The sequence below is a fragment of the Pseudomonas sp. Je.1.5.c genome (assembly GCF_051129895.1).
GTDB classification, from domain to species: Bacteria; Pseudomonadota; Gammaproteobacteria; order Pseudomonadales; family Pseudomonadaceae; genus Aquipseudomonas; species Aquipseudomonas urmiensis.
The window spans coordinates 56,314-113,687 of the sequence record NZ_JBCPSP010000001.1; the positions used below are offsets into that span (position 1 = coordinate 56,314).

Below are 57,374 nucleotides of genomic sequence, written 5' to 3' on the forward strand. Positions count from 1 at the left end.
GCTCCAGCGAATTGAACGAGTTGCCCTGGTCGATAAAGGTCGCCACTCGCCACTTTTCGGTCAGCGAGTACTGGTACTCGGCACTGCCAGCGACCATATAGCGACCGCCAATGCGGTCGCCATCGCTGTTTTTTGGCGACAGGCTCTGATAGTCGTAGCCGCGCACGCTCTGGTCGCCACCGGCGAAGAAGCGCAGCGACGGGGGGATGTTGTTTTGATAACCGTTGGTGGCACTGCCACCGAACTGCACCCGGGCGAGGAAGCGGTGATTCTCGCCCAGCGTGGTCAGCCCCTTGAGTAGTACGTTGCCGTGCAGCAGGTTGGTGTCAGAGAGCAACCCTTCCTTGGCAGCTTGCAGATCGAACTGCAAGCGATAGCCATTGTGCGGATCAATGCGGTTGTCACTGCGCAAGTAGGAAAAGCTCACGCCAGGCATCAGCAGATTGCTCAGTCCTGAGTCATCGCCCAACTTGTACTCTTCACGCTGGTACTTGAGCGAGATCACCCGCTGCCAGCCGCTCGGTAGTTTGCTATGCCACTCAGGACCTACCGTCAAAAGTTTGCTGAGCGTGTCGGTGCCAGCGATCTCTTCATTCTGATAGCCGCCGGCGAAGCGCAGTTTGTCGGTCAGGGGCGGATCGAGCGGCACGTCGTACCACAGGCCGACGTTCTGGCGTGGCGCCGACAGTTCGGTTTCCCAGCCATAGCTGTGGCCTTGCGGGTTGACCCAGTGGCGGGTCCAGTTAGCCTTGCCGCGTGGGCCGACATCGGTCGAAAAGCCCAGGCCCAGGCCCATGGTCCGAGGCTTGCGGATTTCCAGCTGGACCGCCACCGGAATGTCTTCAGCCACCGCAGCGGTGGGCGCAGCGTCGACCCGCACGCCTTCGAAATAGCCGCTCGATTGCAGGTCATTGTTGAGTTCGGCGATCAGCTGCGAGTCATAAGGCGTACCGGGCTTGAACGACACCATGCGCTGCAACAGGTCATCGTCCAGCGGTGAGTCGCCACTGAAGGTGACAGCGCCCAGGCGATAGCGGGGCCCGCTTTGGTAGACCAGGTCGATATCCGCCACCCCCGCCTGGGGGTCCACCGCCAGCTGCTGCTGGGTAAATTGCCCCCTGAAAAACCCGTAGCGCGAGGCCTGGTTCTGGATCAGCCGCTTGGCATCTTCATAGTGCCCATGGTTGAGCGGCTCGCCAGCCCGCAAGGCGCTGCTGCTGGGGATTCGGAAGGCTTTGAGTTCAGTGGCCGGGCCCTCGATGCGCACAGTCACGTTGCGCAAGCGCACCGGCTCGCCGGGCTCAACACGAATGATCAATTGCGGGGATTTGTCTTTATCGGTTGGCGGCTTGACCTCGGTATCGATCTGCGCCTGGTAGTAGCCCAAGGCCTGAGCGGCCTTGCGCGCCTGCTCCTCGGCACCACGACTAAAGCGCAGCAGGGCCTCTTCATCGCGCTCGCCAAGGCTACCGATATAACCTTCGATATTGGCCTTGAGCGCCTTGTTGGCCGGCTTCACCCGCACCAACAATTCGCTCTGCGCCCATACTGTGCTGCTGGCGGCCAACAAGAGCAGGCCCCAGCTTAATCGTCCTGAATACGTCATGCGGGGCATGCTACCAGAGCCCGGCCGTCAAGGGAGCCGCCTGCGGCTGCAGGTCAGGCAATTACTGACTTTGATGACAAAGGATTCGGGTGAAAGAACACTCTTTCTCGGATTGGTCCTACAGCAATTTCACCAATCTCCTGATAGCCCTGCCGTTGATAGAACGCCAGGTAGTGGGCGTTGCCGGTATCGAGCACTACGCCCTGGGTATGCGGATCGTCGGCGCACCAATCATGCACGGCCTGTAACAATTGCTCACCATGGTGCTGGCCCTGGAACTGTGGATGCACCCCCAGCAAGGGCAGCACGTGCACTTGGTCAGAAGGCAGGCACGCCGCCAACGCCGCCTGGTAATCCAGGTAACGCCGCGTGCAGCGCACCCCGGTGCCAAGGATCATGCGCAGACGCCACAGCCAACTGTCAGCCACGCCCAAGCGCCGCAATGGCGGGACGATCAGCGCGACACCCGCCAAGCGATCCTCGACCAGCAGGCCAATGGCTGGCAGCTTCAAATAAAAGTGCTGGCGTACCCACTCACGCACCATGACCCGCAAGCGCCGCTCGTAGCCCGGGCGCTGGGCCTCGAACAGGTAGGCAAAGGTCGGCTCGTGTCGATAGGCGTGATACAGCAGCGAGCGCACTTCGCGGCTGTAGCCCTCGTCGAGCTGACAGATGCGGGCCGCAACAGGGGTTTGATCGGGCATTGCAGACACTCCTCCTTGAATTAGGCATACGCGCCTTGGAGGTGCATCAGCACTGCTTGGTTCACCTCACCAAGCACGTTAGCAGTGTCCACCATTGGCCGCCATGCTGGTGGCCGGGGCCGATGTCGGCTAGCATCGCCGCTTTTACCAGGAATGGCTTGCCATGAAGATCGTCTCGTTCAACATCAACGGCCTGCGCGCCCGCCCGCACCAGCTGGCGGCACTGATCGAGAAGCATCAACCCGATGTGATCGGCCTGCAGGAAACCAAGGTCAGTGACGAGCAGTTTCCCCTGGCTGAGGTCCAGGCCCTGGGCTATCACGTGCATTTTCATGGCCAGAAAGGCCACTACGGCGTCGCCTTGCTCTCGCGCCAAGCGCCACTGTCGCTGGTCAAAGGTTTTGCCAGCGATGAAGAAGATGCCCAGCGCCGCTTCATCTGGGGCACCTTCGCTGATGCCGATGGCACGCCCATCACCATCATGAACGGCTACTTCCCACAAGGTGAAAGCCGTGACCACCCCACCAAGTTCCCCGCCAAGCAACGCTTCTATAGCGATCTGCAGACGCTGCTGGAAAGCCAGTTCGACAACCAGCAGCCACTGGTGGTGATGGGTGATGTGAACATCTCGCCGCAGGACTGCGACATCGGTATCGGTGCCGACAACGCCAAACGCTGGCTGAAGACCGGCAAGTGCAGCTTCCTCCCTGAAGAGCGTGAATGGATGGAACGCCTCAAGGGCTGGGGCCTGATCGACAGTTTCCGCCACCTGCATCCGGACGTCGACGACCGCTTCAGCTGGTTCGACTACCGCAGCCGCGGTTTTGAAGACGAACCCAAACGCGGCCTGCGCATCGACCTGATCATGGCCTCCCAGGGTTTGCTGCCGCGACTTAAAGCCGCAGGCGTGGATTACGACCTGCGTGCGATGGAAAAGCCGTCGGACCATGCGCCGATCTGGCTGGAACTGGGCTGAGCCTGCAATACGCAAACAAAATGAGTGCTGGCAACCCGTCCAGCACTCATTGCGCTGTAGGAAAACACCCATAAAACCGACGAAAAATCTCGTATCTGATAGTCATTCGCCATTATCTCGGTTCTCGGCACCCCCCCTGCAAGGGTAGAATGCGCAAAACCGGGAGCCGCAATGAACCAAGACCGCCTCAGCCCCAATGAAGAAGATGCCATTACCGATGCCGCCGCGCATTGGTGCATGCGCCTGAACGCCGAAGACTGCACGGCGGCTGAGCGCGAGGCCTTCGATCAGTGGTTGGCGGCAGACCCTCGGCATGTCGAAGAATACCGGGCGATGCAGGACATCTGGTGCACCGCCGACCTGCTGCCACGCCACCCGCCAGTGGTCGACCTTGCCGCACGCCGCCCTCGCCCCAGCCGTAGTTGGCGGCCATTGGCCTCGGCCGCTGCGCTTGCCTTGCTAGCGCTGCCCCTGGCTGGCTGGGTCGGCTGGGAACAAGGCTGGTTGCCCAATCACTATCAGCACTTCGAGGCCAGTGACCGCCAGCAACAGGTCAGGCTCAGTGACGGCAGCGTGGTCGAGTTGAACCTGAACAGCGAATTGCGTTACTTCAATTTCAAGGACCAACGCCAGGTCACCTTGATCAAGGGTGAGGCATTCTTCAAGGTCAGCCACGACAGCAACCACCCGTTCATTGTCCGAGCAGGTCACGGCCAGACCCGGGTCACTGGCACTCAGTTCAACGTGTGGAAGTATCAGGATCAGGTCAAAGTGACGTTGGTGGAAGGCTCGGTGCTGGTCAGCAGCAACGGTGCCGAGGGTGGCTATCGCCTTGGCCCCGGCATGCAGGCCAGCTATCACCTGGGCGATTTCGAGCCGCAGTTGGCGCAAAGCGACGATTACGACAACAGCTTGGCCTGGCGTAACGGCAAGTTGATCCTGGATAACCTCAGCCTGTCCCAGGCCCTGCCGGTGATCAACCGCTATCTGGACAAACCTTTGCTGCTGGCCGATGAAAGCACCGGCACGATTCGCGTCAGCGGTGTCTACAACACCCGCGAAGTCAGCCGCCTGGTAGACAACCTGCCCAAGGTGCTGCCGGTCTACCTGACCCGCAGCAAGGACGGCAGTACCGTCCTTAACCGCATCTCGCCGTTCAGCAACAAAGGCTGACGCTCGCTTTCACCTTACAGCACCATCGCTGCTATCCAGCCAAAGGCCAGCAGCGGCAGGTTGTAGTGGATGAAGGTCGGCACCACGGTGTCCCAGATGTGGTGGTGCTGGCCATCGACGTTCAACCCCGAAGTAGGCCCCAAGGTCGAGTCCGATGCCGGTGAACCCGCGTCGCCCAGGGCGCCGGCAGTGCCGACGATGCACACCGTGGCGATCGGGTCGAAGCCCAACTGCACGCACAGCGGTACGAAGATCGCGGCCAGAATCGGCACGGTGGAAAACGAAGAACCGATGCCCATGGTCACCAACAAGCCCACCAACAGCATCAGCAAGGCACCGATGCCCTTGCTGTGGTCGATCCACTGCGCTGAAGTTTCCACCAGGCTTTTGACTTCGCCAGTGGCTTTCATCACGTCAGCAAAGCCTGAAGCGGCAATCATGATGAAGCCAATCATGGCCATCATCTTCATGCCCTCGGTGAACAGGTCGTCGGTGTCTTTCCAGCGCACGATGCCTGAAAGCGAGAAGATCAAGAAGCCGACCATGGCGCCGATGATCATCGAGTCCAACCACAGCTGGATGATGAACGCCGCACCGATGGCCCCCAGCGCGACCAGCAGGGTCAAGGGGTTGTAGCTGACGCTGACCTGCTCGACCTGCTCGATTTTTGCCAAATCGTAATCACGCTTCTTGCGATAGCTGAACAGCACCGCCAGCAACAACCCAGCCAGCATGCCGGCCGCAGGAATGGCCATGGCGTGGGTGACATTGACCGCACTGACATCGACACCGGCACGGGCGACGTTGGCCAGCAGGATTTCATTGAGGAAGATGTTGCCAAAACCGACCGGCAGGAACATGTAAGGGGTGATCAGGCCGAAGGTGATCACGCAGGCGATCAAGCGCCGATCGATGCGCAGGCGCGTCAATACATACAGGAGTGGCGGTACCAGCAGCGGAATGAAAGCGATGTGGATAGGCAGGATGTTCTGCGAGGAAATCGCCACCACCAGCATCAGGCCGATCAGCAGCCATTTGACCTTGCCGCCATTGCTGTGGCCTTGCCGATCGATCATCGCCAAGGCGCGATCGGCCAAGGCATGGGCCAAGCCTGATTTGGCGATGGCCACGGCGAACGCACCGAGCAGGGCATAAGACAGGGCCACCGTCGCACCACCACCCAGGCCGCCATTGAACGCCTTGAGCGTACCTTCGATACCCAGGCCGCCGACCAGGCCACCGGTCAGGGCGCCAATGATCAGGGCGATGACCACATGCACGCGGGACAGGCTCAATATCAGCATGATGCCGACCGCGGCAATGACTGCATTCATGGTGTGGCTTACCTCGTTTACGACAGACAAAAAGCGACGGTTCCGGCGACAAGCTGCCCAAAGCAGTGGCCGGACCAGGGGATATTGTTATGAAGGGCGCACACTCTGAAGCAGCCATGCGCGCTTGTCAAAGCGCTCAAGGTGGCCGCTTGTAACTATTTCGATTGACGGTAGATCGGCGTCGCTTGGCAATACGACTTTTATATTGAACGTTTGAATAAAGAAAAACAGGCAGACGCCGACACAGTCGGCAGCCCCAGAATTATTAGAAGGGATTTGCCAATGCCTTTGCGACAACTGTCTATCCAGTGGAAGATCACCCTGCTCGCCGGCCTGTGCCTGGCAGGCATCGTCAGCTTGCTGGTCGGCCTCTCGCTGTACCGCATGGACCACAGCTCCGACCTGGTCAAGGCGAGCAGCATGAAGATGCTCTCCGAATCGGCCCAGGCCCGCATCGAGTCGCAGGGTGAAGTACAAGCCCTGAACATTCGCCGCCAGTTCATGGATGCCTACCAGTACGGCGCAGGCTTCGCCCGCCAGGTGCTGTTCCTGCGCGAGCAGGCGGAAAAACGCTTCCTCGACGCCTTTGACCTGCGCCAGGACATGACCGCCCAGGTGCGCGCGGCGCTGCAGGCCAACCCGGATTTGCTCGGCCTGTCGCTGGTGTTCGAACCCGGTGCACTGGACGGCAAAGACAGCCTGTTCGCCGGCCAAAGCGAGTTGGGCAGTAACGAAACCGGGCGATTCGCCTTGTATTGGTCGCAGCCGCGCGCCGGTCAGCTGACGTCCATGGCCCTGCCGGAAGCGGACATGGCCAACACTGAAGTCGGCCCCAGCGGTCAGCCGGCCAACACCTGGTGGGTATGCCCGCGCAGCACCGGCAAGGTCTGCGTGGTCGAGCCGTACTTCTATAGCATCGACGGCCAGCAAGTGCTGATGACCAGCATCGTCTTCCCGCTGTCGGTCAAGGGCAAGGTCATCGCTACCCTGTCCATCGACATCAACCTCAACAGCCTGCAAGCGCTCAGCCAGGACGCCAGCCGCAACCTCTATGACGGGCGCACCACCGTCGGCATCCTCAGCCCAGTGGGCCTGCTGGCTGGCTACAGTGCCGATGCCAGCAAACTGGCCCAGCGCTTCGACCAGGTCGACCGCAGCCAAGGCGCAGAGCTGGTACGCAAGCTGGCCGAGGGCAAGTTGCAGATCCTCCACGATCAACAACGCCTGAAAGTGCTGGCCGCCTTCACCCCGATCCCGGATGCCAAGCCTTGGGGCGTGCTGCTCGACGTACCGGAAAGCGCCCTCACCGGCCCTGCCGAGGCGCTCAAAGCCGAACTCGATGCCCTCAATACCAGCGGCACCCTGCTGGAACTGGGCCTGGGCTTGGCCGCGGCGATTGCCGGTTTGTTGCTGGTGTGGCTGATGGCCCGTGGCGTAACCCGGCCAATCCTTGGCGTGGCAGCCATGCTCAAGGACATTGCCAGCGGCGAAGGAGACCTGACCCGCCGCCTGCAATACGACAAACGCGATGAGCTGGGTGAGCTGGCCGGTTGGTTCAACCGCTTCCTGGACAAACTGCAACCGACCATTGCCGAGGTCAAACGCTCGGTGCAAGCCGCTCGCGGTACTGCTGACCAGTCGGCGGCGATCGCCAGCCAGACCAGCGCCGGCATGGAGCAGCAGTATCGCCAGGTCGACCAGGTGGCTACCGCCTCGCACGAGATGAGCGCCACTGCCCAGGACGTCGCCCGCAGCGCCGCCCAGGCCGCCCAAGCGGCACGGGAAGCGGACCAGGCAACCCGCGACGGCCTGGCGGTGATCGACCGTACCACCAGCAGCATCGATGCCCTGGCCGCCGACATGAGCAGTGCCATGGGCCAGGTCGAAGGCCTGGCGCAAAACAGCGAGAAGATCGGCTCGGTACTCGAAGTGATCCGCTCGATCGCCGAGCAGACCAACCTGCTGGCGCTCAACGCCGCGATCGAAGCGGCCCGTGCCGGGGAAGCCGGGCGCGGTTTTGCCGTGGTCGCCGACGAAGTGCGCAACCTCGCCCGCCGCACCCAGGAGTCGGTGGAAGAAACCCGCCAGGTCATCGAAGCCCTGCAAGCTGGCACCCAGGAAGTGGTCGGCGCCATGGACAGCAGCTATCGCCAGGCCCAGGGCGGTGTCGAACAGGTTGGCCAGGCGGTCACCGCACTGCAGCGCATCGGCCAGGCGGTAACGGTAATCACCGACATGAACCTGCAAATCGCCTCGGCCGCCGAAGAACAAAGCGCGGTGGCCGAGGAGATCAACAGCAACGTGGCGACCATCCGCGATGTCACCGAATCGCTGTCAGGCCAGGCCAACGAATCGGCGCGGGTCAGCCAGTCGCTGAACAGTCTGGCCAACCAGCAGCAAGGGCTGATGGATCAGTTCCGGGTTTGATTACAGCTCATCCCTGGGCGCATGGAAGCGCCCGCCGCCGAGGATCCGATCGAGCAACTGCAAGGCGCGCTGCACATCGGGCCGCGCGCCCATGGGCAGGACATCGCTGTGCGGCAAGATCGCTTCCTTGTGGCCTGAAGCCATGACCAGCAGGTGCATTTGGTCGGCATTGAGGTAGACATGATGCTGTTCCATCGCATACGACTGAATCAAGCTCAGCGCCCCAGCCACCAACGGCGTAGCGCTGGAGGTGCCACCGTAATTTCTGCTGTAGTCACGCTCATCCGCCGATTTGTCTTGCAGGTCGCCACCACTGAGGGTGGCCACGCTGTCGCCCCAGGAATTGAGCATTCGGTAGGGATAGGAGAAATTCGAGTATTGATGGGGTTTGCCATCCCATGACTGGCTGGCCCCAACCAGGATTGCATCCGCCTCACCATGCTCGCGAAAATAGCGCCATTGCGAGAGATTGACGCCGTAACCCCTCGTAACGCCTTTGATGGCGTCGGTCTCATTGCTACCGTTTCCTGCGGCGAAGAGCACCACGGCACCGCGCTCCGTCAGTGCTTTGGCCGCGTCCCACCACGCCTGCTCATGGATCGAAGGTAAAAAAACGCCTAGCGCATCAAGATGCGCCGATTGGCGATTGATCGCCACGATATCGCCGGGTTCGACGTGACGCAGCAGGTCTTTCGGGGTCTGGTGGCGGCCTGATTCATCTTTGGCGTAATTGTTGTACAGGTACAATTCAGCGGCGTGGCAAATGCCGGTCATGCCAAAGCCATTAGGGGTAGCGAGCAAAACCCCCACTGATTTCGTGCCATGACGGGGATCACCGTTAGGCTGCAGCGTGACAATTTTCAGCTTAGGGTTACCTTTGAGGTCTTCGTGGTTAGGGAACAGACCGCCATCAGAAAAGTGCACACGCGCACCCTTTCCATTTACCTGCTTATCCCATGCCTTGCGGATATTCATACCCCGATAGCGCGGGCCCGGCTCATCCAGATAGTGCTGCAACGGCTCGAAGTCTGGGGTTGGCTGTGCATCGTCAAAAGCCCGATTGCCCGCCACTACTGCAGCCCCAGTAATCAAGGTTGCCAACGCAGCCGCAGCGCCGGCGAGCAACACCCCTGCAGAGGCGACAGCCGCCGGGACGAAGTGCAGTGTCTCGACGTACTCAAGCGCCGCCAGGGTCTTGAGCAAAGCGGCATAGGTATCGTTGAGCATGCTTGCGGGTTGCTTGAGGTAGCAGTAGTTGCGCAGCGCCTGCAGCTTGTCGTCATTGCGCTCCTGCGGGGCCAGCAAAGGCTGCAGCTCGATCACTGACTTGAGTGTTGGCCACAGGCCGACCAATCGCGAGCCTGAGCCTGGCTCCAGCTCAGCCAGCAGTCGGTCGAAGCCGCCCTCGACGAATTTGACCAGTAGCGTCGGATAAGACGTGCCGGGCGGCAAATCAGGAAACGGCTCCAGCGTTTCAGCGTACGGGTCGACCACCCTGGGCGCCTCGCCCGCCAGATCGATAGCAGGTTCATCGGCAACCGAACGCCGCCGCCTGGACGCTGTACTTGGCAGAGGAACAGTGTCGAATATCCCCCTGCTCAGCTCTCCCTCATCGATAACAACCTGCAACGCTGCGACTACGACCGCACCACTGCCATCGACAGTCACATCTGCCACGCCCTCGCGCAGCGTGACACGCGGCTTGATCGTGTAGGTTCCGGCTGCCACGTCGCAGCGCAATAGCGCAGGGCAGCCATGGTCGCTCAGCACACCACTTTGGGCTTGGGAGTACACCGACATCGCATCGACTTGTCGTGGTCCATCAGGCCCGCTCTTTTCCAGCTCGTAGCGAATGCTCTTGACCTTTTCCAGGCCAGCTCCGATACAGCGCACGTGGAATTTGCCGTCGAAGCGGAAGTTGCGGTAATAGACAAAGTGCACATCAAGATTCATCAGTTAGTCCTTAACTGGTTGCACGTGTACCCAGCAAGGGCACCCATGGCGCTATGCTCTCAGCCAACAAGGCAAGGCATGCAGCCAGAAGCCATTCCATGCCCGTTGTCCAGCCCCCCATAGGCCCGATCAGATCAACTGCTGCGAAGCGGCCGGTGCTGACACACCCGCAAAGCTTGCGGCCCGCCACCGCAAGCTTGTAGCGTTGCCCCACCCCCGCTGCTGGAGCACTGCCCGCGTGTCCCTCAAAGCCCTGCGCACCCTGGTGACCATCGCCCGTCACGGCACCTTCGCCCGCGCCGCCGATCTGCTCAGCCTTACGCCCTCGGCTGTCAGCCTGCACATCAAGACCCTGGAGGATGAACTGCAGGTGGAGCTGTTCGACCGCAGTCGCCGCCAGGTGATGCTGACCGAAGCCGGGCAACTGGCGGTGGCCCGCGCCGAGAGCATCCTCAGCGCCTATGACGAACTGGCCGACACCCTGGCCAGCGGCCCCAGCCTGCGCGGGCGCCTGCGCATCGGCGCGATCCACACCGTGCTGGCCCGGCGCCTGCCCAAGGCCCTGCTGTGGATCAAGGCCCATCACCCGCAGCTGCATGTCAGCGTGGTCTCGGGCATGTCGGCCGAGCTTGCACGGCGGGTCGAGGACGGCGAGCTGGATGCGGCGATCACCACCGAACCGGTCAGCCCGTATCCGCAGTGTCTGAGCTATACGCCGTTGTTCGAAGACCGTTTCTGGGCCATCGCCAGCCCCGAACTGGCAGGCCAAAGCCTGCCGCAACTGCTCGCCAGCCAGCCGTTCCTGCGCTTCGACAAGCGCGCCTGGGCCGGCCGCCAGATCGAACAAGAGCTGCGCAAGCAGCACCTACAGGTCAACGAGCAAATGGAATTGGACAGCCAGGAGGCCCTGGCACGCATGGCCGCGATGGGCCTGGGTGTGGCCATCATCCCGATCGCCGACGATGATCTGGAGCGTTTGCCCGCTGCAACCCGGCTGCCCTTCGGCGAACCGCAACTGACCCGGCGCATGGTGTTGCTGGAGCATGACAAGAGCCAACGACGGCACCTGAGTGCAGTGCTCAAGACCGCTCTTGACGCTACATGAAGTTTTTCTCAACGATGGATGCAGAAAACAACGTTTTTTTCTGCTGACTGCACGCAGTAGGCTGCTCCGGTACCCGACCACGGAACCCCGCCCATGCTTGAGCTGCTGCTGACCACACTGGTGCCGATCATCCTGCTGATTGCCCTTGGCACCTGGCTGCGAGTGCGGGGTTTTCTCGCCGAGAGCTTCTGGCCTGGCGCTGAGCGCCTGAGCTATTACGTGCTGCTGCCGTCCCTGTTTCTACACGGCCTGGCCACTGCCAACCTCGATGGAGTACCGGTGCTGGGCATGGTGGGGGTACTGATGCTGTCGACCTTGCTGGGCGCGGCCTTGCTGGTGTTGTATCAGGGGGCGGTGAACCATGACGGCGCCGACTTCACCTCGGTGTTCCAAGGCGGCGTGCGCTTTAACAACTACATCGGCGCTACCTTGGCCGCCGGTATCTACGGCAGCGCCGGGATCGCCCTGGCCGCCGTGGCCAATGCTGCCATCGTGCCGCTGGTCAACCTGCTCTGCGTGCTGGTGTTTGCCCGATTCAGTGCCCGCCACAGCTCACCTGCCACGGTACTGCGGGCGATCTTCGCCAACCCGCTGATCATCGGCTGTGCCGGCGGGCTATTGCTGCGGGTCGCCGGGGTTGGCCTGCCGGCGGGGCTGGAGCCGACCATCAAGGCCCTCGGCCAGGCCGCCCTGCCCCTGGGGCTGCTGTGTGTCGGTGCAGCGCTGGGTGGTGCGCGCCTGGGGCAACAGGTCCGGCCGCTGCTGGCGGCGTCGCTGTTCAAGTTTCTGGTGTTACCGTTGACGACCTGGGGCTTGTGCCGCCTGCTCGGCCTGAGCGGCCAGGCGGCGGTGGTGGCGGTGTTGTTCCAGGCGCTACCGACCGCCTCATCGTCCTATGTAATGGCCCGGCAGATGGGCGGCAATGCGCCGTTGATGGCGACCATCATCGCCTTGCAGACGGTCGCTGCAGCCTTGACCCTGCCGGTGATGCTAAGCCTGACGCTGAGTTGAAAAGTCGCAGCTAGACTGAGACTCAGCTCACATTTCGGAAGCTTGACCATGCGCCTATCGTCGCTGCTGCTCGGCTTGGCCCTGACCCTGCTTGCAGGCCCACTCAATGCCGCTGACAGCGCCAAGGCCGCGGTCGCTGAAGACAAGGCCCAAGCCCTGGAAGAGAAGGTGGTCGAGGAGGCGCCACCGCCGAAAAAGAGCGAGACCTTAAGCCCCAGTGAAGTCAAAGCGGTCGATCCCGCTGGCCAATCGCCGATGGACGACAGCATCACTTGCCTGGCGCGCACCATCTATTGGGAAGCCAAGGAGGCGGATGCCCGCGACATGAGTGCGGTGGCCAGCGTGGTGATCAACCGCTTGGGCCACGATGGCTTCCCGGACACCATCTGCGGGGTGGTCAAGCAAGGAGTGGAAACCAAGAGCTGCCAGTTCTCCTGGTGGTGCGACGGGCGCTCTGATCAGGTCGAGGAAAAGCAGCGCTATGACGTTGCCAAAGAAATCGCCCGCAAAGCGCTCAACCAGCAGCTCAAGGACCCCACCCGGGGTGCGCTGTACTTTCACGACCGCAGTGTGCGGCCGGACTGGGCCAAGGTCTACCGCAAGACCGCCGAGACCAAGTTGTTTCTGTTCTACAAGCCAAATCCGGCGCTGGCCCGCTGAGGTTCTGTATGGACATTACCTGCCGAATCGTGGTGTGGGAGCGGGCTTGCCCCGCGATGACGCCAGCACTGCCCCATGCAACCTCTCACCTCACACCGCAATCCGCCGCACCCACAGCGGCTGCGCCGCTGGCAACCCCGGCACCGCGTCCAGCAGCGCACGGGTATAGGGGTGACGCGGCTGACCGAGCACCTGCCCCGCCTCACCTTGTTCCACCACCCGCCCCCCCTGCATCACCAGCACCTGGTCACTGACCTGCTCAACGACCCCCAGGTCATGCGAGATGAACAGGCACGCCAGGTTCAACTCAGCCTTGAGCTCTGCTAACAGCGCCAGAATCCGCGCCTGTACCGACACGTCCAACGCCGACACTGGCTCATCACACACCAACACCCGCGGCTTCATCGCCAGCGCTCGAGCAATGGCGACGCGCTGACGCTGCCCCCCCGACAGCTCCAGCGGCCGGCGTTCGAGCACGCCCGCAGGCAGTTGCACCCGCTCCAGCAATGCCACCGCCTCAGTACGCTGCAAGGCCCGCGGCACTCCGGCCTGAGCCAACGCCTCAGCCAGCACCCGCAGCACGGTATACCGCGGATCGAACGAGGCCAGGGGATCTTGAAATACCACCTGAATACCCTGGCGCGCCAGGCGCTGCTGCTCGTTGGACAAGGCCAACCAGTCCTGCCCGGCAAACTGCACCTGGCCTTGGTCCGGACGCTCCAGGCCAAGCAGAATTCGCCCCAGGGTGCTCTTGCCTGATCCCGACTCACCGACCACGCCCAGGGTCTGCCCCGCCCGCAGTTGCAGCGAAACATCGCTCAGCACCTCGCGCGCACGCCCATCGGGGCCAATGAACGCCTTGCTCAAATTGCGCGCCTCAAGCAAGACCGGTTGTTTAGCTGTGTTCACGGCAGGCTCCACCAAGGCCAGCGCGGGCGTGGCCGAGCGCTGGAAATGCACCGCTCGCGCAGCTGTCAGCAGGCGTTGGGTGTAGGGGTCATGAGGGTCTTGCAGAATCTGCTCGGCGCTGCCCTGCTCCACCACTTCACCTTGGCGCATTACTACGACCCAATCGGCCAGGCGGGCGACTACCGCCAAGTCATGACTGACCATCAGCAGGCTGTTGTCCTCGCCGCGCAGTTGCTCAAGCAAAGCGAGAATCTGCGCCTGTACCGTGGCATCCAATGCAGTGGTGGGCTCATCCGCGATCAGCAGGCGCGGCTTGCAGGCGATGGCCGCGGCGATCAAGGCACGTTGGCGCAAGCCGCCGGACAGCTGCCAGGAATACTGCCGGGCTCGCACCTCCGGTTCCGGCACGCCGACCTCGCGCAGCAGCTCCAGCACCCGCAGGCGTCGCGCTTCAGGGCCAAGGCGGGTGTGCAGCAACAACGCCTCCTCGATCTCGTTGCCAACCCGGCGCAGCGGATCGAGCGAGCCGAGGGCGTCTTGCATGACAAAGCCGATCTGTCCGCCGCGCAGGCGCTGCCAACTGGCCTCATCCAAACCGGCCAAGTCGCGACCGGCGTAGGCCAAGCGCTGCGCCTGAACCTGCGCACCGGCTCCGGTCAGGCCGACCAAGGTGCGCGCAGTGACGCTCTTGCCCGAGCCCGATTCCCCCACCAGCGCCACGCACTGTCCAGCACGCACCTGCACATCGACCCCGTGCACCACTGGCACGCCCTTGAAACTCACCCGTAAGCCGCGGATGTCTACCAACGGTGAAACGTTGTCCAAGCCGCTCATAGGCTTTTGCCCTCGCTGCGCCTTAGCCAGTCACGGCCGATGGCGCTGATGGAAATCACTGTCAGGGTAATCGCCAGCGCCGGCCAGGCCATCAGCCAGGGCGCATTGGCCATGAAGTTACGCGCCACCGCCATCGTCGCGCCCCATTCCGGCGCCGGAGGCGGCGCACCGAAACCAAGGAAGCTCAAGGCGGCGGCAGCCGTGATCGCGCTGCCCAGGCCGATACAGGCCAGGATCAGCACCGGTTGTACCGCATTGGGCAACACGTGACTGAGCACCACGGCCAGCGGCCGCCGCCCCAAGGTCAGCGCCGCCTCGACGAAGCCTGCGCGGCGGATGGTCAAGGTTTGCGCACGCACCAGGCGCGCATAACGTGGCACCGCGGCGATCCCCACGGCGAGGATCAGGTTGGTGGTGCCCTGGCCGAACAGGGTGATGATCACCAGTGCCAGCAGCAGGTCGGGAAATGCCAGCAGCACGTCCACTGCGCGCATCAGCAGGTTGTCCAGCCACGCCGGGGCGAGGCCTGCCAGCAACCCGAGCAGGGTGCCCAGACCGAGGCCCACCGCAGTTGCCGCCAAGCCGATAAACAGCGACGGGCGTGCACCGTGAATCAACCGGCTGAGCACATCGCGGCCGTTCTCATCGGTGCCCAGCCAGAACGCTGTGCTCGGTGGCTGATAGGCCAGACGGGCATCGGCCAACAGCGGGTCGGCAGGCGCCAACCAGCCGGGCAGCGCCACTGCCAGCAGCAACAGGCCAAGCACCGCCCAGGCCAGGCATAACCCTGGGCGGCTTGGCCGCCAACGGCTCAAGGGTGGCGCCAGGGCCACGCGCGCAAGCGCAGGATCGGGAGCAATTGCGTTCATCCAGCCTCCTGGTTCATGGCGCCGGGTTGGGAATACGGCGGTGTACAGCCTGGATCTCGGCCAACAGCTCGTCGTCCAGTTGCAGGTCGAGCGCACCGAGGTTTTCCTGCAGCTGCAGCAGTGTGGTCTGCCCGGTGATGGCGCTGGCCACGAAGGGCTGGCGAATGACGAAGGCCAAGGCCAGCTGCGCAGGGCTCAGGCCCCGGCGACGGGCGATATCGACGTAGCTGGCGATGGCACTGTTGGCCTCGGCGCTGTCGTAGCGGTTGAAGGTGCGATACACCGAAGACAAGCGCGCACCCTCCGGGCGAGCGCCATCGAGGTACTTGCCCGTCAGCGCGCCAAACGCCAGCGGCGAATAGGCCAGCAGGCTGACGCCGTCGCGGTGGCTGAACTCTGACAGGCCGTTCTCATACAGGCGATTGAGCAGGCTGTAGGGGTTCTGGATGCTGGCAATGCGCGGCAACCCCTGGTCCTCGCCATGACGCAGGAACTGCGCGACACCCCACGGGGTTTCGTTGGACACGCCGATGTGGCGGATCTTGCCGGCCTTGACCTGCTCATCGAGCACCGCCAGGGTTTCCTGGATGGCTGCGCTGTCTGGGTGGTCGTCGACGTAGGGGTATTCGCGGGCGCCGAAGATGTTGGTGGTGCGGTCGGGCCAGTGCAGTTGGTAGAGGTCCAGATAGTCGGTCTGCAAGCGTTTCAGGCTGCCTTCGAGAGCCGCGACGATGTTGCGTCGGTCGTGGTGCGAAAGGCCGTCGCGGATGTGCGTTTGCCCAGCCGGGTCGCGCGAGGGGCCGGCGATCTTGCTGGCCAGGATGAGCTTGTCGCGATTGCCGCGGGCGGCCAGCCAGGTGCCGATGAAACGCTCGGTGGTGGTCCAGGTTTCGGCGCGAGTTGGAGTGGGGTACATCTCGGCGGTGTCGATGAAGTTGATGCCGGCGGCAAGCGCGGCGTCCAGTTGCTGATGGGCGTCTGGTTCGCTGTTCTGGTGGCCCCAGGTCATGGTGCCTAGGCTGAGCAGGCTGACGTGGAGATCGGTGTGGCCTAGCGGGCGGTAGAGCATGCGGTGGTCCTTGGGTAATGGGTTGGATTTGAGCGTTTCGGGCTGCTTTGCAGCCCATCGCAGGCTACGCCGGCTCCTACAAGGGGCGCGGTGCCTGTTACGCGCTTGCAGCGGTTATCAGGCCGACGCTTGAGCCACCTTTATCTGCGCATATTGGTTCTCGGCCTTGGGCAAGCCCAGGTGATCGCGCAAGGTGTGCCCGTGATACTCGCGGCGAAACAACCCACGCTTCTGCAACAGCGGCACCACCTCTTCGACGAACACCTGCGCCCCGGACGGGAACATGTCCGGCATGATGTTGAAGCCATCCCCTGCCCCGGCCAGGAACCACTCGGCCAAGGTGTCGGCGACTTGCTCGGGCGTACCGACCGCCAGACGATGACCCACCAGGATGCGCCGCGACAGTTCGCGAATGGTCAGGTTCTCGCGCCGGGCCAGGTTCAGCTGCGCTTCCAGAAAACCGTGCGAGCCGCGCTCAAAATCCGCCACCGCGCCAATCCGTGCCCAGGGCAGCGGCGCATCGGGGTCCAGTTCACTGGCATCGATACCGATCCGCCCCGCCACCTGCTGCAGCAAGCCATGCTCGCCATGCCAGGCATTGAGCTGGTCGAAGCGGGCATGCGCCTCGGCCTCGGTGCTGCCGATCACCGTCGACAGCCCCGGCATGATTTTCAAATGCTGCGGATCACGCCCCCAGGCCCTGGCCCGGGATTTCATCTCACGGTAGAAGGCCAGCCCGTCGGGCAAGGTGGTCTGGGTGGTGAAGATCGCATCGGCATAACGCGAGCCCAAGGCCTTGCCGCCTTCGGAGGAGCCCGCCTGCACCAGCACCGGCCGGCCTTGCGGCGAGCGAGGCAGGTTGAGCGGGCCTTTGACCTGGAAGTGCTTGCCGTGAAAATCCAGGGTATGCACCTTGCTCGGGTCGGCGAAGCGGCCATTGGCACGGTCACCGATGATCGCGTCGTCCTCCCAGCTGTCCCACAGCTTGAGGGTGACATCGACGAACTCTTCGGCCCGCCCATAGCGGTCGACATGCAGTGGCGCGCCGGCGTAGCCGAAGTTCTGCGCGGCGGCGTCACCGGCATTGGTCACCACGTTCCAGGCCGCCCGGCCGCCGCTGATGTGGTCCAGCGAGGCTATCCGTCGGGCCAGGTTGAATGGCTCGTTGTAAGTGCTCGAGCACGTGGCGATCACCCCGATGCGTTCGGTGGCGGCAGCCACGGCGGTGAGCAGGATGGTCGGCTCCAGACGGCCACCGGCCTGGCTGGCGACATCCGGCGGTAACGCCGGGCCGTCGGCGAGGAAGATCGCATCCAGGCAACCACGCTCGGAGATGCGTGCGATGTTGCGGTAGTAATCAACGTCGATATAGGCATCGATCGCGGCCTCGCCCTGGCGCCAGGCGCCGGAGTGCGAGCCGAAACCCAAGATATTCATGCCCAGGCTCATCTGCTTTTGCTGTGTCATGTGCGTTCTCCTGTTCAGACTGCGCTGGCTTCATCGCCTGCGCCCTGCCCTGCACTGGCCGCAGCCTGTTTGGCACGCCAGGCGGCGGCGGGGCTGACGCCATTGAGGTAGTAGTCGCCCAACGCCTGCTCGCGGTAGATCGCCGGGTTGTGCGAGGCCAAGGTGCGTGCATTGCGCCAGTGCCGATCCAGGCGTCGGGCATTGCTGGTCGCCGAAGCGCCGCCGACCTCGAACAGCAAGGTGGTGGCCTCAAGCACTTGCGCCAGGACGATCTGCTGGGCCTGGAAGGCCTGTACTTCGGCATCGGTGTACAACTGCTCAGGGACCTCCCCAGCCTGGCCCGCCTCGAATACCCCTTGCAGGCCATGGCCCACGGCACTGACCTGCGCCTCGGTTGCAAAGGCCAGACTCGACAGCCGACCGACCACTCGCTGCACCAGTGGGTCATCGCTTGGCTTCGATTGGCCGGGTACGCCGAAGGCGCGGGTTCGGCCCTGGACGAAGGCAACTGCGTCGGCCAGCACGGCACGGGCGATGCCGGCCAGGGTGGCCAGGTGCACCACCTGATAGAACGCGGTCAAGTAGGATTCGGCGCGCAACTCGCCCTTGGCGAAGCGCCGCAGCACATGCCGCTGCGGCAGCGCCACCTGGCGAAAACGGGTGGTGCCGCTGCCGGTCAGGCGCTGGCCAAAACCATCCCAGTCGTCCACCACCTCGACCCCAGGAGCGCGGGTTGGCACGGCCAGGCTGACGAATTCGTCGCCGTGGTTGGCCACCGCCGCGACCCAATCGGCATACAGGGTGCCAGTGCAGTAATACTTCTCGCCGTCGAGGCGGTAATCGCCCTCTTCACCCTTGGCCAGTTGCACGGTATTGCCGGTGCTGTCAGTGCGCTCAGCCATGGCCGCGCCCCACAGCTCGCCTGCCACGACCCGGGCGAACCAGTAGTCCTGCGACGCAGCATCGTTGGACGACAGCCGCCCTTCGACGAAACCGAAATGCGCCCGCAGGATCTGCGGCAGGTTGGAGTCTGCCTGGCCCAGGCGCACCAGCTGGCGCAGTAGTTGCGCCAGGCTGGCACCCAGCCCGCCATGGCTTTGCGGCACACGCAGCGCGCCGAAACCGGCCTCGCGCAGCCACGCCACCGGCTCATGGGCCAGCGTGCGATGCTTTTCGCGCTCAACCGCGCCAGCGGCGATACGGGTAAAGATTGGCGCGAAACGGGCATCGAGTTCGGCGTCGGTAATGCTTGCTTGTTGACTCATGTGGGTTCCTTTCACGGGGATTTCAGTTGTGCGCGGTGCGCGGGTCGATGGCCTGGGTCAGTACATCCACCACCAGGTTGACCAGCACGTAGATGGCGGCGGCCAGCAGGGTCACGCCGAGCACCAGTGGCACGTCCTTGTTGGCCGTTGCGTCGAGCATCAGGCGGCCAATGCCTTGGCGGCCGAACAGCAGTTCAAGCACCACGGCGCCGCCCAGCAGGCTGGCGAACACATAGCCGGCCAGGGTCACCAACGGCACCAGGGCATGGCGCAAGGCATGGCGCAGGCGGACACCGGTGTCGGACATGCCGCGCGCGCGGGCTTGGGTGATGAAGGGTTGTTCCAGCACCTGCTCAAGCGACTGGCGCAGCACCTGGGCCAGCACTGCCGCCACCGGCAAGCCCAGGGCCAGGCTTGGCAGCACCAGCGACTGCCAGCCACGCGAGCCCGATGGCGGCAACAGGTGGAAGTAGAAGGCGAAGGCCAGCAACAGCACGGTGCCGATGACAAAGTTCGGCGCTGCCGACAGCACCAACTCGATGCCCGACACCAACGCCCGCAGGCGCCGCCCACGGTTGGTAGTCAGCAGCGCCGAAGTCAGCGCGAGCAGCACCGCCAGGACTGCCGCGCTACTGGCCAGGGCCAAGGTCGCGCCCAGTTGCTCGCCAATCGCCTGGCCGACCGGTATGCGCAGGCGATACGACTCGCCCAGATCACCCTGGGCCAAGCGCGCCAGGTAGTTGCCGTACTGCTGCCACAGCGGCTGATCGAGACCGTACTCGGCGCGTACCTGGGCGAGCATCTGCGGCGTGGGCATGGCGTCCGGGCCGCCGAGAATCGCCAGCGCGGTATCGCCACCGCTGTGCTGCATGCCGAGGAACGTCAGGCTGGCAGCCGCCCACAGCACGATCAGGCCGTCACGCAGGCGCCTTAGCACCAGTGCCAGAAGTTTCATGGTTGCTCCTTGGCCAGCCACACGCTGGTGAACAGAGGGACATTGTGCGAACCATCGAACAGCACCCCGCCGACTGCCTTGCGATAAGCCAACAGCATCTGGCTCTCCACCGAAGGCACCGCTGGTACGGTTTCGCCCAGGCGCTGCTGCGCTTGGCGATACAGCGTGCGCCGCTGCTGCGGATCAGTGCTCTGCCGCGCCTGGCCCAGGTACTGGTCGAGCAGCGCATCGCGAAAGTGACCGACGTTCTGGCCGATCATCCGCGCGGTGGGGATGGCCTGGCTGTGATAGAGAATGAACAGCCCATCGGCGGTATTGGTGTGCCAGTAGCCGCCGCCAATGGCATCGAACCGCCCGGCATAGCGCAGCTCCATCACCCGCGTGAGCGGCAACACTTCGATCACCATGTCGAAGCCGATCTTGCGCAAGTCGGCCTGCACCGCCACCGAGACGTTGGCCGGGAACGCCGGGTTGTCGTAGGTTAGCAAGGTCGCTTGCAGGCGCTGGCCGGCGCGGGTGCGATACCCCTCGGCGTCGCGCCCGGTCCAGCCAGCAGCATCCAGCAAGTGGTTGGCGTGTACCGGGTCGAAGGCCAGCGCATCACGTGCTATCGGGTCATAGCCTGGGGTGTTCACGGCGAGGAAGTCGCCCTTGGCCAGGAACTCACCAAACCCCGAGATCCACGCCAGGCCATCGCGGTCGATGGCCTTGGCCACGGCCTGGCGCACCCGCACATCGTCGAATGGCACGCGCTCGACATTGAAGGTGATGCTGCGCGCCGGGTTGCCCTTGCGAATGCGGCTGCGCAGGGTCAGGTCTGGATTGGCGCGAATCGCCGCGGCGTTCTGTGGCGGCGCGTCCAGGGCCATGTCGCTGTCGTTGGCCTCAAGCGAGGTGTAGCGGATCATCGCCTCGGGCACATAACTGAGTTCGATGCGTTGCAGGTAAGCCGCGCCCTGATGATTGATCGCTGCCGGCGCCCAGTGGTAATCCCCCCGCCGCGACAACGTCGCGCCCTGATCGCGTACATAGCTGTCGAGCACAAACGGCCCGCTGCCAATCGGCCGCGTAGCGATCGTGCGCGGCGCCTCGCGGATCTGCTTGGGCGAAATCATCCCCAGCCAGGCCTGCGACAGCACATCGAGAAACGGCGCATAGGGCGTGCGCAGGGTCGCCTCGAAGGTGAACTCATCCACCACCCGGCCCGTGAGAAACGGCGCGATATAGGCCGCAGCCAACGGCGACTTGGTCGCCGGATCACGCATGTGCTCAAGGTTGACCCGCACCGCCTCGGCGTTGAACCGCTCGCCATCGCTGAAGCGGACATCGTCGCGCAGGTGGAAGGTGTAGGTCAGGCCATCGGCGCTGATCTCCCAGCTTTTCGCCAGCCACGGGGTCAGGGTGCCGTCCTCGGCCTGGTAGACCAGGCAGTCGAACAGAATCCTGCCCAGCCACTGCATGTTGCCGTGCGACAGCGCATGGATATCGAAGCTGCCCGAATCGCTGGCGGCCGACACCCGCAAGGTGCCGCCGCGTATCCCCTCGCGCTGCTCGACAAAATCGCTGGCCGGGTAACGCATGACCCCGTTCACCTCGCTCACCGCCTCGCCCTTGAGCGTGCCTGCAGTTTGCCCAGGCGGCGGTGGCGAGCAGGCGCCGAGCAGCAGCGCGGCGGTCATCAGGCACGGCCGAAGTAGCTTATGCATGACGGCGGCCATCAGAAACGAAACGCCACGCCAGTGGTCACCGAGAAGGCGTCCCCCGGATAGAAGTTGGCCGAGTCGCGGCCATTGGCGTTGTAAGCCGTGTTGGCCGCACTGGCGTAGCGCTGGTCGGTGAGGTTGCGCAGATCGGCGAACACCTCCCACTTCTTGCTCGGCGCCTGGTAGCCGAACTTGGCGCCCCACAGCACGTACGACGGCGCCTGCCAGGTGTTGGCATAGTCGATGTAGTAGCTTGACGCTGCGCGCAGGTTGAGCGAGGCATAGAAGCCGCTGGCCTGGCGGTAGGCCAGCTCGGCCTGATAGACCTGGCGCGGCAGGCTGGGCAGCTCGTTGCCGCCGAAGGTCTCGTCGTCGCGGTATTTGAAGTCGTTGAGGGTGTAGGCCTGGCGCAGGTCGATGGTATCGCCGTTGGCGCCGCTCCAGAGCAGCGCGTTCAGGCCGGCCTCGATGCCCTGGTGAAGGGTCGGGCTGGCGTTGGAGGTGGCGGTGAGCTGGTCTTGAGTGGCGCTGGCCTGACGCACGACCACGGTCAGCAGCTCTTTCTGCACCCAGGAGCGGTACAAGGTCAGGCTGCCATCGAAGATGCCGTGGCTGCCACGCACGCCGACCTCGAAGGTGGTGGCCTTCTGTGGCCGCACATCGTAGAGGAACGGGTTGCCGGTACTGCCCAGCTGCCAGGTGACCGGTGGATCGATGCTGCGGCTGACGTTGCCAAACACCTGGAACTCAGGGTTGATCTGATAGCGCAAGCCCAGGCGCGGGGCCAGGTCGTTCTCCACGTACTCGACGCTGGTGGGTAGGTTGCTTGGGTTGGCGGTGGTCAGCGTGGTCGATTCGATCTCGGCTTTACGGCGGATGTTGACGAACGACAGGCCCGAGGACAGCCACAGGTCATCGCTCAGTTGCAGCTCGTTGCCGAAGGTCAGCACCGTGTCGCGCGAGCCGGTGTAGTTGGTCTCCTGGATCTTCGCCCCGGTGGCGCGGCTGTGCGATTTGACGTCGGCCAGATAGGCGCGGGTATTGCTGAAGATGATGCTGCTGTCGCTGGGCAGGCCGAAGAAACGATCGCCGGTACGGAAGTAGCGCAAGGTCAGGTTGATGTCCTTGGAGCGCCAGTCTTGTGGGGTCGGCGAGTAGCGCCAGCCGTTGAGCAGCGGGTAGTTGTTGTACGAAGCGCCCACTTCGAGCTTGTTGCCGTCATCGAAGGTGTAAGTGGTCTTGTTGCCGACGAAGGTGGTGCCGTCTTTACGGCGCCCGGTCGGGGCAAGGTTGCTGCGTGGGTCATGCTTGAGCTGCTGGCGGGTCAGGGTGTTGCCGTTGGTGAGCTGCTCTTCGCGGTATTTGACGAACAGTCGGGTCTCAAGCTTGGGGCTGAACACATGGCCGAAGTTGGCCGCAAGGCCGCGACCTTCGTTGTTGGCGTCATCCTGATAGCCATCGCGTTCGTTGTGCAGCACGTTGATGTAGTAGTCAGTGTCGCCAACCACCCCGCCAGTGCTCAGTTGCTGCTTGCGATAGCCATAACTGCCGACTTCGAAACGGGCGTAGTTGCCGGGGTCGGTGCGGCCGGTCTTGCTGACGAAGTTGATCGCCCCGCCCAGCGACAGCGCGGCGTACTCCGAAGCATTGGCGCCGTAGAGCACCTCGGTGTGGTCGATCCCCTGCATGTCGAGGAAGTCTTCCTGGGTGCCCCCGGGACCGGTGATTGGCAGGCCGTCGAAGAGGAACTTGGTGCCCAGCACGTAGCCCTGGTAGAAGGTGTTCAGGCCCGAGCCGCGGATCGAAATCTTGTTCGCGGCCGTACCGCTGGTGCCCTGGGCGAACACGCCGGGTTGCAGGGCCAGGACATCCTCGGCGTTGGACGCCCTGCCCTGTTCGACCTGACGGTTGTCGATCACTGCGGTGTTGCCAGCGACCTTTTGCAGGCGCTTCTGGTCTTTCTGCGCGCCAGTGGCGGCAGCGCCGGTGACGGTTACCGTGTCGAGGGTGGAGTCTTCTGCGGCGAACACCGCTGGGCTGAGCAGGGCCATCATTACCGCGACGCTGGCGGCACTGCCCAGGGGGTGACCGGTAAGTCTAACTTTCGCACGCACTGCACATACTCCCTTTATATATAAGGTCGAAGTTCTACGCCGTAGCGCAGCCTTCGCCTGACCGCTTCAGGAAGGTTATTGCAGTTGTCGTGCCAGCCTTTTTCTCTCGTCTTTATTGGGCATTTTCCCGATTAAAAGCTTGAATGCGACACAAACTGTTTGGCGCCTGTTGCTGTATCAACATTTCAGGGTGTCAGTAGCGGCCTCATCGCGGGACAAGCCCGCTCCAACGGGTCTACGTTATCCTGTAGGAGCGGGCTTACCCCGCGAAGAAGCCATCACTTGAAACATCAATCGCCGCCACTAAATGTGCAGTGTTAATTTGGTAATTTGCATATAACCGGCACTGTCCGAACGACAACACCGCTTCAACAAAAGTTGTCCTGCTGTTCATCTAATTCATTTAAACAAAGGCAAAGCCCACGACCACCAGGCCCTTTGCCATCTGGCACAAAACCTGCTCTATCCCCTGCGACTGGCCTGACTATGCCCATAGAACGCCGAGGTAACTATCGATGAACTTCAAGGAATACACCGATGCATGCGATGCAACCCAATCGACTGCGCCTGGCCGTGCGCCACGCCACCCTGGCCACAGCCCTTAGCTCTGCCCTGCTCGCCCCGGCGGTTGCCGCCGAGGCCGACCAGACCCTGGGTACAGTCACTGTTCAGGGCGCCAGGCAAACCGCCGCGCAAGCCGCGCAGAGCCAGCTGGCGGAAGTACCCGGCGGCACCAGCGTGGTCGACAGCGAAGAAGTCGCCAAGGGCCGCACTGCCACGCTACAAGACACCCTCGGTTATCAGCCCGGCGTGTTCGTGCAGTCCACCGGCGGCAATGACGCCGCCAAGATCTCCATCCGCGGCTCCGGTGCCAACACCTCGCCTGGCTACTTCCGTGAGGGGATCAAGTTCCTCTTCGATGGCCTGCCACTGACCGGCCCGGGCGGCACCCCCTACGAGTTCCTCAATGCCTCGGGGGTCAACTACACCGAGATCCTGCGCGGCGCCAACGCCTTCCAGTACGGCGCGTTGACCCTGGGTGGCGCGGTCAACTTCGTCAACCACAGCGGCTACAGCGCCCCAGGCCTGCGCCTGCGCGCCGAAGCCGGCAGCTATGGCTACCAGAAGCAAACCGTCAGTGTCGGCGGCGTCGAAGGTGATCTGGACTACTACCTGCAAGCCGACAACTACCGCAACCACGGCTCGCGCGATTTCAGCCTGTCGCGCAGCTCAGGCATCGTCGCCAACGCCGGCTACCGCTTCAGCCCCAAGCTTGAGACACGCCTGCTGCTGCGCTATCGCGACGAGTTCCACAACGACCCCAGCGCCACCACGCTGGCCAATGCCAAGCACCACCCGCGCCGCGCCAGTGCCACCGCCGAAAGCAGCGGCGCCGGCGCACGGCGCCCCGGTAGCATCTGGCTGGGCAGCAAGACCACCTACACCTTCGATGATGATGCCCGGCTGACCGTGGGCCTGTCGTACCACGACTACCGCCACACCAATAACCCGCGCAGCCCGAGCAACCCCAGCTACTGGGACTGGCACGACCTCGGTCTGCTACTCGGCTATGACCGCGTCGACAGCCTGTTCGGCCACGAGAGCCGTAGCAGCCTGGCCTTCACCTCGACCCAGCACCTGCGCGGCGGGGTCAACTCGGCCACCGGCGACAAGGTTTCACTGAAAAAGGTCGACTATCAGGATTCGTTCGACAGGGTGTTTTCTTTGGGCAACGACCTCAACCTGGTCGATGGCCTGTGGCTGACCAGCGGTGTGTCGTTCGTCAACGTGCGGCGCAAGGTCGACATCGACTACGCAGTCAACCCCAACCGCACCGACTTCCCCCAGCACGTCGACTACGACAACTGGAGCATCGCCCCACGCATCGGCTTGCGCTACGAGTTCACACCGAACCTGCAAGTGTTCACCAACGTCAGCCGCAGTATCGACCCACCGGCCTCGTGGGAGTACTCCGGCTCCGGCCCGAGCCTGCCCTACATCCGCCCGCTGGTGGAGCAGAAAGGCAACACCTTCGAGGTCGGCATCAAAGGCTCGCATGGCATCTTCGACGGCAGCCTGGCGCTGTATCGCTCGTGGATTCACAACGAGCTGCTCAACGTGCAGATCATCCCCGCCACCTCCACCGCTGCTGCAGTGACCGGTGCATTCAACGCCTCGCCGACCATCCACCAAGGCATCGAAGCAGGCCTCAATACCCGCCTGTGGGAGAACGCCCAGGGCGACCAGGTGCGCTGGCGCCAGGTGTACACCTATAACGACTTCTACTACCGCAACGACGATACCTTCGGCAGCAATCAACTGCCCGGCATTCCCAAGCACATCTACCAGGGCGAGGTGCAATACCAGCACCACAGCGGCTGGTATAGCGGGGTCAATGTGCAGTCGGCTTCACGCACCGCCGCGGATTACGCCAATACCCTGTATGCGCCGTCGTACACCATCTGGGGCGCAAACCTTGGGTATGAGGCGCCGAAGGGCAATTGGAAGGTGTCGCTGGATTTGAAGAACCTGGCCAACAAGGCCTACGTGACGGCCGTGACCCCGGTGTACAACGCCCGTGGCCAGGATACGGCGGCGTTCTGGCCAGGCGATGGGATTGGCGCTTATGTCGGGGTTGAGCTGAGGTACTGATTGGTTGGAGGTTTCCCCGGCTCCTACAGGCAATCCCTGTAGGAGCTGGCGAAGCCTGCCGCACAGCGGCTCCAACGACCTCAAGAGAAACTCAGGCCCTGGGCATCAGCTCATAAGGCGCCTTCCAACCCGGCACTGCCTTGATCCGCGCCTTCCACGCCTCGATGTGCGGGAAGTCAGTCAACTGCATGCCAGTCTCCTCAGGCATGAACACATACCCAGCCAACGACAGATCGGCGATGGTCAAACGCCCGCCAACCATGAACGGCGTTTGGCTCAGGTGCTGATCCACCACCTGATAGGCCGCCGTGGCGCGCTCTCGGAAGAATTTGGTCACTTCGGTCTCGCCGGTTTTCTTCAGGCCGTAGAGAAAGCGCAAGGTGGCGTAGTAGCTGGTGAACTTGTGGTTGTCGAACAGCATCCAGCGCCAGATTTCGCGATGTTCCTCTTCACTCTGCGGGCCAAATTGACCGGTCTGCGCGGCGAGGTAGTCGAGGATCAACGCCGACTGGGTGAAGGTCTGCCCAGCGTGCTCGAGCACCGGCACTTCGCCCTGCTCGTTGATCTGCTGGCGCCAACTGTCGGTGCGGGTCTGGCCGTGGAAGTAGTCGACCAAGACCGGTTGCCAGTCTTGGCCAGTGAGTTCGAGCATGAGTGCGGCTTTGTAGGCGTTGCCGGATTCGCCGAAGCAATGCAGCTTGTATTGAGGCATGGTTGACCTTCATAGTCCTTTGAATGGCGCGTTCAGAAGGCTGCTTTGCAGCCCATCGCAGGACAAGCCCGCGATGAGGCCAGTAGATCATGGCCACTATCGAACAGCCAACACCCACATCATCGAGCAAGGAGGCTCCATGGCCACCCCTACATGTTCCGCGAAACTGCCCCACACCCTGACCACCCCCCGCCTGCGCGTTTCTCGCCCAGACCTGGCCCTGGCGCCACACCTACACCAGGCATTGCTGGCCAGCTATGCCTTGCACCAGCCCTTCCTGATCTGGGCCAAGCCGGATTGGACCCTGGAACAAATCGAGCAAGGCCTGGAAGAAAGCCAGGCCGATTTTCATACCCCCACAGGGGAAAAGCGCTACTTCGTGCTCGAACCAAACACCGGCGAGGTGATCGGCTGCATCGGCCTGACGCCCAGGGCTGAAGAGTATGAAGTGGGTTACTGGGTCAGCCAGGGGTTCGCCGGCAAAGGGCTGATGCGCGAGGCCCTGAACACGCTGCTCGACGCCGTGGACGCAGCGGTTTGGCTGACGACCGCAGTGGACAACGCCGCCAGCCAGCGCTTGGCTGAGCGTGCAGGATTCAGCCGGGTGGGCGAGGCGCCCAGGCCGAATGATCCTGCGACGCAGGGGTTGCTGTATCGGCGTGGCTGATGGCCAGGCTCCCAATGCCTGCAACTCACTCCAGCGCCAGCGAGCAACCACCGTCCAATGCACCCAAGACCGGTGGCAGGGAACTACCGGGTAGCTCCTGGGTTCTTAACATCATGCAGACATTCCCCTGGGCTTCACCCTTCTGGAGGTTTCGCCATGCGTCGATTGCTGATCGTTTCTTCACTGCTGGTGCTGTTGCCTGCCGGTTCTGCCCTGGCCCGCGTGGATGCGGGCGATGTCGCCACCTCGGCAGGGGTTTCCGCCTCGCTGTACTCGACCTTCAAGGATGACAAACGAATCATTCCTGCCCGCGATGAGCTGTCGGCCTTCGTTGCCAGCGGCGGTGCTATTCGTGGCGCCTATGCGGAGTCGGCACTGGAACAGGCGCGCAAAAACAATCCTGGGCTGCAGGCGAGTGACGAGGAGCTGGCCCGGGCAATCCTGTCTCAAGATGATCCGCTGACCGACAACTGATAGATCATTCACACCCGCTGCAGCCTTTCGCGGAACCAAGCCGCGAAAGGCGTGCAGGCTATGTCTGCACCGATTCTCAAAAAAATGACGAAAGTCTTCCTGCCCTGCCCGCATTTTTCATGTTGCCAACTCCCGCTAAGGTTGTCGCATCCCACCTGAATTTGGAGCGACACCATGAAAGCCATTGTCTTCACCGAGCACGGCCTACCCATCGACGATCCAGCAGCGCTGTTCGACAGCGAACTACCGCGCCCTACGCCAGGTGCGCGCGACTTGCTGGTGGAAGTTCAGGCCATTTCGGTCAACCCGGTCGACACTAAAATTCGTGCAGGCTCTGGCAGCACCGGCCAACCCAAAGTGTTGGGTTGGGACGCGGTGGGAGTCGTGCGTGAAGTCGGAGCAGAAGTGGCGCTGTTCCAGCCAGGCGATGAGGTGTACTACGCCGGCGCCATCGACCGCCCCGGCAGCTACAGCCAGTTTCATCTGGTGGATGAGCGCATCGTCGGGCACAAGCCACGCACCCTCGATGCTGCCAGCGCCGCCGCATTGCCGCTGACCTCGATCACCGCCTGGGAACTGCTGTTCGACCGCCTTGGCGTTGCTCAAGGCGGTGGCGAGGGGCAACGCCTGCTGATTGTTGGCGCCGGTGGTGGCGTGGGGTCGATCCTGACCCAGTTGGCGCGCACCCTGACCGGGCTGACGGTGATCGGCACCGCCTCGCGCCAAGAAACCCAGCAGTGGGTCAAGGAGCTGGGGGCACACCACGTGATCGACCATAGCCAGCCCCTGGCGCCGCAGCTGGCGCAAATCGGCGACGGCCAGGTGGACTTGGTGATCAGCCTGACTCACACCGACCGACACTTTGCCCAATTGATCGAGGTCTTGCGCCCACAGGGGCGACTGGCATTGATCGACGACCCTGCCACCCTCGACGTGGTGCCACTCAAGCGCAAGTCGTTGTCGCTGCATTGGGAGTTGATGTTCACCCGCTCGCTGTACCAGACCGAGGACATGATCAAGCAACATCAACTGCTGGATCGGGTTGCCGAGTTGATCGACCAAGGTGTGCTGAGGACGACGTTGGGCGAACATTTTGGCGCGATCAATGCGCAGAACCTGCGGCGGGCGCATACGCTGATCGAAAGTGGCAAGGCCAAGGGCAAGATTGTGCTGGAAGGTTTCTGAATGTCTGTTTGATCCGGCAATGCATGGCCTGCAATGGCCTCTTCGCGGGCAAGCCCGCTCCTACAGGATCACCACTGAGTTTTGGTCGGTGCGGTCCCTGTGGGAGCGGGCTTGCCCGCGAAGAGGCCGGCACTTGCCCCTGCAAAGCCCAGATCAATCACTGGTCAGCCGCTCCAGTCGTTGCAGCAGAAACGCCCGCAACTGCTGCACCAATGGGGTCAGCGACTGGCGGTGGGCGCAAACCATCTGCAACGGCGTCGGCTGCCCCCACTCCCTGGGGAACAGCTCCAGCAAACGGCCTGCGCGCAAATCATCGCGTACATCGAGCTGCGACTTGTACACCACGCCTAACCCGGCCACCGCCCAGCGCCTGACCACATCGGCATCGTCACTGGTGCGATCGCCCGCCACCACCACCGCTTTTACGCCTTGCGGAGTATGGAAATTCCACCTCTCGTGGGTCAGCTCGCCCATCATGTAGCGCAGGCAGTTGTGCTGGCCCAGGTCTTCAGGCGTGCTCGGTGCACCATGGCGGGCGATATAGGCGGGGGCGGCGCAGAGGATACGGCGATTGCCAGGGGCCAGCGGCAACGACACCAGGCTCGAATCCGCCAGCTGGCCATAGCGGATGCCCGCATCCAGCCGATCACTGAAAAAGTCGGCGATCTGATCGCTAAAGCGCAGTTGCAATTCGATCCGCGGATGGGCTGCCTGGAACTCATCGAGCAACGGCAACAACACATTGCGGCCCAAGTCCGAGGGCATCGACAAGCGCAGCGGGCCGGCGATTTCCTCGCGGCCATGCTCCAGGGCCATTTCACCTTCGGTCAATGCATCGAGCACCTGACGGGCATGCGGCAGGTAGCGCTGGCCGTCATCCGACAGGCGCAGTTTGCGCGTCGAACGCACGAACAGGCGAATGCCCAAGCTGCGCTCCAGACGCTGTACCGCACCGCTGGCTAGGGCCGGGGAAATGTCCAGTTGGCGGGCAGCAGCGGAAAAACTGCCGGCCTCGACGGTGGTCACGAACACCTGCAGGTCGTCCATGCGCACGAGTTTTTTCATTGCCGGTGTTTCCTCATGAGTTGAGCCGGCGCACATCGCGGCGCACGGCTTGGGGCGGGATGCCGAAGCCGCGCAAAAACGCTTCGCGCAAGTGCCTGCGGTCGCGAAAACCGGTTTCCCGCGCCACCACATCCAGGCTGTGGCGGCTTTGCTCGATAAGTAAGCGCGCCGCTTCCAGACGCAGACGTTCAATCGCCTTGGCCGGCGACTGGCCGGTTTCGGCGGTGAACACGCGGCTGAACTGGCGCGGGCTCAAATGCACCACGCCAGCCAACTCCTCGACCCCAAGTGGCTGCTGCAGATGCTGCCGGGCGTACTCCAGGGCGGCCTGGATACGGTCGGATTTAGGTGCCAGCTCCAGCATCTGCGAATGCTGCGATTGGCCACCGGTGCGCCGTTGCTGCATCACCAACCGATGCGCTACGGCACGGGCGATGTCTGCGCCCAGATCTTTTTCCACCATGCCTAGGGCCATGTCGATACAGGCCGTCATCCCGGCCGAAGTCCATAGGTTGCCGTCGGCAATGAAGATGCGATCCTGTTCGACGCGGATGCGCGGATAGCACTGCTGCATGGCCTTGGCATAGGCCCAATGGGTGGTGGCGCGACGCTCATCGAGCAGGCCAGCGGCGGCCAGGGTAAAGGCGCCGGTGCAGATGCCGGCCGTGCGCCGTGCCTGCTGGCCCAGCGCGCGCACCAGCTCGACCTCGGCTGCGCTGGGCGGGGTTTGCACCGGCATCAGTGTGCCGGCCACCAGCCAAGTATCGGCATGCCCAGGCGAGTCGACTGCCTGGGTTTGCAGTTGCAGGCCCAGCGATGAGCGCAACATGCCCCCGGCGACGCTGTAATTGCCGAGCACATAGACCGGCTCGCCCACCAGCAAGTTGGCGAACTCGAACACCGACTGCGAGGCCAACCCCATGACCTGGAAGCCCTCGCACAACAGGTAGCCAACGCGGTGCATGGCAACGCTCTCCCTATGACCTAAAAGCGTACTATATGCGTCATTTGCGCCAACCGCAAAGCAGCGCATCATGGCTGCACATCCCCTCAACGGAGCATAACCATGACTCATCCAGGCACTGCACTGATCACTGGCGCTTCCTCCGGCATCGGCGCGGTCTACGCCGAACAGCTGGCGCGCCGCGGCTATGATCTGATTCTGGTGGCGCGCAATCGCCAGCGCCTGAATCACCTGGCCGACCGCCTCACCACCCTCACCCAGCGCAGCATCGAGGTGCTGCCCGCAGACTTGGGCGATGCCCAGGACCTGGCGAGTATCGAGACGCGGCTCGCGCAAGACGCCAGCATCACGCTACTGGTCAATAACGCTGGGATCGGCACCCATACGCCGCTGCTGGAAAGCGACGTCGAGCACATGGCCCAGATGATCGCGCTGAACATCACCGCCCTCACCCGCCTGACCTACGCGGCGGTGCCGGGCTTGGTGGCGCGCGGCCAGGGGGCAGTGATCAATATCTCGTCGGTCGTAAGCCTGGCGCCGGAGTTGCTCAACGGTGTCTATGGAGCGAGCAAGGCGTATGTCACAGCCTTCAGCCAGTCGCTCAATCGTGAGTTGGCTGATCAGGGGGTACAGGTGCAGGCGGTCTTGCCAGGGGCAACGGCGACCGAGTTCTGGGCCACCGGCGGGCTGCCAGTGGAGAACCTTGATCCGGCAATGGTGATGTCGGCTGAGGATCTAGTGCGCGCGGCGCTGGAAGATTTTGATGCGCGGCGGTTGATTTCGATTCCGTCGCTGCATGCGTTCGAGCGCTATGAAGCGTTTGAGGCGAGTCGCCAGGGCTTGCTGGGGCAGTTGTCCAATCAGCAGGTGGCGCCGCGTTATAGCGCTGGTTGAAGCCATAGTCGGCAATGGACTTCATCGCGGGGCAAGCCCGCTCCCACGACGGTCATTGCGGGGATCGTGGGAGCGGGCTTGCCCCGCGATGAAACCACTGCTCGCCGCAAAAGGCTTGCCGTAGAGCGCTGAGGGTCTAGGCTCATGCTTTCACGATAATAAGGAAAGCAGCCCAATGCCGATGTCCCGTCCTCCCTTCGCCCTGGCCATGGCGCTGTGCCTGGCCTGCTCCCCGGCACTCGCCGCCGACCCCAGCGCTGAAGATTTGCTCAAGCAGGCCCAGGCCGAACAAGCGCACTACCTCGACACCCTCAAGACCCTGGTCTCGGTCGACACCGGCACAGGCACCGAGCCGGGCCTGCGCCAAGTCAGCGGTGAATTGGTCAAGCGCCTCAAGGCCCTCGGAGCCGAGGTTCAGACCCATCCGGCCAAGCCGTCGGTGGGCGACAACATCGTCGGCACGTTCAAGGGCACGGGCAGCAAGGACTTCCTGCTGATGGTCCACTACGACACCGTGTTCGTCCCCGGCACCGTGGCCAAGCGGCCATTTCGAGTCGAAGGCGAACGTGCCTACGGCCCCGGCGTTGCCGACGCCAAGGGCGGTGTGGCAATGATCCTGCACGCGCTCAAACTGCTGCAGGATCAGCAGTTCAAGGGCTACCGCACGCTCACCGTGCTGTTCAACCCAGACGAGGAAATGGGTTCGGCAGGCTCCAAGCAGATCATCGCCGAGCTGGCGCGCAAGCATGATTATGTCTTCTCCTACGAGCCACCAGACAAGGACGCGGTCACCGTCGCCACCAACGGCATCAACCGTTTGAAACTGCAAGTCAAAGGGCGCTCGTCCCATGCCGGTTCCGCCCCGGAAGAAGGCCGCAACGCATTGACCGAACTTTCGCACCAGATTCTCCAACTCAAAGACCTGGGCGATGCCAGCAAAGGCACCACGGTCAACTGGACCCTGGCCAAGGCCGGCGAGAAGGCCAACATCATTCCGGCCCTGGCCACCGCTGAAGCCGATATGCGTTACTCGGACCTGAGCGAAACCGATCGAGTGGCAGCCGATGCCAAGCGCATCGTGCAAAAACCACTGATCGCCGACACCCAGACCAGCGTCACCGTGGAAAAAGGCCGCCCACCGTTGGCGCGCAACGAGGGCTCGACCCAGTTGGCCGAAACCGCAAGGCAGCTGTACAGCCAGATCGACCGCAAGATCGAACCGATCGCCATGCGCTTTGGCACCGATGCCGGCTACGCCTACGTGCCCGGCAGCGCCAAGCCGGCAGTGCTGGAGACCATGGGCGTGGTCGGCGCCGGGCTACATGCCGATGACGAGTACATCGAGTTGAACAGCGTGGCGCCGCGCTTGTACCTGACCGTGGCGATGATCAGAAAACTCGCCCAGTAACCCTTGCCGCACCTGGCCGGCCTCAAAGGTCGGCCGCTTCCAGGGTTGCCAGGCGATGCTGGAAACGCTCCAGAAAGACGCTCTCAGCCACGGTCATCTTCTGCTCGCGGTTCCACAGCAAAAGCAAATCGACATCGACGATGCCTTCAGCCGGTGGCAGGCGCCACAGCAGGCCCTGCGCGAGATCTTTTTCCAACAGGTGCTCGGGCAGGCAACCGATGCCAAAGCCTGCGCACACCAGGCGGTGAATTTCCTCGAAGCTGGAGGACGAAGCGACGATCCGCCCAGTAAACCCATGTTGATCGCGGAACATCGCCAGAGGCGACAAGTTGCCGCCCAACTGGTCGCTGACGAAACTGACGAAGCTCTCGCCTTGCAGCTCGTCAAGGGTCACATCACTGCGCCCATACAAGCGATGGCGCTTGCCACAGAAGAAGGCAAAGCGCTGGCGCAGCAACTGGCGCTGCTCAAGCTTGGGCTGGGCGATGCGACACAGGCCGAGCCCGGCGGTGGCGGTCTTTTGCAACAGCGAGCTGATGATGTCGGCGCTGCGCAGCACTTCGATCTCCAGCTCGACCTTGGGATGGGCTTGGTGGAAGTCGCCGAGAAACTCATCGTACAACGCCGAATGCACGCGGCTGATGGTCAACAGCCTAACCTTGCCCACCACCGCATCACTGCGCTGCTCGACGGCGGCACTGATGCGTGACACGTCGGCGTAGATATCGCTGGCGATGCGCAGCACCTCCTCGCCCGCCGCCGTCAGATCAAAGCGTGGGCCACGGCGCAGGATCAGCGGGCACTCCAGTTGCTCTTCCAGCCTGCGCAACGCCTGGCTGACCGCCGACTGGGTGATGTGCAGGCGCGCAGCGGCGCGGCTGATGCTGCCTTCCTGACCAATCGCCAAATAGGTACGCAGCAGGTTCCAGTCCAGGCGGTCGTTGAGGAACCGGCGACCTTCCCATTTGTTGACCAGTGCAGCAGATCGCGATGTCGGTGGGTTCATCTCAAGCCTTATTAGTAGCGTTGCTAATACGACGGATAAGAATTAGCAAATTGACTAATCATAGCCCCAAGGCGATAAAACCCGAAAGCGCCACAGAGCGCGCCCGGCTTAGCCAGATCCGCACCCTGCCTATAACAAGCACATAAAAGAAGGGCTTTGCATGCACACCTCAAAACAGCCGCGTCGCGCGGCGGCGGCCGCGTTCGTCGGCACCACCATCGAGTTCTACGACTTCTACATCTATGCCACCGCCGCCGCACTGGTGCTCGGCCAGGTGTTCTTCCCAAGCAGCGACCCGCTGCTGAGCACCCTGGCGGCGTTCGGCACCTTTGCCGTGGGCTTTGTCGCAAGGCCGCTGGCCGGTATGGTCTTCGGCCATCTGGGTGACCGCCTGGGGCGCAAGAAGATGCTGCTGATGACCATGCTGCTGATGGGCCTGGCCACCACCGGTATCGGCCTGCTGCCCAGCTACGCCAGCGCAGGCATCTGGGCACCGATCGGGCTGATCGCGCTGCGCATCGTGCAAGGCATCTCGGTGGGCGGGGAATGGGGTGGCGCAGTGCTGATGGCCAGCGAACACGCTCCCGCCAAGCGCAAGGTGTTCTATGCCTCGTTCGCCCAATTGGGCAGCCCGGCCGGCTTGCTGCTGGCGCTGATCGCCTTTCGCCTGGTGTCGATGCTCGATCAGGACGACTTCCTCAGTTGGGGCTGGCGCCTGCCATTCCTGGCCAGTGGGGTACTGATGATGGTCGGCCTGGCGATTCGCTTTGGCGTCGATGAGTCGCCTGAGTTCAAGGCCGCGCAAGCCAAGCACGAGGTGGTCAAATACCCGGTGCTGGAGGTGGTGCGCGACTGCTGGCGGCAGATCTTGTTCGCGGCACTGGCGGTCACCATCGGCTCGGCCGGGTTCTTCTTCACCAACACCTTCATGATCACCTACGTCACCACCTACCAGGGCATCGCCCGCTCGACCATTCTCGACTGTCTGTTCCTGGTGACCATCCTGCAGTTTCTGACCCAACCACTGGCGGCGTTGCTCGCCGAGCGGATCGGCGAGGGCCGCTTCCTCAAGCTGGTGGCACTGCTGTGCATGGCCGTGCCCTACCCGATGTTCCTGCTGGTGGGCACCCAGAACCTGGTGCTGATGACCCTGGGCATTGCCCTGGCCGTGGTGACCTTGTCGGCCCTTTACGCGGTGATCGCCGGCTACATGTCCCAGGCATTCCCGGCACACCTGCGCTATTCGGGGATCTCGCTGGCCTACCAGCTGATCTGCGCCTTGGCCGGTGGCAGCACGCCCATCATCGGCACGCTGCTGGCGGATCGCTTCGCGGGCCAGTGGATGCCGTTGGCGCTGTTCTTCACCGCGCTGTCCGCTCTTTCCTTGATCGGTGTCTGTGGCCTGGCTCGCCTGCGGGGCGAGATTGAACAACCCAGCGCCGTCATCGCTCGCTAAAACCGGGAGTTTCCATGAGCAAACCACACGCCGTCAGCGATACCGAATGGCAGGCACGCTGCGAACTGGCCGCGCTGTATCGGCTGGTCGCGCACTTTCGCATGACCGACCTGATCGACACCCACATCACCTTGCGCATCCCAGGCCCAGAGCAGCATTTTCTGATCAACCGCTACGGGGTGCTGTTCGACCGCATGTGCGCCAGTGACCTGGTGCGTATCGATCAACACGGCAACGTCGTCGACCAGGCGTTCGGCGAGCGGCGGGTCAATGCCGCAGGCTTCGTCATCCACTCGGCGATCCACACCGCGCGGCCAGACCTGCACTGCGTGATCCACACCCATACCGCCGCGGGCATTGCCGTCTCGGCCCAGGAGCAAGGGTTGTTGCCGATCAGTCAGCATGCGCTGAAGTTCTACGGCAAGCTGGCCTACCACCAGTATGAAGGCATCGCATTGTCGCTGGATGAGCGCGAGCGTTTGGTCGCCGACCTCGGCCCGCACAAAGCGATGATCCTGCGCAACCACGGCCTGCTGGTCGGTGGTGCAAGCGTGGCCGAGGCGTTTCATGAGATCCACTTCCTCGAGCGCGCCTGCCAGGCGCAGGTGCAGGCCTTGGCTGGGGGTGGCAAGCTGGTGTATCCCAGCGAACAGGTCTGCCGGCACACCGCCGAGCAGTTTGCCCGCGACGATGCGGCGCAGATCATCAGCCTGAGCTGGAACGCCGCACTCACCCTCATCGAAGACCAACGCGAGTCGTATTGCTCATGAAACCGCTGGTTCTGCTGTCGACCGATCAAACGCTGCTTGGCCAGCTCCAGGCGGCGTTCGCCCGCAACGCCCCCCAGCTGCCAGTGGTACTGGCTGACGACCCCCTCGCCGAACAGGCGCAGGTGGCCGTCTGCTGGTTTCCACCCGCAGGCAGCCTGGGCGCTTTGCCCAACTTGAAACTGATTCACTCGGTGGCGGCGGGCGTCGACCACCTGGCCCACGACCCCAGCCAGCCTGCCCTGCCAGTGTGCCGGGTGGTCGACCCGGCGCACCGCCAGGGCATGGCCGAGTACGTGCGCTGGGCGGTGATCCACTATCATCGCGATTTCGACCTAGCCATGGCCCAACAGCAACGCCAGTTGTGGCTGCGTCACCCGCAGCGACCGGCGGCTGATTTTCATATCGGCGTGATGGGGCTGGGTTCGCTGGGCGGCCCGATTGCTGCCGAGCTGGCAGCGGCGGGCTATGCGGTACGTGGCTGGGCGCGCAGCGAAAAACAGCTCCCAGGGGTACGCACCTTCGCGGGCAGCGCTGAGTTCAACGGCTTTCTCGACGGCCTCGACCTGTTGGTGAATCTGCTGCCGCTGACCGAGTCGACCCGTGGCATTCTCTGCCGACAAACCTTTCAAGCGCTGGCCCCGGGGGCGGCCGTGATCAACTGTGGGCGCGGCCAGCATCTGCACCAGCAAGACCTGATCGCAGCGGTCGGCAGCGGGCGCTTGCGTGGTGCGTTACTGGACGTCTTTGACCAAGAGCCGCTGCCCACGGATAACCCGCTGTGGAGCACGCCAGGGATTGTCGTCACCCCGCACATGGCTTCCTGCGCCTCGCACGACTGCATTGCCCAGCAGGTGGCGGAGAATGCGCGGCGCTTGGCCGGTGCAGAGCCCTTGCTGAACCGGGTGGACCCGGCGCTTGGTTACTGAAGGGCAGTGTTCAGCGCCAGCCATCCATACGCATGGTCGCCCTGACCAAGCGCTGCTCCTCCTGCTCGATCTCGCGCAGGCTGTCGCGAATGCCGTTGATGTGTTCCCGCGCCGCACGCTGCGCCTGCTCGGGCAACTGCTCCATCACCGCCTGGTACAACCGCGCATGCTGGCGATCGATCTGGCGCTTTTGCGCCGGGCGGCAATAGAGGTTGTTGACCGAGGCGAACACGGTGCTCAGGGTCAGGTCGCTGAGTGATTGCAGGGTATGTACCAGCACCGGATTGTGCGACGCCTCGCTGATGGCACGGTGAAAAGCATGGTCGCGGCGAGCATGCTCTCGCGGGTCGAGGCTGTCGCTGGCGGCGTGCGCGGCCAGCATGTCTTCGTAGCGGCGGCGGATCAGCAGGCGGTCGACATCGGTCGCCCTCAGCGCTGCCAGGCGCGCGGATTCGGCTTCCAGCAGCGCGCGCACTTCCAACAGGTCGAACAGCGTGCGCGGCTGCGAGCTGACCAGGTGCATCAGCGGGCTAAGGCTGTCGCGCCCGCTGAGCTGGGCCACGAACGAACCGCGACCCTGTTCGGTATCGATGATGCCGCGCCCACGCAGGATGCGCAGGCCCTCACGCAGCGCCGAACGCGAGCAGCCAAGCTTTTCCACCAAACGCCGCTCCGAAGGCAGGGCCTGGCCGACCTTGAGTACGCCATCGACGATCAACTTCTCCACCCGCTCAGCCACCTGATCGGCGACTTGGGTCTTGCCCTCTGCGCTCATGCACCTCTCCAACTGGTAGGACCACTGGTATCAGCTCACTGACCTCAGCCGCAACGGGCCAGGTACTGCCCTATTTGAAGGTAGCAGTTCTGAAAAAACTGGTAGGACCAGTTACGCAATCGCTCGACCACAGCGCCGTTCACGCGCACGCTGGGGTGGTCACAGCTATGCCGGAAATCGGGCCCTTGGTGGCTTGGACAACTACAAGAATCTTGGCGAGTGAACCTGATGAATATCCTCTACGACGAACGCGTAGATGGGCCGCTGCCAGCTATCGACCAGCGACAGTTGCTGCTGGCCCTGCGCGATGCCCTGCCCGACCTTGAGATTCTGCACCGCAACGAAGACCTCAAGCCCTACGAGTGCGATGGCCTCTCGGCCTACCGCACAGTGCCGCTGCTGGTGGTTCTGCCCGAGCGCCTGGAACAGGTGCAAACCTTGCTCAAGCTCTGCCATCAACGCGGGGTGCCGGTAGTGGCGCGCGGAGCCGGCACCGGCCTGTCGGGCGGCGCCTTGCCGCTGAGCAAAGGCATCTTGCTGGTGATGGCGCGCTTCAACCGGATCCTTGAGGTCAATGCGCAGGGGCGTTACGCCCGCGTCCAGCCGGGTGTGCGTAACCTGGCGATCTCCCAGGCGGCAGCGCCCTATGGCATGTACTACGCGCCTGATCCATCGTCGCAGATCGCCTGTTCGATCGGCGGCAATGTCGCTGAGAACGCCGGTGGCGTGCACTGCTTGAAGTACGGCCTGACCGTGCACAACCTGCTCAAGGTGGAAATCCTCACCATCGAGGGCGAGCGCCTGACCCTGGGCAGCGATGCCTTGGACAGCCCAGGCTTCGACCTGTTGGCGTTGTTCACCGGCTCCGAGGGCATGCTTGGGATCGTCACCGAAGTCACCGTCAAGCTGCTGCCCAAGCCGCAGGTGGCGCGGGTGCTGCTGGCCAGCTTCGAGCGGGTCGAGGACGCGGGTCGAGCGGTGGCCGAGATCATCGCCGCCGGGATCATCCCAGGCGGGTTGGAGATGATGGACAACCTGGCGATTCGCGCCGCTGAAGACTTCATTCATGCCGGCTATCCGGTCGAGGCTGCGGCGATCCTGCTGTGCGAGCTCGATGGCGTCGAGGCCGATGTACAGGACGACTGCGAACGGGTGCAGGCGGTGCTCGAACAGGCCGGTGCCAGCGAGGTCCGGCTGGCCTGTGATGAGGCCGAGCGCGTGCGCTTCTGGGCCGGACGCAAGAACGCCTTCCCGGCCGTGGGGCGGATATCGCCGGATTACTACTGCATGGACGGCACCATCCCTCGCCGCGAGTTGCCACGGGTGCTCAAGGGCATTGCCGAGCTGTCCGAGCAACATGGCTTGCGGGTGGCCAACGTTTTCCACGCTGGGGACGGCAACATGCACCCGTTGATCCTGTTCGATGCCAACCTGCCGGGCGAGCTGGAGCGGGCCGAGGCGATCGGCGGCAAGATCCTAGAGTTGTGCGTGGCGGTTGGCGGCAGCATTACCGGCGAGCATGGCGTGGGGCGCGAAAAGATCAACCAGATGTGTGCCCAGTTCAACAGCGACGAAATCACCCTGTTCCACGCGGTCAAGGCCGCGTTCGACCCGCAAGGCCTGCTCAACCCCGGCAAGAACATCCCGACCCTGCACCGCTGCGCTGAATTCGGCGCGATGCACGTGCACCACGGCCAGTTGCCCTTCCCTGACCTGGAGCGTTTCTGATGAGCATGGACCGCGACCTCAGCCAGGACCTGCTCGAACAGGTCAACCAGGCCCTCAACCTTGGCAACCCGCTGCGCATCCAGGGTGGCAACAGCAAGGCCATGCTCGGCAATCCGGTGGCCGGCGAGATCGTCGATACCCGCGGCCATCGCGGCATCGTCAGCTATGACCCGACCGAGCTGGTACTCACCGCCCGCGCCGGGACGCCATTGCTGGAAATCGAAGCCGCGCTGCATGAAGCCGGGCAGATGCTGCCCTGCGAGCCGCCGCACCTGGGGCCCAACGCGACACTGGGTGGCATGGTTGCGGCGGGTTTGTCCGGGCCGCGTCGGCCTTGGGCTGGCTCGGTGCGCGACTATGTGCTGGGCACGCGGCTGATCACCGGCCACGGCAAGCTGCTGCGCTTTGGCGGCGAGGTGATGAAGAACGTCGCCGGCTACGATGTCTCGCGGTTGATGGCGGGCAGTTTCGGCTGCCTCGGGCTGCTCACCGAGGTGTCACTCAAGGTGCTGCCACAGCCGCGGCAAACCTTGAGCCTGCGCCTGGCAATGGACAGCCATCAGGCCCTGGCCGAGCTGGCCGAATGGGGCCAACAGCCGCTGCCGATCAGCGCCGCCTGCCACGATGGCGAGGCGCTTTATCTGCGCCTTGAAGGCGGTGAAGGCTCGGTGCTGTCAGCGCGCCAGCGGCTGGGTGGCGAGACCCTCGACAACCGTTTCTGGAGCGACCTGCGTGAGCAACGCCTGGCGTTTTTCAAGGCCCCAGAACCGCTGTGGCGGTTGTCCGTGCCCACTGCCACCGGTGAACTGCAACTGCCCGGGCGCCAGCTGATCGACTGGGGAGGCGCTCAGCGTTGGCTGAAGTCTTCGGCCCCAGCGGCGCAGATCCGCGCGCAGCTGGCCGAGGTTGGCGGCCATGCCACCGGCTATACCGCCGGCACGGACAGCACGGCGCCGCTGGCAGAGGCGTTGCTGCGTTATCACCGCGCGCTCAAGCAGCAGCTCGACCCCCAGGGTATCTTCAACCCTGGCCGCCTGTTTCCAGACCTGTGAGGCCACGCCATGCAAACCACTCTGAGTGAATCGAGCAAGCGCCTGGCTCGCGCCGAAGAGGCCGAGAGCATCCTGCGCTCATGCGTGCACTGCGGCTTCTGCACGGCCACCTGCCCCACCTATCAATTGCTCGGCGACGAGTTGGATGGGCCACGCGGACGGATCTACCTGATCAAGCAAGTGCTTGAAGGTGAACCGGCCAGCGCCAGCACCCAGCTGCACCTGGACCGCTGCCTGACCTGCCGCAACTGCGAAACCACCTGCCCGTCGGGGGTCAAGTATCACGACCTGCTGGACATCGGCCGCGCAGTGGTCGAGCAGCAGGTACCGCGGCCATTGTCCCAGCGCCTGCTGCGCGAAGGCCTGCGCGCAGTAGTGCCGCACCCGACCCTGTTCAAAGCCCTGGCCCGCACCGGTCAGGCCCTGCGGCCGGTGCTACCGGCCAGCCTCAAGGCCAAGTTGCCGGCGCAGGTAGTCGCTCCCGGCGAGCGCCCGCAGGCGCGCCATGCACGTCGCGTACTGCTGCTCGAAGGTTGCGTGCAGCCGGCGCTTTCGCCCAATACCAACGCGGCTGCCGCGCGCTTGCTCGACCGCCTGGGGATCAGCGTCGAACCGGCCCGCGAGGCCGGCTGCTGCGGCGCGGTCGACTATCACCTCAACGCCCAGGCGCAAGGCCTGCAGCGCGCCCGGCGCAATATCGACGCCTGGTGGCCAGCGGTCGAGGCCGGCGCCGAGGCCATTGTGCAAACCGCCAGTGGCTGCGGTGCGTTCGTGCGTGAATACGGCCATCTGCTGGAGCACGATCCACACTATGCCGCCAAGGCAGCACGGGTCAGCGCCCTGGCCCGCGACCTGGTCGAGGTGCTGCGCGACGAGCCCGTCGAGCACCTTGGCGTGTGCGCCGAACAGCGCCTGGCCTTCCACTGCCCATGCACCCTGCAACATGCGCTCAAGCTTGGCGGTGAGGTGGAACGGCTGTTGCGCCGACTCGGCTTCACCCTCACCGCAGTGCCCGACGGCCACTTGTGCTGCGGCTCGGCCGGAACCTACTCGCTGACCCAGCCGCAGCTGTCGCGGCAGTTGCGCGACAACCGCCTCAATGCCCTTGAGAGCGGCAAGCCGCAACTCATCGCCACCGCCAATATCGGCTGCCAGACCCACCTCGATGGCGCTGGGCGGACACCGGTACGACACTGGATCGAAATCGTCGAAGCAGCCCTCAATCAGGAGATTTGACCATGCACAGCAAATCGGTACTGGGCCAGGCGGAGGTCGCCCGGCTGCTCGCCGCGGCCCGCCAGGATGCGCAGATTCATCAGTGGCAGGTGACCATCGCGGTGGTCGATGATGGCGGTCATCCATTGGCCCTGGAGCGTATGGATGGCTGCGCCCCGGCCAGCGCCTACATCGCCGTGGAAAAGGCCCGCAGCGCGGCGCTTGGCCGACGCGAAACACGCGATTACGAGCAGATGGTCAATGGCGGGCGCACGGCGTTCGTCACTGCGCCTATGTTGACCAGCCTGGAAGGCGGCGTGCCGCTGCGGGTCGATGGCCAGGTGGTGGGCGCAATTGGCGTTTCCGGGGTCAAGCCCGAGCAGGATGCCCAAGTGGCCAAAGCCGGTGCGGCGGCGTTGTGACACTATGGCCGCCACCCCGCAGTACCGGCCCATCACTGGCTGGGATCGGCGTAATCAATCCCGCTCGTCGATCACCAGCGGCTCGCCGATGGTGTAGAAATGCCCGCCTGCAACGTAGTGCAAGCTGCGCAGGCTGGCGTCGGCATGCTCGTAACGCCAGTGGCCATCCTTGAACACGCGATCGTCTGCCCAGGCCGCGACCACCTCTGCGATGAACAAGTCATAGGTGTTCTGGTTGTGCGGCTCGTCGATCACCCGGCACATCAGCCAGGCTGAACAATCATTGACCAAAGGCGCTGGATAGCCCTCGATACGCGTCAATTGCACACCAATACGCGCCAGCTTGGCGGGGTCGTCGAGCTGGCTGCGGGTGCCAACCTGATGGGTCAGGCGCGCTTGCGCGGCGGTGGGTAGCTGCAGCACGAACCAGCCACTGCCCTCCACCAATTGCCGAGTGCGGGTGCTTTTATCGAGCACCACGGTGACCTTGGGCGGGGCGAAGTCCAGCGCGCAGGCCCAGGCGGCGGCCATGACATTCTCAACCCCTGCGTGCCCTGCCGACACCAGTACGGTCGGACCATGATTGAGCAAGCGATAGGCTTTGTTCAGGTCGACAGGCTGAAAATGGCTGTTCATTGAGACTCCTCGGGACTGCACGGTAGACGTAACAGCAATTGTGCCGAACAGCTCACATCCCTGCCAGCCAGTCTGGCCTCAGGGACAGCTCAGGCGGCGAAGGCCATGAACAAGGAAAAGTCCTACCCGAAACACGGAAACGCCTTACTTGTGGGTCGGGCCACTCAGAAACATGATCCCACAGCCACGATTCAGTCGAGATAAGGCGCACACTTTCCAGGAGGTCTCCCCGTGCTCTCACAACGTCGCTGTACCACTGAGCTTCGCCACACCCTACGCCAATTGCTTGCTCACGATATAAGCAACCCGGAAGACGACCCGCACCTATCCGGCGTGCTGTTTTTCTGCGCCACTGACGAGCAGACCCGGCAGTTGGTCGAGCGCATCGAACTGCTGGCCAGCGAAGCGTTTTTTGACCCGTCGGGCCGGGCCATTCGTGAACGGATGCGCGCCGCCGCAGTGGACGGCGTGCGGATCAAGCAAAAGCGCAAGGCGCCGCAAGACGAGACGGTGATCCGTATTGCCCTGCCAGAAAAGGGCTATATCACCGTCAGTACAGCGCGGTTTTGAAAGGCCAAACACACTGATTGTTGCCGTGAAGTCAAAGAACAAATGCGCCGCTGTGCCTATTTCACCGGCGCTCAGGGCAGCCATACTGAACCTCTTCTCTCGTACCTCAGCAAGGAGTTCACCCTATGACTGTCCCTGCCCTCGGCCTCGGCACCTTCCGGCTCAAAGACCAGGTGGTCATCGATTCGGTGCGCACTGCTCTGGAGATTGGCTACCGGGCCATCGATACCGCGCAGATCTACGGCAACGAAGCCGAGGTCGGCCAAGCCATCGCCGACAGCGGCGTGCCGCGCAGCGAGCTGTTCCTGACCAGTAAGATCTGGACCGAAAATCTGGGCGCCGACAAGCTGATCCCCAGCCTCAAGGAAAGCCTGAGCAAGCTGCGCACCGACTATCTGGACCTGACCCTGATTCACTGGCCATCGCCCCAAGGCGCAGTGCCGGTCGCCGAATTCATGGGCGCCCTGGTAGAAGCGCAGAAACAAGGCCTGACCCGGCATATCGGCGTGTCCAATTTCACCATCGACTTGTTGCAGCAAGCCATCGACGCAGTCGGCGAAGGCGTGATCATTACCAACCAGATCGAGCTGCACCCCTATTTGCAGAATCGCAAGCTGGTGGGCTTCATGCAGCAGCACGGCATTGGCGTGACCTCGTACATGACCCTGGGCTACGGCAAGGTGCTGCACGATCCTGTGATCCAGGCGATCGCCCAGCAGCACGGCGCCACTGCCGCGCAAGTAGCCCTGGCCTGGGCCATGCAGTTGGGTTACGCGGTCATCCCCTCCTCCACCAAGCGGGAAAACTTGGCCGGCAATTTCAAAGCTGGCGCATTGCGCTTGAGCGATGCAGACATGGCGCAAATCGCCGCACTGGAGCGGGCTGAACGCCTGGTCAGCCCAGAGAGCCTGGCGCCTGCCTGGGACTGAAAGCCCTGGGGCCGTCATGCGGCCCCAACACACGCCGACCTAGCTGACGACCAGGGAATTCAGACGCTCTGGCCTTGCTGAACATTACTCCTGAGCGCCGTGACTGTTCTAGGCATCCCAGGTATTGGGCAGAACTTACAATGAGTACCGATGGCGTGATTAAACTCCACACCGCTCTAGTGCAGCCAGGAGCTCTCGATTGCTTCCCCCGATCAGGCTCGTCGCCTGGGCGGCACGCTTCAACAGCATTAGCCGGGCTGCTTGTAGCTGATCCTTGTTGAATCGCTCGGATGGGCCAGACAACGTCAAAGCCCCTTTAAACTCATGGTCGACACCAAATACAGGGGCAGAGATCGACGATGTCTCGGGATCACGCTCCCCAAATGAGGTTGCCCAGAACTGCTCCCGCACCTCAGCCAAAGCGCGATCCGCTGGCGGGCCAAATGCCCTGAGGATCTTCCCGGAAGCCCCGGCATGCAGCGGAAATCGATCACCCTCATGGATGCTAAAGCGTACTGCGCGTTTAGGTTCAACACGGAACAGCACCACCCGTATATCGTTCTCGATCACGTAGAAGGACGAGGTCTCGCCGCTCTCCTCAGTGAGCGCTTCAAGCACCGGGTAAATCGTGTCTCGCAGCCGGAAGGAAGATTGGTAAATCTGAGCCAGGCGCAAGGGCTCATGACCCACAGCATACTGTCCATCAGCCAGTCGCCTGATGAATCCAGCCCTCTCCAGAGAACTCATGAGCCGAAGGATGGTGCTTTTATACAACCCCGTGCGACGAGCGATTTCAGCTAACGGGAGAGTGCTTCGATCAGGCTCGAAAGCCCCGAGAATCGCAAAAGCTCTATCAACCGCCGCCACCCCACCGTCAGCATTGTTCTTGGAAGCATCGGCTACCACTGGCTCATCTTTTGGCGACATAGGCTTATTCTCGGCGCAATCATGAAAAAGCGGCCCCTCAAAGGGGCCGTTCAGATGGCTGATACCTTACCTGTGAGTACGGTTGGCAGCTAGTCCATTCTCCAGAACACCGTTCTACTGGAAGAACTTGCGCATCAGGCATCGCGCATGAACAGTCGCAGGGACAACGCCATCAATGCAGCAAAGAACAGGATGCATCCCATGACCATTAGGCCCGCCGTGAAAGACTGGGTGTAGTCCTTCAGGAAGCCCATTAGGTAGGGCCCGACAAATCCGCCGAAGGCACCGATAGAGTTGATCAGAGCAATACCCCCAGCAGCAGCTTGGCCACTCAGGAACTTCGCCGGCAACGTGTAGAAGATCGTTTTCGCCGAGATTGTTCCCACCAAGGCCAGGGTGATGCCTGCCAGCGCTGGGATCAGGGCGTTCATGTTCAGCGCAAAGATCAAGGCAAGACCGGCCAGTACCAGCGCAATGATCAGGTTCAAGATCCCCCGGCCGCTCCGGTCGACATGCTTGGCCCAAAACAATAGGCCGATGGTTGAGAAGAAGTACGGTACTGCAGCGACCCATCCGATCAAGCTTATTTCTACACCCTGCGCCTTCAGCATCTGCGGCAGCCAGATACCGATACCGTAGGTGCCGATGGTGAAGCTGAAGGTGATGGAGCTCAGGATCCACACTCGCGGATCCTTGAGTGCTGCAGCGAAGCCGTGGCTTTTTTGGGTATTGGCCTTTTCCTTCTCCAGCATACCGGTGAGAGCATCCTTCTCTTCCTGGGACAACCACTTGGCCTCACTAGGCCGGTTTGCAAGCACCTTCAAAGTGATGAACCCCAGCACACAAGCTGGCAAACCCTCAATGATGAACATCCATTGCCAACCCGCGAGCCCCCAAGCACCGTGCATTTGCAGCAGGTAGATAGAAAGTGGGCCCCCCACAAGGAAAGAGATCGGCGTTGCAACCGTGAACCAAGCCAGTACCCGAGTACGGTATTGGGCTGGGAACCAGAGGGTAAGGAAGAAGATTACGCCAGGGAAGAAGCCGGCCTCGGCAACCCCCAAAAGGAAGCGAACAACATAGAAACTATAGGGGCCGATAACGAATGCCGTGGCTGCTGCGGCAAGCCCCCAGGTGATCATGATTCGGGCCATCCAGAGGCGTGCGCCGAACCGGTACATAGCCAGGTTACTGGGTACTTCGCAGAGGCAATAGCCCACAAACATGATCCCTGCACCTAGGCCAAACTGAGCGGCAGTAAGCCCGAGCTGGTCGGTCATCTGCAGGGCTGCGTAACCAACACTGGTGCGATCCAGGTAGTTGAAGAAATAGGCCAGTGCCAGCAATGGAATCAGGCGCCAAGCGGCCTTCTTCATTGCTCTTTGCTGCAACGCAGATGTGGCTTCAGGCAGCGGCATGGACAAATGGGTATCCGGGGTCGTGACATTAGCCATGACTGTATCCTCGGTTTTGTTGTTATGAATACCGTGGCTGGATGGGCCATCGGTGAGCGCAGACCGGTGGTACGTCCCGTACCTTCAGTGCTGCTGATTTCGCCCGAGAATCATTTCGAGCACGACGTAAAAGTCATCTGGAGCGGGTCTTCAAAGCAGACCCGCACCGAATCCGATCAAGCGGTTTTGATCGCGCCGGTAGACTCGAGCTGAATGATCTGGTCGTCGTCGTAACCGAGCTGTGCAAGCAGCTCCCTCGAATGGCTGCCTAGCTTCGGGACATTGAGACGAGCCCCGAAACGCTGGCCGTTCATCTCCAAAGGCAGCATCGGCACCTTCACCTGCTCGCCATCTGGCAACGTCAGCTCTGCCAAACCGCCAGACTGGTTGAGGTGCTCATCCTCAAACATGTCTTCCGGTCGTTGGATGGGGGAAAACGGCAAGCCGGCTTTCTCACAGAGAGCCATCACGGTCTGCTTATCCATGCCAGACAAGCGCTCCCGCACCAGAGGGATTATTCGATCCCGGGCTGAAACCCGCTGGTTGTTCCGGCGCAGGCCGGCGTCATTTCCAAGTTCAGGGAAGTCGAAGGTTTCGCAGAAAGAGACCCACTGACTGTCGCTGACGACGCCCATAAAGACCTGCTCACCTTCCTGGGCAGTCTCGAACACGTCATAGATGGCCCACGCCGAAATTCGGCTCGGCATTGGTGCCGCCGCTTTACCAGTCACGACTTTCTGCATCATGTGCTGAGCGACAAGGAATGCCGAGTTTTCGAACAGACCGGTCTGTACGAACTGACCACGGCCAGTCTCTTTGCGCTGCAGCAGGGCAGCAAGAATAGAGACAGTGCTGAACATACCGCCCATCACGTCGTTGACAGAGGCTCCGGCGCGCAATGGGCGCCCGACAGGCCCCGTCATGTAAGCCAAGCCCGTCATCATCTGTACGACCTCATCGAGCGCCGTGCGCTTCTCGTAGGGGCCTGGCAGGAAGCCCTTCATCGAGCTGTAAATGATGTCCGGCTTGATGGCCTTGACCTGCTCATAGCCCAGGCCCAATTTCTCCATGGCGCCAGGGCGGAAGTTCTCTGTAACGACATCTGCCGTGGCGAGCAGTTTCTTCACCGCAACCATGCCTTCTTCGGACTTGATGTCTACCGCAAAACTTTTTTTGTTGCGGTTGTAGGTCATCCAGTAGCCGGCGCCAGAACCCATCAGGCGGCGAGTGTTGTCACCCTCTGGAACGGGTTCTACCTTGATGACCTCGGCACCGAGATCGGCAAGCAGCAACCCGCAGGTTGGGCCCATCACCATGTGAACAAACTCGACTACGCGAATACCTGCCAGGGGCAGAGACTGCACTTCTTGCTGGCTCATACGGCCTCCTTCGCATAGATGAAATTCTTGCCGACACCGGCATCTGGAATGAAGCCGTACACGGGTTCGCCTGGTAGCCCACGGCGAAGCACTTCACGCGCCGCAACCAAGCGATCAATGTCCACACCGGTTTTCAGGCCCATGGACTCCAGGAGATACACCAGGTCTTCAGTGACGATGTTGCCCGAGGCCCCCGGCGCGTACGGACAGCCACCCAAGCCGCCTTGGGAGCCATCGAAGGTCTTCACGCCTGCCTCCAGAGCGGCGACGACGTTGGCCAGCCCCTGGCCGCGAGTGTTGTGGAAGTGGGCGCTGCCTGCGAGCGCGCCGAGCTCTTGGAACAGGCGAGTGAACAGTCGACGCACTTGAACCGGGTTGGCGTAGCCGACCGTGTCTGAAAGGCCGACCTCGTCTACTCCCAGTTCCGCCATTTTCAAGGCAATCGCCATGGTCTCGTCGTCAGTTACAACACCTTTAAGTGTGCATCCGAAGGCTGTCGAAACGCCGGCTTCGATCAGGACATTCGGGAAGCGCTCATTACGCAAGGCAACCACCGCCTGAACCTCATCAAAGACTTGAGCGTGTGTCTTGCGGATGTTTGACAGCGAGTGCTGCTCGCTCACGGAAATGGGCAGCGTGATCTTGTGCACACCCGCGTTGAAAGCGGCTTCGGCACCCTTGAGGTTCGGCACCAGCGCAGTGACGAAAAGACCTGGCAGAGTCAGGGCGTGGGCTACTACCTGGGCAGTATCTGCCATCTGCGGCAGCAGTTTTGGCGATACAAACGACCCGACTTCGATTTCTCTCAAACCGGCGCCCGCCAGAGCCGAAATCCACTCCAGCTTCAACTCGGTGGGCATGCTGGCCTTGACGCTCTGTAAGCCATCTCTGGGCCCGACTTCGCTGACGAGGATGTCGATATCTGTCGCTTTTTTCACGGAGGTTCTCCTGTAGCTGGGGAGAGCCTGCCCGAACATTCATGCAGTGCAGCAACGAGGCGGAGCGCTGTTTTTATGATTGTTCTGTCAGGCGGAATTGCGTTCTGTTTCAGTATCTCCCCACAGTTTCGGATCTGTCAATGAGGCTGACGATGAACGGAAGTGGTTGCCTTTTCGGCTGGCTTTCGAAAGAGAGGGAGCGCTTCCAGCGAGACTTGACAGCAAAGAAAATAGCTTGGAAAGTGTTCTACCAAGAGCAATATCGTTCCATCTAGCAGAACAATTGCTCGAAACAACAAGATATCCCAGGCAACGTACACTGATGAGATTGGCCCAAACCTGCCGTTTGAGCCTCAGCGTCTGGCGCCTGTTTTTACATGGAGATTTGCCATGAGCCTGTATGCCCCTCCCGAGGAACGCCCAACCGAAGTCTTCAGCAGACTGCCGAAAGGGTTTTGGCGTGATGGGGATTCCGACTGGGTGAGAGCCAATAAAGCAGGCCAGCAAGTCGCGAGTTTCCTGGAAGGGCCCTCCTTCGACCAGGCCGGCAATCTCTATGTCACTGACATCCCATATGGCCGAGTCTTCCGGGTTTCCCCACAGGGTGACTGGGAGCTGGTTATTGAATACGACGGCTGGCCCAATGGTTTAAAAATCCATCGTGACGGTCGGATTTTCATTGCCGACTACAAGAACGGTATCCTCGTTCTCGACCCGATCAGCAAACGCATCGAGCCATTCCTGACGCATCGCCGGAGTGAAAGCTTCAAGGGTGTAAATGATCTGTTTTTTGACCGCCAAGGGCACCTCTTCTTCACCGACCAAGGTCAGACAGGCATGCACGATCCATCGGGTCGAGTTTTCCGCTACGACCTGGAGCAACAACGCCTGGATTGTTTGGTAGATAACGGCCCTAGCCCTAATGGCCTGGTGCTGGATCTTGAAGAAAAAGCGCTGCTGGTAGCGATGACTCGCGCAAACGCAGTATGGCGACTCCCACTACAGCCCGATGGCACTACTTCCAAAGTGGGTGTCTTCACCGCCATGGCCGGGGGCGTGAGTGGCGCTGACGGTATGGCCTTGGATGAGTCAGGAAACCTGTATGTCTGCGATGCAGGCAATGGATGCGTGTGGGCATTCGACTCCCACGCCGTGCCGCTCTATCGATTCAAGTCATGCACTGAAGGTCGCACTCTTACCAACCTCGCCTTTGGTGGCGAAGGTAATCGCGGCCTATTCATTACTGACTCATCGACAGGTCACATATTGAGGGCTGACCCCGGCCACGCAGGGAAGCGAATGTTCTCGCACGCGCCAGCCTAACTACTTCGTACTGCAGCCCTGTGCACATGGCGCACGGACTTTGCTCGCACCTCAAAAGAGCCTGGCGAGCCATAGAACTCATACAAAACAGATAATAAGAGGGCAAACATGCTCACGCTCTTGAGCTACACAATGATCGTCTGCTTCATGTACCTCGTCATGAGCAAACGGCTGTCACCACTGGTGGCGCTCATCCTGGTGCCAGTTGCATTCGCCAGCCTAGGCGGGTTTGCAACACAGCTTGGCCCGATGATGTTCGATGGCGTGAAGATGCTGGCCCCGACCGGGATCATGCTGACCTTCGCGATCCTCTACTTCTGCATGATGACCGATGCAGGCTTGTTCAACCCGCTGATCAAGCTGATCCTCAAATGCGTGAAAGGCGATCCGCTGAAGATTGTCATCGGCACCGCTGTGCTCGGAATTTGCGTGGGCCTGGACGGCGACGGCGCCACGACCTACATCATCACTACCGCAGCACTCCTTCCGCTATACCGACGTACAGGGATGAGCCTGCAGGTTCTGGCCACCGTTCTGTTGCTGACCAACGGAGTGATGAACATCCTCCCTTGGGCGGGGCCCTTCTCGCGTGCGGCAAGCGCCATGCACGTAGACATCACTGAACTGTTCATCGAGATGCTGCCACTCATGATCGCGGGTGTGGGCTGGGTGATTTTCGCGGCGTTCTATCTGGGTAGTCGGGAGCGCCGTCGTCTGGGTGTCGTGCAACTCGATCACGATGAGGTCATGAGCCACTTCACCGAGTTCAAATTGACCGACTGGCGCTTCCTCTTCAACGCTGTACTCACCATCACGCTGATCACCATGATGATGCTCAGCCTCATGCCCCTGCCGATCCTCTTTATGCTCGCCTTCGGCCTGGGCGTATTGGTGAATTTCCCAAGCGTCAAAGACCAAAAAGAAGTCGTCGGTAAATACGCCGACAACGTCATGGCGGTCACCCTGCTGATCTTCGCCGCCGGCATCTTCGTCGGGATCATGTCCGGCACAGGAATGATCAAAGCGATCTCGGAAAGCCTGATCCATGTGATCCCTGAATCCGCTGGTCATTTCATGTCGGTCATCACAGCGTTCCTCAGCATGCCTTTCACCTACGTGCTGACCAACGATGCTTTCTACTTCGGGATCCTTCCCATCCTGGCCGAAACCGCGAGCCATTACGGCATTGGTGCAAAAGAGATGGCCATCGCCGGCTTGATCGGGCAGCCAGTCCATCTGCTCAGCCCGCTAGTTGCCTCAACCTACCTTCTCTGTGGGCTGCTCGATCTGGACTACGGCGACAACCAGCGAGCATCCATCGGATGGAGCATCGGTACGTGCCTGGTAATGTTCGTCGCGGCTATCGCGATTGGCACCATCGACGTTTTCAACTGAGGGTCTTGCTCAACCGCGCAAGACGCAGGTGGGCAAGCACACCTGCGCTTGAAGTCGGCTTCGTTAATGGAGCCCGCTATTCCTGCAACTGACGCCAAAATGCCTCGGCAAATGGATTAATGGATGCAAGTGGGCGTGTGAGGTTGATATCGAGAGGTATGTCCCAGCTGGCATCCAGCGCCCTTACCAATCGACCATCTACCACCTCCTGTTCCGTCAGGCTTCTTGGAAGCCAGGCCACCCCCTTACCCTCAAGAGCCATCGACATCAGAACTGCGGCGAGATGGCTGCTGAACGCCGGTTGCAACTTCAGGTTGGCGTGCTTGCCGCGCAAGCGATGGTTAACGATACGCCCCAGTCCCGACTCGTCGGTGTAGGCAAGATAAGGGATAGCCGAGTGCGAAGGATCGATGCTGGCTGCCGGGCTTGCTAAAGGAATCAGGATGTCATCGTCGACTTTCTTACTGACGTATTGATCGGGCGGCAACAGCGCCGGCACCTCGGGGTGGCCATGGCAAAGCAGGAATTGCACCTGGCCGTGCATGAGCATCTGCTCACAGCTGGCCATGCTGTCGGAATGTAGCCGCACGGCCTCGATGGGCGCCTCCCGACCAGCACATCTGATCCACCTTGGGAAGAACGTGAATGACAGGGAGTGAGTAGCCGCAAACTGCAGCACCTTGGCTACCTTGCCGGCTACCTCCTGGGCTTCGGAGCGGATTCGATAGAGTCTGCCCACCTCATCGAGCACACCAGGCAAGATTAGCTTGCCTGCCTCTGTCAGCGTCGCGCCTTGAGGCGTGCGGATGAACAACTCCACCCCCATCCAGCTTTCCAGCGAACGGATTCTGCGGCTGAACGCCGGTTGGGTGATATGACGTGCGTCAGCCGCGCGAACGAAGCTTCCGTTCTCAGCCAACGCAATGAAGTCCTCTAGCCAGACGAGTTCCATGGGCAATGCCGTTTCAGCATGGGGTGCTGGATTAATAGCATTGGGCGCACGCTTTCGCCAAGCATACCGTGAAGCCTCCAACAACAAAGAGGAGCGCATCATGCGTATCGTCGACATCCGCGAAAAGACCGTATCCATCGCCTCGCCCATCGCCAACGCCTACATTGACTTCTCCAAAATGACCTGCTCAGTTGTTGCCGTGGTCACCGACGTGATCCGCGACGGCAAGCCCGTAATCGGCTACGGCTTCAACTCAAACGGTCGCTACGGTCAAGGCGCATTGATGCGTGATCGCTTCCTGGCTCGCATTACCGAAGCCGATCCAGAGTCGCTGATCGACAAGGAATACGACAACCTTGACCCGTTCGCCATCTGGAAAACCCTGATGACCAACGAGAAGCCTGGTGGGCACGGCGAGCGCTCGGTGGCCGTTGGTACCATCGATATGGCGGTCTGGGATGCCGTGGCCAAGATCGAAGGCAAGCCACTGTATCGCCTGCTGGCCGACCGCTATCGTGGTGGCAAGGCTGACGACAAGGTCTGGGTTTACGCAGCAGGCGGTTACTACTACCCAGGCAAGGACGACACCAAGCTGCAGGACGAGATGCGCGGCTATCTGGATCGCGGCTATGACGTTGTCAAAATGAAGATCGGCGCAGCGCCGCTGGCAGACGACATCCGCCGCATCGAAGCGGTGATCAAAGTGGTCGGTGATGGTCGCCGCCTGGCTGTCGATGCCAATGGCCGCTTCGACCAAAAAACCGCCATCGCGTACGCCGAAGCCCTCAAGCCGTACAACCTGTTCTGGTACGAAGAAGCAGGTGACCCGCTCGACTATGCCCTGCAGGCAGAGCTGGCGAATCACTACGAACTGCCAATGGCGACCGGCGAAAACCTGTTCTCGCACCAGGACGCCCGGAACCTGCTCCGCCATGCAGGCATGCGATCTGATCGTGACTACGTGCAGTTCGACTGCGCCCTTTCCTACGGCTTGGTCGAGTACATGCGCACCTTGAAGGTCATGGAAGAGCTGGGCTGGTCTTCCCGTCGAGTCGTCCCCCATGGCGGCCACCAGATGTCACTGAACATCGCAGCAGGCCTGCACCTGGGCGGTAACGAGTCCTACCCCGATGTGTTCCAGCCCTTCGGCGGATTCGCGGATGGCATCCGCGTGGAAAACGGCTATGTCGGGCTGCCGGACATTCCAGGCGTTGGCTTCGAAGCCAAGTCCGCGCTGTATGCGGTCATGCGGGAACTGGGAGAAGGCTGATCCTCAAATGTTGCTGCCTTGACCACGAGGCAGCACTACCAACGCGTCAGGATGACGCTCAGCACACAGCCGATCACAACAATAAAATGAGGTGCGCTCGTGGAAACGACCAAGTCCCGCTGGTACAGCCAGCTCTATATCCAGGTATTGATTGGCATCGTCATCGGCGGGCTGATTGGGTACTTGGAGCCTGCCATAGGTGCAACGCTGCAACCCTTTGCAGATGGTTTTATCAAGCTCATCAAGATGCTGCTCGCTCCGATCATTTTCGGGACGGTAGTGGTGGGTATCGCCAAAATGGGCGACATCAAAGAGGTGGGTCGCATCGGCGTGAAAGCGCTGATCTATTTTGAAATTCTCTCAACGCTGGCTCTGATTATCGGCCTGGTAGTCGTCAACGTCGTCAAGCCGGGCGTAGGGATGAACATCAACACCAATACCTTGGACGCAAGCGCCATCGGCAAGTACAGCCAAGCCGCCCAGGAACAGGGCGGAACTGTCGACTTTCTCCTCAACATCATCCCTCACACCTTCATGGATGCCTTCGCGAAAGGCTCGATGCTGCAGGTGATTCTACTCTCGGTGCTGATGGGCGTTGCCTTGGTGCAAATGGGCCCAACCAGCAAACCGCTGATCAACATCATCGACCTGTTCCTGCATGGCCTGTTCAAGATTGTCGCAATGGTCATGCGTCTGGCCCCAATTGGAGCGGGTGCCGGGATGGCTTTCACCATCGGTAAGTATGGAGTTGGCACGCTTCTGTCACTGGGCCAATTGCTGATCGCCCTGTACGTGACCACCCTGATCTTCATTGTGGTGATTTTGGGGGCAGTAGCTCGCTGGTCTGGCCTTCCGCTGACGCAGTTCCTGCGGTACTTCAAGGATGAAATCCTGGTCACATTGGGTACCTGCTCAACCGAAGCCGTGCTACCGCGAATGATGGCAAAGCTTGAAAAGCTCGGCTGCAAGAAATCCGTGGTGGGAATGGTGCTACCCACCGGATACACCTTCAACGCCGACGGCACCTGCATCTACCTGACCATGGCTGCGATCTTCGTGGCCCAGGCGACCAACACACCGTTATCGATCATGGATCAGCTGGTCTTGCTGGGTGTTCTCCTACTCACTTCGAAGGGTTCTGCAGGTGTCGCAGGTGCGGGCTTCATCACACTTGCCGCGACCCTCACCACCATTCATTCAATTCCTCTCGTTGGTCTTGTACTGCTGCTGGGCATCGACAGGTTCCTCAATGAAGCCAGAGCAGTAACCAATCTCATCGGAAATGGCATTGGCACCATCGCAATAGCGAAGTGGGACAACTCGTTTGACGTAGAGACCGCTAAGCGGGAAATCGCTGCCCTCAATAACGAAAAGGCAGCCGGTAAAGAAGAAGTTTACGCGCCACAAAAATGATGCAGAACGCCGACGGTCTCTTCAAGGCGCAGGCGTCGGCGTTTTATGCAGAGTTGGCCGAGACCTTTGTCAGAGCGGGTACGGGTTTCAACTGAAGAAGGTCCGTAGTCTTCGAGCAGCCCACAATGCCTGCAATGCGGGACGCCTCGAAAAAGTCGAAAGCCTGCTCTACATGGCTAGCGTCGCTGGCCTGCGATTTGTGATAACACTCAGCGTGGCTGCGATGAGCAAGAATACGCCACTGGCAAGAAAGGTAGCCGGGTAGCCGATCCCGTCGTACAACAAACCGCCTACTGTTGCGCCTGCAGTGATAGCCAATTGAATCACCGCCACCATCAGCCCGCCACCGGCCTCTGCATTGTGCGGCAGCGCCTTGGCCAACCAGGTAAACCACCCCACTGGCGCACACGTTGCGATCAGTCCCCATATGCCGAGTAAAACCGCAACTGGAACTATCCAGCCACCCACAGCGATAGCGGCGAATGCGATGGCTGTCATGATCAACGGTATTCCCACCAGAACGCGATTCAGGTTTCGGCTAACAAGAGGGCCGACCAACATAGTGCCCAGCAAACCTGCGGCACCGATAATCAACAGTAGAAGCGAGAGGGTGGGCACATCGACACGCGTGACCGTTTCCAGGAAAGGCCGTAGATAAGTGAACAGTGTGAATTGTCCCATGA

General features: G+C 62.0%; 49 protein-coding genes and 1 pseudogene (2 of these 50 only partly in view). 26 read left to right on the forward strand and 24 right to left on the reverse strand.

The window, feature by feature from the left end:
• Window positions 1-1,606, reverse strand: partial view of an autotransporter assembly complex protein TamA gene (locus AAZU54_RS00270; RefSeq protein WP_312153019.1) — the 5' portion only. Its footprint begins 137 nt before the window's first position; the window shows 1,606 of its 1,743 coding nt (coding positions 1-1,606); it begins with the start codon at window positions 1,604-1,606; its stop codon lies off the left edge, out of view.
• Window positions 1,607-1,659: 53 nt separating this feature from the next.
• The gene (locus tag AAZU54_RS00275; RefSeq protein ID WP_186555215.1) at window positions 1,660-2,310 is read right to left on the reverse strand and encodes a GNAT family N-acetyltransferase; all 651 of its coding nucleotides are present in this window, start codon (window positions 2,308-2,310) and stop codon (window positions 1,660-1,662) included.
• Window positions 2,311-2,473: 163 nt separating this feature from the next.
• On the opposite strand from AAZU54_RS00275, the gene xthA reads away from it, so the two are divergent.
• Entirely contained in the window at window positions 2,474-3,286 is an 813-nt protein-coding gene (xthA, locus tag AAZU54_RS00280; RefSeq protein WP_186555214.1) for an exodeoxyribonuclease III, read from the forward strand.
• Between the two features lie 171 nt (window positions 3,287-3,457).
• Window positions 3,458-4,459 carry a FecR family protein gene (locus AAZU54_RS00285; protein ID WP_186555213.1) on the forward strand — a complete coding sequence of 334 codons (1,002 nt, stop codon included), beginning with the start codon at window positions 3,458-3,460 and terminating at the stop codon, window positions 4,457-4,459.
• 14 nt (window positions 4,460-4,473) lie between these two features.
• On the opposite strand, the gene AAZU54_RS00290 is transcribed toward AAZU54_RS00285, so the two are convergent.
• Window positions 4,474-5,793 (reverse strand): Na+/H+ antiporter family protein, encoded by a 1,320-nt coding sequence (locus AAZU54_RS00290; RefSeq protein ID WP_186555212.1) that lies wholly within the window; start codon window positions 5,791-5,793, stop codon window positions 4,474-4,476.
• Between the two features lie 603 nt (window positions 5,794-6,396).
• On the opposite strand from AAZU54_RS00290, the pseudogene AAZU54_RS00295 reads away from it, so the two are divergent.
• Window positions 6,397-7,362 (forward strand): annotated as a pseudogene (locus AAZU54_RS00295) (HAMP domain-containing protein); the annotation flags it as partial.
• Between the two features lie 102 nt (window positions 7,363-7,464).
• Complete coding sequence (locus AAZU54_RS00300; RefSeq protein WP_372353286.1) at window positions 7,465-8,220, forward strand: methyl-accepting chemotaxis protein; 756 nt, start codon at window positions 7,465-7,467, stop codon at window positions 8,218-8,220.
• Here the strand turns inward: AAZU54_RS00300 and AAZU54_RS00305 are convergent, their stop codons facing one another.
• Window positions 8,221-10,173 (reverse strand): S8 family serine peptidase, encoded by a 1,953-nt coding sequence (locus tag AAZU54_RS00305; RefSeq protein WP_434726296.1) that lies wholly within the window; start codon window positions 10,171-10,173, stop codon window positions 8,221-8,223. It abuts the gene before it with no gap.
• Between the two features lie 238 nt (window positions 10,174-10,411).
• Between AAZU54_RS00305 and AAZU54_RS00310 the strand changes: the two genes are divergently transcribed.
• The 3 genes from AAZU54_RS00310 to AAZU54_RS00320 all read left to right on the forward strand — a co-directional run bounded on the left by AAZU54_RS00310 (window position 10,412) and on the right by AAZU54_RS00320 (window position 12,949).
• A complete protein-coding gene (locus AAZU54_RS00310; RefSeq protein WP_186555209.1) occupies window positions 10,412-11,278 on the forward strand; it encodes a LysR family transcriptional regulator in 867 nt (288 codons plus the stop codon).
• Between the two features lie 93 nt (window positions 11,279-11,371).
• Window positions 11,372-12,289 carry an AEC family transporter gene (locus tag AAZU54_RS00315; protein ID WP_186555208.1) on the forward strand — a complete coding sequence of 306 codons (918 nt, stop codon included), beginning with the start codon at window positions 11,372-11,374 and terminating at the stop codon, window positions 12,287-12,289.
• 48 nt (window positions 12,290-12,337) lie between these two features.
• Window positions 12,338-12,949, forward strand: a complete 612-nt coding sequence (locus AAZU54_RS00320; RefSeq protein ID WP_434726297.1) for a cell wall hydrolase — start codon at window positions 12,338-12,340, stop codon at window positions 12,947-12,949.
• Between the two features lie 90 nt (window positions 12,950-13,039).
• Here the strand turns inward: AAZU54_RS00320 and AAZU54_RS00325 are convergent, their stop codons facing one another.
• The 8 genes from AAZU54_RS00325 to AAZU54_RS00360 all read right to left on the reverse strand — a co-directional run bounded on the left by AAZU54_RS00325 (window position 13,040) and on the right by AAZU54_RS00360 (window position 24,134).
• Window positions 13,040-14,692, reverse strand: coding sequence for a dipeptide ABC transporter ATP-binding protein (locus AAZU54_RS00325; RefSeq protein WP_434726298.1), 1,653 nt, complete (start codon window positions 14,690-14,692; stop codon window positions 13,040-13,042).
• Entirely contained in the window at window positions 14,689-15,561 is an 873-nt protein-coding gene (locus tag AAZU54_RS00330) for an ABC transporter permease (protein ID WP_186555205.1), read from the reverse strand. The genes AAZU54_RS00325 and AAZU54_RS00330 overlap by 4 nt, the downstream gene beginning before the upstream one ends.
• Window positions 15,562-15,574: 13 nt before the next feature.
• Window positions 15,575-16,630: an NADP(H)-dependent aldo-keto reductase gene (locus AAZU54_RS00335; RefSeq protein WP_186555204.1), complete on the reverse strand. Its 1,056-nt coding sequence runs from the start codon at window positions 16,628-16,630 to the stop codon at window positions 15,575-15,577.
• Window positions 16,631-16,747: 117 nt separating this feature from the next.
• Window positions 16,748-18,097, reverse strand: coding sequence for an LLM class flavin-dependent oxidoreductase (locus tag AAZU54_RS00340; protein WP_186555203.1), 1,350 nt, complete (start codon window positions 18,095-18,097; stop codon window positions 16,748-16,750).
• Window positions 18,098-18,111: 14 nt separating this feature from the next.
• A complete protein-coding gene (locus AAZU54_RS00345; RefSeq protein ID WP_434726299.1) occupies window positions 18,112-19,362 on the reverse strand; it encodes an acyl-CoA dehydrogenase family protein in 1,251 nt (416 codons plus the stop codon).
• 22 nt (window positions 19,363-19,384) lie between these two features.
• Window positions 19,385-20,317, reverse strand: coding sequence for an ABC transporter permease (locus tag AAZU54_RS00350; protein WP_434726300.1), 933 nt, complete (start codon window positions 20,315-20,317; stop codon window positions 19,385-19,387).
• Window positions 20,314-22,023, reverse strand: a complete 1,710-nt coding sequence (locus AAZU54_RS00355; RefSeq protein WP_434726301.1) for an ABC transporter substrate-binding protein — start codon at window positions 22,021-22,023, stop codon at window positions 20,314-20,316. The genes AAZU54_RS00350 and AAZU54_RS00355 overlap by 4 nt, the downstream gene beginning before the upstream one ends.
• 11 nt (window positions 22,024-22,034) lie before the next feature.
• Window positions 22,035-24,134: a TonB-dependent receptor family protein gene (locus AAZU54_RS00360; protein ID WP_434726302.1), complete on the reverse strand. Its 2,100-nt coding sequence runs from the start codon at window positions 24,132-24,134 to the stop codon at window positions 22,035-22,037.
• Between the two features lie 537 nt (window positions 24,135-24,671).
• On the opposite strand from AAZU54_RS00360, the gene AAZU54_RS00365 reads away from it, so the two are divergent.
• Entirely contained in the window at window positions 24,672-26,786 is a 2,115-nt protein-coding gene (locus AAZU54_RS00365; RefSeq protein ID WP_405129787.1) for a TonB-dependent receptor family protein, read from the forward strand.
• 91 nt (window positions 26,787-26,877) lie between these two features.
• On the opposite strand, the gene AAZU54_RS00370 is transcribed toward AAZU54_RS00365, so the two are convergent.
• On the reverse strand, window positions 26,878-27,498 hold the full coding sequence (locus AAZU54_RS00370; protein WP_428626596.1) for a glutathione S-transferase family protein: 621 nt from the start codon (window positions 27,496-27,498) through the stop codon (window positions 26,878-26,880).
• Window positions 27,499-27,637: 139 nt separating this feature from the next.
• Here AAZU54_RS00370 and AAZU54_RS00375 point away from each other — a divergent pair, with 139 nt between their 5' ends.
• The 3 genes from AAZU54_RS00375 (at window position 27,638) to AAZU54_RS00385 (ending at window position 29,824) form a co-directional block, all read left to right on the forward strand.
• Window positions 27,638-28,165 carry a GNAT family N-acetyltransferase gene (locus AAZU54_RS00375; protein WP_312155375.1) on the forward strand — a complete coding sequence of 176 codons (528 nt, stop codon included), beginning with the start codon at window positions 27,638-27,640 and terminating at the stop codon, window positions 28,163-28,165.
• A gap of 156 nt (window positions 28,166-28,321) precedes the next feature.
• Entirely contained in the window at window positions 28,322-28,639 is a 318-nt protein-coding gene (locus AAZU54_RS00380) for a DUF2388 domain-containing protein (RefSeq protein ID WP_186555196.1), read from the forward strand.
• Window positions 28,640-28,813: 174 nt separating this feature from the next.
• Window positions 28,814-29,824, forward strand: a complete 1,011-nt coding sequence (locus AAZU54_RS00385; protein ID WP_434726303.1) for a zinc-binding alcohol dehydrogenase family protein — start codon at window positions 28,814-28,816, stop codon at window positions 29,822-29,824.
• Between the two features lie 153 nt (window positions 29,825-29,977).
• Here AAZU54_RS00385 and AAZU54_RS00390 read toward each other — a convergent pair whose 3' ends face one another.
• Complete coding sequence (locus AAZU54_RS00390; RefSeq protein ID WP_186555194.1) at window positions 29,978-30,889, reverse strand: LysR family transcriptional regulator; 912 nt, start codon at window positions 30,887-30,889, stop codon at window positions 29,978-29,980.
• A gap of 13 nt (window positions 30,890-30,902) precedes the next feature.
• Window positions 30,903-31,853, reverse strand: a complete 951-nt coding sequence (locus tag AAZU54_RS00395) for a GlxA family transcriptional regulator (RefSeq protein WP_186555193.1) — start codon at window positions 31,851-31,853, stop codon at window positions 30,903-30,905.
• Window positions 31,854-31,955: 102 nt separating this feature from the next.
• On the opposite strand from AAZU54_RS00395, the gene AAZU54_RS00400 reads away from it, so the two are divergent.
• Both AAZU54_RS00400 and AAZU54_RS00405 read left to right on the forward strand, forming a co-directional pair.
• The gene (locus AAZU54_RS00400) at window positions 31,956-32,747 is read left to right on the forward strand and encodes an SDR family NAD(P)-dependent oxidoreductase (protein WP_434726304.1); all 792 of its coding nucleotides are present in this window, start codon (window positions 31,956-31,958) and stop codon (window positions 32,745-32,747) included.
• A gap of 175 nt (window positions 32,748-32,922) precedes the next feature.
• On the forward strand, window positions 32,923-34,155 hold the full coding sequence (locus tag AAZU54_RS00405; protein WP_186555191.1) for a M20/M25/M40 family metallo-hydrolase: 1,233 nt from the start codon (window positions 32,923-32,925) through the stop codon (window positions 34,153-34,155).
• 22 nt (window positions 34,156-34,177) lie between these two features.
• On the opposite strand, the gene AAZU54_RS00410 is transcribed toward AAZU54_RS00405, so the two are convergent.
• Complete coding sequence (locus AAZU54_RS00410) at window positions 34,178-35,161, reverse strand: LysR family transcriptional regulator (RefSeq protein WP_186555190.1); 984 nt, start codon at window positions 35,159-35,161, stop codon at window positions 34,178-34,180.
• 160 nt (window positions 35,162-35,321) lie between these two features.
• Here AAZU54_RS00410 and AAZU54_RS00415 point away from each other — a divergent pair, with 160 nt between their 5' ends.
• The 3 genes from AAZU54_RS00415 to AAZU54_RS00425 are packed head-to-tail and all read left to right on the forward strand — an operon-like array spanning window position 35,322 to window position 38,313.
• Complete coding sequence (locus AAZU54_RS00415; protein WP_392463819.1) at window positions 35,322-36,617, forward strand: MFS transporter; 1,296 nt, start codon at window positions 35,322-35,324, stop codon at window positions 36,615-36,617.
• Window positions 36,618-36,631: 14 nt separating this feature from the next.
• Entirely contained in the window at window positions 36,632-37,387 is a 756-nt protein-coding gene (locus AAZU54_RS00420) for a class II aldolase/adducin family protein (RefSeq protein WP_186555188.1), read from the forward strand.
• Window positions 37,384-38,313, forward strand: coding sequence for a 2-hydroxyacid dehydrogenase (locus tag AAZU54_RS00425; RefSeq protein WP_434726305.1), 930 nt, complete (start codon window positions 37,384-37,386; stop codon window positions 38,311-38,313). The genes AAZU54_RS00420 and AAZU54_RS00425 overlap by 4 nt, the downstream gene beginning before the upstream one ends.
• 10 nt (window positions 38,314-38,323) lie before the next feature.
• Here AAZU54_RS00425 and glcC read toward each other — a convergent pair whose 3' ends face one another.
• A complete protein-coding gene (gene glcC / locus AAZU54_RS00430; protein ID WP_434726306.1) occupies window positions 38,324-39,088 on the reverse strand; it encodes a transcriptional regulator GlcC in 765 nt (254 codons plus the stop codon).
• Between the two features lie 228 nt (window positions 39,089-39,316).
• Between glcC and glcD the strand changes: the two genes are divergently transcribed.
• The 4 genes from glcD to AAZU54_RS00450 are packed head-to-tail and all read left to right on the forward strand — an operon-like array spanning window position 39,317 to window position 43,505.
• The gene (gene glcD, locus AAZU54_RS00435; RefSeq protein WP_186555281.1) at window positions 39,317-40,816 is read left to right on the forward strand and encodes a glycolate oxidase subunit GlcD; all 1,500 of its coding nucleotides are present in this window, start codon (window positions 39,317-39,319) and stop codon (window positions 40,814-40,816) included.
• Window positions 40,816-41,868 carry a glycolate oxidase subunit GlcE gene (gene glcE, locus AAZU54_RS00440; RefSeq protein ID WP_186555185.1) on the forward strand — a complete coding sequence of 351 codons (1,053 nt, stop codon included), beginning with the start codon at window positions 40,816-40,818 and terminating at the stop codon, window positions 41,866-41,868. Before glcD ends, glcE begins: the two co-directional genes overlap by 1 nt.
• A gap of 9 nt (window positions 41,869-41,877) precedes the next feature.
• Window positions 41,878-43,104 (forward strand): glycolate oxidase subunit GlcF, encoded by a 1,227-nt coding sequence (glcF, locus tag AAZU54_RS00445; RefSeq protein WP_434726307.1) that lies wholly within the window; start codon window positions 41,878-41,880, stop codon window positions 43,102-43,104.
• A gap of 2 nt (window positions 43,105-43,106) precedes the next feature.
• Complete coding sequence (locus AAZU54_RS00450; protein WP_368972711.1) at window positions 43,107-43,505, forward strand: heme-binding protein; 399 nt, start codon at window positions 43,107-43,109, stop codon at window positions 43,503-43,505.
• Between the two features lie 54 nt (window positions 43,506-43,559).
• Here the strand turns inward: AAZU54_RS00450 and AAZU54_RS00455 are convergent, their stop codons facing one another.
• Window positions 43,560-44,141 (reverse strand): flavin reductase family protein, encoded by a 582-nt coding sequence (locus AAZU54_RS00455; protein ID WP_186555182.1) that lies wholly within the window; start codon window positions 44,139-44,141, stop codon window positions 43,560-43,562.
• Window positions 44,142-44,372: 231 nt separating this feature from the next.
• Between AAZU54_RS00455 and AAZU54_RS00460 the strand changes: the two genes are divergently transcribed.
• Entirely contained in the window at window positions 44,373-44,711 is a 339-nt protein-coding gene (locus tag AAZU54_RS00460) for a hypothetical protein (protein WP_186555181.1), read from the forward strand.
• A gap of 125 nt (window positions 44,712-44,836) precedes the next feature.
• Entirely contained in the window at window positions 44,837-45,640 is an 804-nt protein-coding gene (gene dkgB / locus AAZU54_RS00465; protein WP_186555180.1) for a 2,5-didehydrogluconate reductase DkgB, read from the forward strand.
• Between the two features lie 159 nt (window positions 45,641-45,799).
• Here dkgB and AAZU54_RS00470 read toward each other — a convergent pair whose 3' ends face one another.
• The 4 genes from AAZU54_RS00470 to AAZU54_RS00485 form a co-directional block, all read right to left on the reverse strand.
• Window positions 45,800-46,567, reverse strand: a complete 768-nt coding sequence (locus tag AAZU54_RS00470; RefSeq protein ID WP_264233559.1) for an IclR family transcriptional regulator — start codon at window positions 46,565-46,567, stop codon at window positions 45,800-45,802.
• A 134-nt stretch (window positions 46,568-46,701) separates the two neighbouring features.
• Window positions 46,702-48,021, reverse strand: a complete 1,320-nt coding sequence (locus AAZU54_RS00475; RefSeq protein WP_264233557.1) for an MFS transporter — start codon at window positions 48,019-48,021, stop codon at window positions 46,702-46,704.
• Between the two features lie 176 nt (window positions 48,022-48,197).
• Window positions 48,198-49,400 carry a CaiB/BaiF CoA transferase family protein gene (locus AAZU54_RS00480; protein WP_405129782.1) on the reverse strand — a complete coding sequence of 401 codons (1,203 nt, stop codon included), beginning with the start codon at window positions 49,398-49,400 and terminating at the stop codon, window positions 48,198-48,200.
• Window positions 49,397-50,338, reverse strand: a complete 942-nt coding sequence (locus tag AAZU54_RS00485; protein ID WP_405129781.1) for a hydroxymethylglutaryl-CoA lyase — start codon at window positions 50,336-50,338, stop codon at window positions 49,397-49,399. Before AAZU54_RS00485 ends, AAZU54_RS00480 begins: the two co-directional genes overlap by 4 nt.
• Before the next feature lie 390 nt (window positions 50,339-50,728).
• On the opposite strand from AAZU54_RS00485, the gene AAZU54_RS00490 reads away from it, so the two are divergent.
• Both AAZU54_RS00490 and AAZU54_RS00495 read left to right on the forward strand, forming a co-directional pair.
• Window positions 50,729-51,661: an SMP-30/gluconolactonase/LRE family protein gene (locus AAZU54_RS00490; protein WP_434726308.1), complete on the forward strand. Its 933-nt coding sequence runs from the start codon at window positions 50,729-50,731 to the stop codon at window positions 51,659-51,661.
• 108 nt (window positions 51,662-51,769) lie between these two features.
• Window positions 51,770-53,056 carry a CitMHS family transporter gene (locus AAZU54_RS00495; protein ID WP_405129779.1) on the forward strand — a complete coding sequence of 429 codons (1,287 nt, stop codon included), beginning with the start codon at window positions 51,770-51,772 and terminating at the stop codon, window positions 53,054-53,056.
• Window positions 53,057-53,132: 76 nt separating this feature from the next.
• Here AAZU54_RS00495 and AAZU54_RS00500 read toward each other — a convergent pair whose 3' ends face one another.
• A complete protein-coding gene (locus AAZU54_RS00500) occupies window positions 53,133-54,008 on the reverse strand; it encodes a LysR family transcriptional regulator (RefSeq protein WP_312151290.1) in 876 nt (291 codons plus the stop codon).
• A 100-nt stretch (window positions 54,009-54,108) separates the two neighbouring features.
• Here AAZU54_RS00500 and AAZU54_RS00505 point away from each other — a divergent pair, with 100 nt between their 5' ends.
• Together AAZU54_RS00505 and dctA are read left to right on the forward strand one after the other, a co-directional pair.
• On the forward strand, window positions 54,109-55,278 hold the full coding sequence (locus tag AAZU54_RS00505; RefSeq protein ID WP_312151289.1) for a mandelate racemase/muconate lactonizing enzyme family protein: 1,170 nt from the start codon (window positions 54,109-54,111) through the stop codon (window positions 55,276-55,278).
• Window positions 55,279-55,377: 99 nt separating this feature from the next.
• Complete coding sequence (dctA, locus tag AAZU54_RS00510) at window positions 55,378-56,691, forward strand: C4-dicarboxylate transporter DctA (protein WP_264233541.1); 1,314 nt, start codon at window positions 55,378-55,380, stop codon at window positions 56,689-56,691.
• 168 nt (window positions 56,692-56,859) lie between these two features.
• Here dctA and AAZU54_RS00515 read toward each other — a convergent pair whose 3' ends face one another.
• Window positions 56,860-57,374: the final stretch of an MFS transporter gene (locus AAZU54_RS00515; RefSeq protein ID WP_312151288.1), read on the reverse strand. 679 nt of this gene lie beyond the right edge of the window; the window shows 515 of its 1,194 coding nt (coding positions 680-1,194); its start codon lies beyond the right edge, outside the window; the stop codon is at window positions 56,860-56,862.

Bases quoted from the DNA above. Each gene is read 5' to 3' on its own strand.
- AAZU54_RS00275 (WP_186555215.1), bottom strand. From the start codon at position 2,310: ATGCCCGATCAAACCCCTGTTGCGGCCCGCATCTGTCAGCTCGACGAG.
- xthA (WP_186555214.1), top strand. From the start codon at position 2,474: ATGAAGATCGTCTCGTTCAACATCAACGGCCTGCGCGCCCGCCCGCAC.
- AAZU54_RS00285 (WP_186555213.1), top strand. From the start codon at position 3,458: ATGAACCAAGACCGCCTCAGCCCCAATGAAGAAGATGCCATTACCGAT.
- AAZU54_RS00290 (WP_186555212.1), bottom strand. From the start codon at position 5,793: ATGAATGCAGTCATTGCCGCGGTCGGCATCATGCTGATATTGAGCCTG.
- AAZU54_RS00300 (WP_372353286.1), top strand. From the start codon at position 7,465: ATGGAGCAGCAGTATCGCCAGGTCGACCAGGTGGCTACCGCCTCGCAC.
- AAZU54_RS00305 (WP_434726296.1), bottom strand. From the start codon at position 10,173: ATGAATCTTGATGTGCACTTTGTCTATTACCGCAACTTCCGCTTCGAC.
- AAZU54_RS00315 (WP_186555208.1), top strand. From the start codon at position 11,372: ATGCTTGAGCTGCTGCTGACCACACTGGTGCCGATCATCCTGCTGATT.
- AAZU54_RS00320 (WP_434726297.1), top strand. From the start codon at position 12,338: ATGCGCCTATCGTCGCTGCTGCTCGGCTTGGCCCTGACCCTGCTTGCA.
- AAZU54_RS00325 (WP_434726298.1), bottom strand. From the start codon at position 14,692: ATGAGCGGCTTGGACAACGTTTCACCGTTGGTAGACATCCGCGGCTTA.
- AAZU54_RS00330 (WP_186555205.1), bottom strand. From the start codon at position 15,561: ATGAACGCAATTGCTCCCGATCCTGCGCTTGCGCGCGTGGCCCTGGCG.
- AAZU54_RS00335 (WP_186555204.1), bottom strand. From the start codon at position 16,630: ATGCTCTACCGCCCGCTAGGCCACACCGATCTCCACGTCAGCCTGCTC.
- AAZU54_RS00340 (WP_186555203.1), bottom strand. From the start codon at position 18,097: ATGACACAGCAAAAGCAGATGAGCCTGGGCATGAATATCTTGGGTTTC.
- AAZU54_RS00345 (WP_434726299.1), bottom strand. From the start codon at position 19,362: ATGAGTCAACAAGCAAGCATTACCGACGCCGAACTCGATGCCCGTTTC.
- AAZU54_RS00350 (WP_434726300.1), bottom strand. From the start codon at position 20,317: ATGAAACTTCTGGCACTGGTGCTAAGGCGCCTGCGTGACGGCCTGATC.
- AAZU54_RS00355 (WP_434726301.1), bottom strand. From the start codon at position 22,023: ATGCATAAGCTACTTCGGCCGTGCCTGATGACCGCCGCGCTGCTGCTC.
- AAZU54_RS00365 (WP_405129787.1), top strand. From the start codon at position 24,672: ATGCATGCGATGCAACCCAATCGACTGCGCCTGGCCGTGCGCCACGCC.
- AAZU54_RS00370 (WP_428626596.1), bottom strand. From the start codon at position 27,498: ATGCCTCAATACAAGCTGCATTGCTTCGGCGAATCCGGCAACGCCTAC.
- AAZU54_RS00375 (WP_312155375.1), top strand. From the start codon at position 27,638: ATGGCCACCCCTACATGTTCCGCGAAACTGCCCCACACCCTGACCACC.
- AAZU54_RS00380 (WP_186555196.1), top strand. From the start codon at position 28,322: ATGCGTCGATTGCTGATCGTTTCTTCACTGCTGGTGCTGTTGCCTGCC.
- AAZU54_RS00385 (WP_434726303.1), top strand. From the start codon at position 28,814: ATGAAAGCCATTGTCTTCACCGAGCACGGCCTACCCATCGACGATCCA.
- AAZU54_RS00390 (WP_186555194.1), bottom strand. From the start codon at position 30,889: ATGAAAAAACTCGTGCGCATGGACGACCTGCAGGTGTTCGTGACCACC.
- AAZU54_RS00395 (WP_186555193.1), bottom strand. From the start codon at position 31,853: ATGCACCGCGTTGGCTACCTGTTGTGCGAGGGCTTCCAGGTCATGGGG.
- AAZU54_RS00400 (WP_434726304.1), top strand. From the start codon at position 31,956: ATGACTCATCCAGGCACTGCACTGATCACTGGCGCTTCCTCCGGCATC.
- AAZU54_RS00405 (WP_186555191.1), top strand. From the start codon at position 32,923: ATGCCGATGTCCCGTCCTCCCTTCGCCCTGGCCATGGCGCTGTGCCTG.
- AAZU54_RS00410 (WP_186555190.1), bottom strand. From the start codon at position 35,161: ATGAACCCACCGACATCGCGATCTGCTGCACTGGTCAACAAATGGGAA.
- AAZU54_RS00415 (WP_392463819.1), top strand. From the start codon at position 35,322: ATGCACACCTCAAAACAGCCGCGTCGCGCGGCGGCGGCCGCGTTCGTC.
- AAZU54_RS00420 (WP_186555188.1), top strand. From the start codon at position 36,632: ATGAGCAAACCACACGCCGTCAGCGATACCGAATGGCAGGCACGCTGC.
- AAZU54_RS00425 (WP_434726305.1), top strand. From the start codon at position 37,384: ATGAAACCGCTGGTTCTGCTGTCGACCGATCAAACGCTGCTTGGCCAG.
- glcC (WP_434726306.1), bottom strand. From the start codon at position 39,088: ATGAGCGCAGAGGGCAAGACCCAAGTCGCCGATCAGGTGGCTGAGCGG.
- glcD (WP_186555281.1), top strand. From the start codon at position 39,317: ATGAATATCCTCTACGACGAACGCGTAGATGGGCCGCTGCCAGCTATC.
- glcE (WP_186555185.1), top strand. From the start codon at position 40,816: ATGAGCATGGACCGCGACCTCAGCCAGGACCTGCTCGAACAGGTCAAC.
- glcF (WP_434726307.1), top strand. From the start codon at position 41,878: ATGCAAACCACTCTGAGTGAATCGAGCAAGCGCCTGGCTCGCGCCGAA.
- AAZU54_RS00450 (WP_368972711.1), top strand. From the start codon at position 43,107: ATGCACAGCAAATCGGTACTGGGCCAGGCGGAGGTCGCCCGGCTGCTC.
- AAZU54_RS00455 (WP_186555182.1), bottom strand. From the start codon at position 44,141: ATGAACAGCCATTTTCAGCCTGTCGACCTGAACAAAGCCTATCGCTTG.
- dkgB (WP_186555180.1), top strand. From the start codon at position 44,837: ATGACTGTCCCTGCCCTCGGCCTCGGCACCTTCCGGCTCAAAGACCAG.
- AAZU54_RS00470 (WP_264233559.1), bottom strand. From the start codon at position 46,567: ATGTCGCCAAAAGATGAGCCAGTGGTAGCCGATGCTTCCAAGAACAAT.
- AAZU54_RS00475 (WP_264233557.1), bottom strand. From the start codon at position 48,021: ATGGCTAATGTCACGACCCCGGATACCCATTTGTCCATGCCGCTGCCT.
- AAZU54_RS00480 (WP_405129782.1), bottom strand. From the start codon at position 49,400: ATGAGCCAGCAAGAAGTGCAGTCTCTGCCCCTGGCAGGTATTCGCGTA.
- AAZU54_RS00490 (WP_434726308.1), top strand. From the start codon at position 50,729: ATGAGCCTGTATGCCCCTCCCGAGGAACGCCCAACCGAAGTCTTCAGC.
- AAZU54_RS00495 (WP_405129779.1), top strand. From the start codon at position 51,770: ATGCTCACGCTCTTGAGCTACACAATGATCGTCTGCTTCATGTACCTC.
- AAZU54_RS00500 (WP_312151290.1), bottom strand. From the start codon at position 54,008: ATGGAACTCGTCTGGCTAGAGGACTTCATTGCGTTGGCTGAGAACGGA.
- AAZU54_RS00505 (WP_312151289.1), top strand. From the start codon at position 54,109: ATGCGTATCGTCGACATCCGCGAAAAGACCGTATCCATCGCCTCGCCC.